This window comes from Nonomuraea sp. B5E05 (assembly GCF_039880665.1).
In the GTDB taxonomy this organism is placed as follows: Bacteria; Actinomycetota; Actinomycetes; order Streptosporangiales; family Streptosporangiaceae; genus Nonomuraea.
The window spans coordinates 454,826-512,496 of the sequence record NZ_JBDPMJ010000003.1 but is presented as its reverse complement, the minus strand read 5'-3'; the positions used below and the strand labels follow the sequence as shown (position 1 = coordinate 512,496).

Annotated in this window: 47 protein-coding genes (2 of these 47 running past the window's edge); 31 read left to right on the top strand and 16 right to left on the bottom strand. The window is 72.0% G+C overall.

Going from position 1 to position 57,671, the window contains the following annotated elements:
- The 3 genes from ABGB01_RS08715 to ABGB01_RS08705 all read right to left on the bottom strand — a co-directional run.
- A protein-coding gene (locus tag ABGB01_RS08715) for an amino acid permease (RefSeq protein ID WP_347772063.1) crosses the window boundary here: on the bottom strand, positions 1–771 show its 5' portion. It extends 645 nt beyond the left edge of the window; only the first 771 of its 1,416 coding nucleotides appear in the window; the start codon lies at positions 769–771; the stop codon falls past the left edge of the window.
- 125 nt (positions 772–896) lie between these two features.
- Positions 897–1,352, bottom strand: coding sequence for a hypothetical protein (locus ABGB01_RS08710; RefSeq protein ID WP_347772061.1), 456 nt, complete (start codon positions 1,350–1,352; stop codon positions 897–899).
- A gap of 145 nt (positions 1,353–1,497) precedes the next feature.
- On the bottom strand, positions 1,498–2,127 hold the full coding sequence (locus tag ABGB01_RS08705) for a hypothetical protein (protein WP_347772059.1): 630 nt from the start codon (positions 2,125–2,127) through the stop codon (positions 1,498–1,500).
- A 190-nt stretch (positions 2,128–2,317) separates the two neighbouring features.
- Between ABGB01_RS08705 and ABGB01_RS08700 the strand changes: the two genes are divergently transcribed.
- Entirely contained in the window at positions 2,318–3,523 is a 1,206-nt protein-coding gene (locus tag ABGB01_RS08700) for a histidine kinase (protein ID WP_347772057.1), read from the top strand.
- Positions 3,523–4,125 carry a response regulator transcription factor gene (locus ABGB01_RS08695; protein WP_347772118.1) on the top strand — a complete coding sequence of 201 codons (603 nt, stop codon included), beginning with the start codon at positions 3,523–3,525 and terminating at the stop codon, positions 4,123–4,125. The genes ABGB01_RS08700 and ABGB01_RS08695 overlap by 1 nt, the downstream gene beginning before the upstream one ends.
- A gap of 6 nt (positions 4,126–4,131) precedes the next feature.
- Here the strand turns inward: ABGB01_RS08695 and ABGB01_RS08690 are convergent, their stop codons facing one another.
- On the bottom strand, positions 4,132–4,572 hold the full coding sequence (locus tag ABGB01_RS08690) for an Lrp/AsnC family transcriptional regulator (protein WP_347772055.1): 441 nt from the start codon (positions 4,570–4,572) through the stop codon (positions 4,132–4,134).
- Between the two features lie 80 nt (positions 4,573–4,652).
- Between ABGB01_RS08690 and ABGB01_RS08685 the strand changes: the two genes are divergently transcribed.
- From ABGB01_RS08685 to ABGB01_RS08675, 3 genes are all read left to right on the top strand, one after another.
- A complete protein-coding gene (locus tag ABGB01_RS08685) occupies positions 4,653–5,420 on the top strand; it encodes an AzlC family ABC transporter permease (RefSeq protein ID WP_347772053.1) in 768 nt (255 codons plus the stop codon).
- On the top strand, positions 5,413–5,739 hold the full coding sequence (locus tag ABGB01_RS08680) for an AzlD domain-containing protein (protein WP_347772052.1): 327 nt from the start codon (positions 5,413–5,415) through the stop codon (positions 5,737–5,739). The genes ABGB01_RS08685 and ABGB01_RS08680 overlap by 8 nt, the downstream gene beginning before the upstream one ends.
- Positions 5,740–6,036: 297 nt before the next feature.
- Complete coding sequence (locus ABGB01_RS08675) at positions 6,037–7,263, top strand: MFS transporter (RefSeq protein ID WP_347772051.1); 1,227 nt, start codon at positions 6,037–6,039, stop codon at positions 7,261–7,263.
- A 49-nt stretch (positions 7,264–7,312) separates the two neighbouring features.
- Here the strand turns inward: ABGB01_RS08675 and ABGB01_RS08670 are convergent, their stop codons facing one another.
- Positions 7,313–8,548 (bottom strand): heparan-alpha-glucosaminide N-acetyltransferase domain-containing protein, encoded by a 1,236-nt coding sequence (locus ABGB01_RS08670; protein WP_347772050.1) that lies wholly within the window; start codon positions 8,546–8,548, stop codon positions 7,313–7,315.
- A 300-nt stretch (positions 8,549–8,848) separates the two neighbouring features.
- Here ABGB01_RS08670 and ABGB01_RS08665 point away from each other — a divergent pair, with 300 nt between their 5' ends.
- The 3 genes from ABGB01_RS08665 to ABGB01_RS08655 are packed head-to-tail and all read left to right on the top strand — an operon-like array spanning position 8,849 to position 11,397.
- On the top strand, positions 8,849–9,433 hold the full coding sequence (locus ABGB01_RS08665; RefSeq protein ID WP_347772049.1) for a hypothetical protein: 585 nt from the start codon (positions 8,849–8,851) through the stop codon (positions 9,431–9,433).
- Between the two features lie 21 nt (positions 9,434–9,454).
- On the top strand, positions 9,455–10,153 hold the full coding sequence (gene cseB / locus ABGB01_RS08660; RefSeq protein WP_132601001.1) for a two-component system response regulator CseB: 699 nt from the start codon (positions 9,455–9,457) through the stop codon (positions 10,151–10,153).
- Positions 10,150–11,397, top strand: a complete 1,248-nt coding sequence (locus tag ABGB01_RS08655; RefSeq protein WP_347772048.1) for a HAMP domain-containing sensor histidine kinase — start codon at positions 10,150–10,152, stop codon at positions 11,395–11,397. Before cseB ends, ABGB01_RS08655 begins: the two co-directional genes overlap by 4 nt.
- Before the next feature lie 14 nt (positions 11,398–11,411).
- On the opposite strand, the gene ABGB01_RS08650 is transcribed toward ABGB01_RS08655, so the two are convergent.
- Positions 11,412–12,950: an AMP-binding protein gene (locus ABGB01_RS08650; protein ID WP_347772047.1), complete on the bottom strand. Its 1,539-nt coding sequence runs from the start codon at positions 12,948–12,950 to the stop codon at positions 11,412–11,414.
- 461 nt (positions 12,951–13,411) lie between these two features.
- On the opposite strand from ABGB01_RS08650, the gene ABGB01_RS08645 reads away from it, so the two are divergent.
- Complete coding sequence (locus ABGB01_RS08645) at positions 13,412–14,296, top strand: alpha/beta hydrolase (RefSeq protein ID WP_347772046.1); 885 nt, start codon at positions 13,412–13,414, stop codon at positions 14,294–14,296.
- Positions 14,297–14,337: 41 nt separating this feature from the next.
- The gene (locus ABGB01_RS08640) at positions 14,338–15,357 is read left to right on the top strand and encodes an aminotransferase class V-fold PLP-dependent enzyme (protein WP_347772045.1); all 1,020 of its coding nucleotides are present in this window, start codon (positions 14,338–14,340) and stop codon (positions 15,355–15,357) included.
- Between the two features lie 36 nt (positions 15,358–15,393).
- Here ABGB01_RS08640 and ABGB01_RS08635 read toward each other — a convergent pair whose 3' ends face one another.
- Both ABGB01_RS08635 and ABGB01_RS08630 read right to left on the bottom strand, forming a co-directional pair.
- The gene (locus ABGB01_RS08635; RefSeq protein WP_347772044.1) at positions 15,394–16,515 is read right to left on the bottom strand and encodes a serine hydrolase domain-containing protein; all 1,122 of its coding nucleotides are present in this window, start codon (positions 16,513–16,515) and stop codon (positions 15,394–15,396) included.
- Between the two features lie 207 nt (positions 16,516–16,722).
- Positions 16,723–18,390 (bottom strand): hypothetical protein, encoded by a 1,668-nt coding sequence (locus ABGB01_RS08630; protein ID WP_347772043.1) that lies wholly within the window; start codon positions 18,388–18,390, stop codon positions 16,723–16,725.
- Positions 18,391–18,677: 287 nt separating this feature from the next.
- On the opposite strand from ABGB01_RS08630, the gene ABGB01_RS08625 reads away from it, so the two are divergent.
- The 3 genes from ABGB01_RS08625 (at position 18,678) to ABGB01_RS08615 (ending at position 22,031) form a co-directional block, all read left to right on the top strand.
- Positions 18,678–19,667: a LacI family DNA-binding transcriptional regulator gene (locus tag ABGB01_RS08625; protein WP_347772041.1), complete on the top strand. Its 990-nt coding sequence runs from the start codon at positions 18,678–18,680 to the stop codon at positions 19,665–19,667.
- Between the two features lie 202 nt (positions 19,668–19,869).
- Positions 19,870–21,090, top strand: coding sequence for a CaiB/BaiF CoA-transferase family protein (locus ABGB01_RS08620; RefSeq protein WP_347772039.1), 1,221 nt, complete (start codon positions 19,870–19,872; stop codon positions 21,088–21,090).
- A gap of 71 nt (positions 21,091–21,161) precedes the next feature.
- Positions 21,162–22,031 (top strand): hydroxymethylglutaryl-CoA lyase, encoded by an 870-nt coding sequence (locus ABGB01_RS08615; protein ID WP_347772037.1) that lies wholly within the window; start codon positions 21,162–21,164, stop codon positions 22,029–22,031.
- A gap of 15 nt (positions 22,032–22,046) precedes the next feature.
- Here ABGB01_RS08615 and ABGB01_RS08610 read toward each other — a convergent pair whose 3' ends face one another.
- On the bottom strand, positions 22,047–22,793 hold the full coding sequence (locus tag ABGB01_RS08610) for a siderophore-interacting protein (RefSeq protein WP_347772035.1): 747 nt from the start codon (positions 22,791–22,793) through the stop codon (positions 22,047–22,049).
- Between the two features lie 372 nt (positions 22,794–23,165).
- Between ABGB01_RS08610 and ABGB01_RS08605 the strand changes: the two genes are divergently transcribed.
- From ABGB01_RS08605 to ABGB01_RS08555, 11 genes are all read left to right on the top strand, one after another.
- Positions 23,166–24,515 carry a sugar ABC transporter substrate-binding protein gene (locus tag ABGB01_RS08605; RefSeq protein ID WP_347772033.1) on the top strand — a complete coding sequence of 450 codons (1,350 nt, stop codon included), beginning with the start codon at positions 23,166–23,168 and terminating at the stop codon, positions 24,513–24,515.
- Between the two features lie 73 nt (positions 24,516–24,588).
- Positions 24,589–25,539 carry a sugar ABC transporter permease gene (locus tag ABGB01_RS08600; RefSeq protein ID WP_347772031.1) on the top strand — a complete coding sequence of 317 codons (951 nt, stop codon included), beginning with the start codon at positions 24,589–24,591 and terminating at the stop codon, positions 25,537–25,539.
- Positions 25,529–26,326, top strand: a complete 798-nt coding sequence (locus tag ABGB01_RS08595) for a carbohydrate ABC transporter permease (protein ID WP_347772029.1) — start codon at positions 25,529–25,531, stop codon at positions 26,324–26,326. Before ABGB01_RS08600 ends, ABGB01_RS08595 begins: the two co-directional genes overlap by 11 nt.
- A gap of 13 nt (positions 26,327–26,339) precedes the next feature.
- Positions 26,340–27,419, top strand: a complete 1,080-nt coding sequence (locus ABGB01_RS08590; RefSeq protein ID WP_347772027.1) for a glycoside hydrolase family 172 protein — start codon at positions 26,340–26,342, stop codon at positions 27,417–27,419.
- Between the two features lie 71 nt (positions 27,420–27,490).
- A complete protein-coding gene (locus tag ABGB01_RS08585; protein ID WP_347772025.1) occupies positions 27,491–28,492 on the top strand; it encodes a LacI family DNA-binding transcriptional regulator in 1,002 nt (333 codons plus the stop codon).
- A gap of 193 nt (positions 28,493–28,685) precedes the next feature.
- Positions 28,686–30,101: an L-fucose/L-arabinose isomerase family protein gene (locus ABGB01_RS08580; protein ID WP_347772023.1), complete on the top strand. Its 1,416-nt coding sequence runs from the start codon at positions 28,686–28,688 to the stop codon at positions 30,099–30,101.
- Positions 30,091–32,499 carry a glycoside hydrolase family 172 protein gene (locus ABGB01_RS08575; protein ID WP_347772021.1) on the top strand — a complete coding sequence of 803 codons (2,409 nt, stop codon included), beginning with the start codon at positions 30,091–30,093 and terminating at the stop codon, positions 32,497–32,499. Before ABGB01_RS08580 ends, ABGB01_RS08575 begins: the two co-directional genes overlap by 11 nt.
- Positions 32,496–34,004 (top strand): sugar ABC transporter ATP-binding protein, encoded by a 1,509-nt coding sequence (locus tag ABGB01_RS08570; RefSeq protein ID WP_347772019.1) that lies wholly within the window; start codon positions 32,496–32,498, stop codon positions 34,002–34,004. Before ABGB01_RS08575 ends, ABGB01_RS08570 begins: the two co-directional genes overlap by 4 nt.
- Positions 34,001–35,059 (top strand): ABC transporter permease, encoded by a 1,059-nt coding sequence (locus tag ABGB01_RS08565; RefSeq protein ID WP_132596622.1) that lies wholly within the window; start codon positions 34,001–34,003, stop codon positions 35,057–35,059. The genes ABGB01_RS08570 and ABGB01_RS08565 overlap by 4 nt, the downstream gene beginning before the upstream one ends.
- Positions 35,056–36,033: a substrate-binding domain-containing protein gene (locus ABGB01_RS08560; RefSeq protein ID WP_347772017.1), complete on the top strand. Its 978-nt coding sequence runs from the start codon at positions 35,056–35,058 to the stop codon at positions 36,031–36,033. The genes ABGB01_RS08565 and ABGB01_RS08560 overlap by 4 nt, the downstream gene beginning before the upstream one ends.
- Positions 36,033–37,472, top strand: a complete 1,440-nt coding sequence (locus tag ABGB01_RS08555) for an FGGY family carbohydrate kinase (protein ID WP_347772015.1) — start codon at positions 36,033–36,035, stop codon at positions 37,470–37,472. The genes ABGB01_RS08560 and ABGB01_RS08555 overlap by 1 nt, the downstream gene beginning before the upstream one ends.
- Positions 37,473–37,545: 73 nt before the next feature.
- Here the strand turns inward: ABGB01_RS08555 and ABGB01_RS08550 are convergent, their stop codons facing one another.
- Entirely contained in the window at positions 37,546–38,211 is a 666-nt protein-coding gene (locus tag ABGB01_RS08550; RefSeq protein ID WP_347650119.1) for a helix-turn-helix domain-containing protein, read from the bottom strand.
- Positions 38,212–38,501: 290 nt separating this feature from the next.
- On the opposite strand from ABGB01_RS08550, the gene ABGB01_RS08545 reads away from it, so the two are divergent.
- Both ABGB01_RS08545 and ABGB01_RS08540 read left to right on the top strand, forming a co-directional pair.
- A complete protein-coding gene (locus ABGB01_RS08545) occupies positions 38,502–39,827 on the top strand; it encodes a PP2C family protein-serine/threonine phosphatase (protein ID WP_347772013.1) in 1,326 nt (441 codons plus the stop codon).
- Complete coding sequence (locus ABGB01_RS08540) at positions 39,824–40,858, top strand: cobalamin-dependent protein (RefSeq protein ID WP_347772011.1); 1,035 nt, start codon at positions 39,824–39,826, stop codon at positions 40,856–40,858. The genes ABGB01_RS08545 and ABGB01_RS08540 overlap by 4 nt, the downstream gene beginning before the upstream one ends.
- A gap of 45 nt (positions 40,859–40,903) precedes the next feature.
- On the opposite strand, the gene ABGB01_RS08535 is transcribed toward ABGB01_RS08540, so the two are convergent.
- A complete protein-coding gene (locus ABGB01_RS08535; RefSeq protein ID WP_347772009.1) occupies positions 40,904–42,172 on the bottom strand; it encodes a pectate lyase in 1,269 nt (422 codons plus the stop codon).
- A gap of 273 nt (positions 42,173–42,445) precedes the next feature.
- On the opposite strand from ABGB01_RS08535, the gene ABGB01_RS08530 reads away from it, so the two are divergent.
- Both ABGB01_RS08530 and ABGB01_RS08525 read left to right on the top strand, forming a co-directional pair.
- A complete protein-coding gene (locus tag ABGB01_RS08530; protein ID WP_347772007.1) occupies positions 42,446–43,018 on the top strand; it encodes a TetR family transcriptional regulator in 573 nt (190 codons plus the stop codon).
- Between the two features lie 60 nt (positions 43,019–43,078).
- Positions 43,079–43,579: a luciferase family protein gene (locus ABGB01_RS08525; protein WP_347772005.1), complete on the top strand. Its 501-nt coding sequence runs from the start codon at positions 43,079–43,081 to the stop codon at positions 43,577–43,579.
- Between the two features lie 18 nt (positions 43,580–43,597).
- Here ABGB01_RS08525 and ABGB01_RS08520 read toward each other — a convergent pair whose 3' ends face one another.
- Together ABGB01_RS08520 and ABGB01_RS08515 are read right to left on the bottom strand one after the other, a co-directional pair.
- Entirely contained in the window at positions 43,598–44,905 is a 1,308-nt protein-coding gene (locus ABGB01_RS08520) for an FAD-binding oxidoreductase (protein ID WP_347772003.1), read from the bottom strand.
- A 134-nt stretch (positions 44,906–45,039) separates the two neighbouring features.
- Entirely contained in the window at positions 45,040–47,790 is a 2,751-nt protein-coding gene (locus ABGB01_RS08515; protein ID WP_347772001.1) for an AAA family ATPase, read from the bottom strand.
- A 67-nt stretch (positions 47,791–47,857) separates the two neighbouring features.
- Here ABGB01_RS08515 and ABGB01_RS08510 point away from each other — a divergent pair, with 67 nt between their 5' ends.
- The gene (locus ABGB01_RS08510; protein WP_347771999.1) at positions 47,858–49,081 is read left to right on the top strand and encodes a GNAT family N-acetyltransferase; all 1,224 of its coding nucleotides are present in this window, start codon (positions 47,858–47,860) and stop codon (positions 49,079–49,081) included.
- A 50-nt stretch (positions 49,082–49,131) separates the two neighbouring features.
- Here the strand turns inward: ABGB01_RS08510 and ABGB01_RS08505 are convergent, their stop codons facing one another.
- Positions 49,132–52,731, bottom strand: a complete 3,600-nt coding sequence (locus ABGB01_RS08505) for a BTAD domain-containing putative transcriptional regulator (protein ID WP_347771997.1) — start codon at positions 52,729–52,731, stop codon at positions 49,132–49,134.
- 113 nt (positions 52,732–52,844) lie between these two features.
- On the opposite strand from ABGB01_RS08505, the gene ABGB01_RS08500 reads away from it, so the two are divergent.
- Both ABGB01_RS08500 and ABGB01_RS08495 read left to right on the top strand, forming a co-directional pair.
- Positions 52,845–53,720, top strand: a complete 876-nt coding sequence (locus tag ABGB01_RS08500; protein WP_347771995.1) for an alpha/beta hydrolase — start codon at positions 52,845–52,847, stop codon at positions 53,718–53,720.
- 130 nt (positions 53,721–53,850) lie between these two features.
- Positions 53,851–55,980 carry an alpha-glucuronidase gene (locus ABGB01_RS08495; RefSeq protein ID WP_347771993.1) on the top strand — a complete coding sequence of 710 codons (2,130 nt, stop codon included), beginning with the start codon at positions 53,851–53,853 and terminating at the stop codon, positions 55,978–55,980.
- A 12-nt stretch (positions 55,981–55,992) separates the two neighbouring features.
- Here ABGB01_RS08495 and ABGB01_RS08490 read toward each other — a convergent pair whose 3' ends face one another.
- Entirely contained in the window at positions 55,993–56,676 is a 684-nt protein-coding gene (locus ABGB01_RS08490; RefSeq protein WP_347771991.1) for a hypothetical protein, read from the bottom strand.
- Positions 56,677–56,690: 14 nt separating this feature from the next.
- Positions 56,691–57,671: the 3' portion of an extracellular solute-binding protein gene (locus ABGB01_RS08485; protein ID WP_347771989.1), read on the bottom strand. 654 nt of this gene lie beyond the right edge of the window; only the last 981 of its 1,635 coding nucleotides appear in the window; its start codon lies off the right edge, out of view — the gene reads right to left on this strand; the stop codon is at positions 56,691–56,693.

The window sequence follows — 57,671 nt, the reverse complement described above, 5'->3', positions numbered from 1 at the left end:
CGCCTTGGGCATGTGCCGCCGCGCGTCGCGTGACTCCTCGGCCGCGGTGCTCATCGCGTCGTAGCCGAACACGGCGAAGAACACGGTGGCGGCCCCGGTGATGGCCCCGCCGATCCCGAAAGGGAAGAAGGGGTGGTAGTTGGCGGTGTTGATGTGGAAGAAGCCGACCACGATGACGAGCAGCACGACGGCGACCTTCACCCCCACCACGAACGTCTCGAACCGGGCGGCGCTGCGGATGCCGAGGTTCAGCAGGAAGGCGATGAGCAGGCAGAGCAGCACCGCGAACAGGTCTACGACCCGCCCCTCGCCGGTGCCGGGCGCGCCGAGCATCCACGGAGGCAGCGCGAACCCCAGCTGCTGGACGAGGAAGCCGAAGTAGCCGGAGATGCCGATGGCGACGACCGCGACGATCGCGGTGTATTCCAGCAGCAGGTCCCAGCCGATGAACCAGCCGACGATCTCCCCCAGGACGGCGTACCCGTAGGTGTAGGCGGACCCGGCCTTCGGGATCATTCCGGCGAACTCGGCGTACGACATCGCGGCGGCGGCGCTGGCGACGCCCGCGATGAGGAACGACACCAGCACGGCGGGCCCCGCGGTCTCGTTGGCCACCGCGCCGGCCAGCGCGAAGATGCCCGCGCCGATGATGCCGCCCACGCCGATGGCCGTCAGCTGCCACAACCCCAGCGTTCTGGCGAGCTCCCCCTCGTGCTCGGTGGCGATCTGCTCCACAGGCTTGCGCCTGAAGACGCCTCGCGACGTGACCATGACGCCCCCCAAGCGATCGTGTCCCCCTTGGATCCGCCTTCCCACCTGCGGCGTCAAGTAAGCTCACGCGCCGGGCAAGAGCCCGGGGGCGGCACCCGGCGAGGGGATGCCGCCCCGTTCACGGCTCAGGGCATCTTGTACTCTGCCGCCTTGCCGCAGTAGCTGGTGCCGAACGGGGAGTTGCTGTAGCGGCACACCTGGACGACCACACGGTCGATGGAGGTGACTCCGGTCGGGTCGGACAACCCGATGGAGACCGCCACGGTCGCGTCGTCCGCCTTCACCTCCTCGGAGTCGACGACGGTGGCGCCGTTGTAGGCGGTGAAGGCGGCGCGGGAGTGCATCTCGTCGGGGCCGCAGATCGACGGGCCGGCGCTGTCGGACAGGGTGCCCCTGACCTGGACCGCGGGCCGGATGACGGGCCCTTCGACCCACTCCAGCGTGCCCTCGGTGACGCCGTGGCGGCACTGGTCGCCGGAGTCGGCGGAGAACTCCACCGTCGCCTGGGCCGCCGCGGGCTGCGCCGTCAGCAGCACCGCGGTGATCGTGGCGGCGAGCCCGGCCCATAAGCGTGAACGCATGACATCGGCCTTCCGTGTGATGGGGTGCTTCCGGCCCTCCATCGTCGATCACGAACCCGCGATGTTCCAGCGCTGCGGGGCATTCCTGCGCGCAGTTGCAGTGGCCACCCGCCCGGAGCGGCGCCGGCCCCCGCCTGGGATCCCGTCACACCAGGACGATCAGCTGCACGGCGACCACGACGTCCACGACGCCGCACCACTCGGCGAACGAACGCGCCACGGTCCTGTTCCGCCACAGGTGCACGAAGTCCCACACGCCGTGCAGCAACCAGCCGGCCGCGACCACGTAGCGGCCCAGGTCGGGGTCGGCGAACAGCCCGGTCAGCGCGAGCGCCGTGAACACCGCCCAGCCCAGCGCCTGCAGCCGGAACTCGCCGGGCCGTCGCAGGTGGCCGTCGAGCGCACCCCACACCAGCACGATCAGGGCGATCGACACGAAGACGGTGGAGATCGCGACCACGTCCAGCATCCGCAGCCCGACGACGGAGACGACCCCCACGCCGAGCAGCGGCCACGTGAGCGCACGCCTTCCCACCTTGGCGACGACCAGGTACAGCAGCGGCAGCAGGGTCAGCACCTGCGCGAAGACGCCCACCGCGCCCTCACCGCCGCCACTCGACGGCAGGGCGGTCATGGCCAGGGCGAGTGCCGTGGGCCAGCGGTTCAGCAGGAAACGAGCCCAGTGCGTGCGACCAGGTGTCCGGCGGTCCATGTGCGGCTCCTCATCCCCGGCGTGCTGTGCCGTCGTCTGGTCGGTGTGGTGCGGGGTCGCCATGACGCGGTTCCTTTCGCTTAGGGGGGCGGGGTATCCGTCCCACGTTCAGCCTGGCCGAGCAGGGTCGCCCGCGGCAGGGCCGGAACCGCACGTGCAGGCCTCGATGTGTCACCCGGTCTGATGACATCTGTCATGCGGCGGTCAGGCCGCCGGCGGTGGCCGGGACCCGTACTGCTGCGAGAATGGCCGCGTGCGCGACCTGCCGGCCGATACGGGGCTGCGGAGCTTCCGCCGCTTCACGTGGTGGACCCTGATCCTCCTCACCGGCTCCCTCCTGATCTTCAGCAGCGGGCCGTGGATCCTGAATCCGGGGGTGCCCGCGGCGGCCAGGCCGCCCGCCGCGGGCGGGCTGGCCGTCACCGCCGTGGCCGCCGCGGTCCTGTTCGGCCGCCGCCTGAGCGGCGATCCCGGCGGGTCCCCGGGCCGCGCGCCGGCGGTGTGGCTGGCCACGGGCTGCGCGGGCGCGACCGTGCTCGGCGGGGTGCTGCTGGCCGCCCGCGGTTACGGGCCTTGGTCCTTCGCACCGGCGACGATGGTCTCGATCGCCGCGACGTACCTGCCGGCCGGGCGCCGCTGGGCGCTGGTCGCCGCCGCGGCGGCCGCGGCCGGCGTCGCGGGCGGCGGCGTCGCGCTGGCCCTGGGCGACGATCCGTTCCTCGCCGCCGCCTTGCCGGCCGGGCTGGTCGCCCTGACCGGCTGGGTCACCCTCGGCATGTTGTGGTCCTGGGACGTCGCCGATCGGCTGAACCAGGCCCGTCGCCTGTCGGCGGAGCTGGCGGTCAAGGACGAGCGGCTGCGCTTCGCCGCCGACCTGCACGACATCCAGGGCCACCATTTGCAGGTGATCGCGCTCAAGAGCGAGCTGGCCGCGCGGCTGGCGGCGGCGGACCCGGCGCGGGCCGCGGCGGAGATGCAGGAGGTACGCCGGCTGGCCGCCGACGCGTTGCGCGACACCCGCGCCGTCGTGCAGGGCTACCGCCGCACCACGCTGGAAGCCGAGATCGCCAACGCCACCAGGGTGCTCGCCGCGGCCGGGATCGACGCCACGACGCACGCCGACCCCGCCGGCCCCTCCGACCCGGCGGGCCTGCCGGAGACCACCCGCCACCTGCTGGGCCTGGTGATGCGGGAGGCCACCACCAACGTGTTGCGCCACAGCCGGGCACGGCACGCCGAGGTCGGCTACCGGGTCGCCGGCGACCTGGCCCGGCTGCGTGTCGGCAACGACGGCGCCTGCGGCCCGCCCGGCTCCGGCACGGGCCTGGCTGCCCTGGCCGAGCGGCTCGCCGCCGCCGGAGGCCAGCTGACCTGGGAACACGCCGGCGACCGGTTCACCGTGACGGCCACGCTGCCGGTGGACGGCCGCCCATCACGTACGCGAGACTCGGAGGCGTGATGATCCGGCTGCTGATCGCCGACGACGAGGACCTCATCAGGGGCGCGCTGGCGGCGCTGCTGAGCCTGGAGGAGGACCTCGACGTCGCCGCCGAGGCGGCCACCTCGACCGACGCGGTGCGCCTGGCGCGCGAGCACCGGCCCGACATCGCCGTGCTCGACCTGGAGATGCCCCCGGCCGACGGGCTGCGCGCGGCCGGGGAGATCCTGGCCGAACTCCCCACCAAGATCATCCTGGTCACGAGGCACGCCCGCCCCGGCGTGCTGCGCCGGGCCCTGTCGGCGGGGGTGAGCGGGTTCGTGCCGAAGACGACGCCGGCGGCCCGGCTGGCCGAGATCATCCGTGATGTGGCGGCCGGGCGCCGCTACGTCGACCCCGACATCGCCGCCTCCGCGCTGACCGAGGACGACTGCCCGCTCACCGGCCGCGAGCTGGAGGTGCTGCGCGCCTCCCGCTCGGGCGCCTCCGTCAAGGAGATCGCCGCCCAGGTCCACCTCGCGCCGGGGACCGTGCGCAACTACCTGTCGGGAGCCATGGCCAAGCTCGGCGTCACCTCCCGCCACGCGGCCGCCCACCACGCCTGGGAGGAGGGCTGGATCTAGCCGCCATTATGGGGCCGACTTGATGTTCTTCATCGTGAAGTTCGAGGTGACGCCCCTGACGCCGGGGATCGTCATGACGTACTGGCTGAGGAAGGTCTCGTAGGCGGCCAGGTCGGCGACGGCCACGCGCATGAAGTAGTCGGGGGTGCCGAAGAGGCGGCGCAGCTCGACGACCTCCTCGGCCTGCGCCAGGGTGCGCTCGAAGCGCTCGACGGTCCCGGCGTCCTGCGAGTCTAGGGTGAGGTCGATCAGCACCTCGAAGGACCTCCCCACAGCCGCGGGGTCGATGACGGCCCGATAGCCGCGGATGACGCCGTCGGCCTCCAGCCGCTGGACGCGTCTCAGGCACGGCCCCGTGGTGAGCCCGACCCGGTGTGCCAGCTCGACGTTCGTCAGCCTCCCCTCGCGCTCCAGCTCGGTGATGATTGCTCTGTCTATCGCATCCACAGTAAGAACATTGCACCAGAGCGGCCTTGACGGGCAACGTCGGCAACCACATGGCGGGCGATATGCGAGACCATGGAGAGGTGCGACACCACGTTCCCTCGCAGGTCACCACGTCCTTCCCAGCCACCCGGCGGCAGCAGATCGCCGCCGGGGTGCGCGACTCGTTCTCCGCCGGGCTGGGCATCCTCCCGCTGGGGATCGCGCTCGGCCTGCTGGTCGTCCAGGCCGGCCTGCCCTGGTGGCTGGCCCCGGCCCTGTCGCTGTCCGCGTTCGCCGGCTCCGTGGAGCTGCTGGTGGTGGGGATGGCGGCGACGGTCACGCCGCTGGGCGCGATCGCCCTGACCGTCCTGGTGGTCAACTTCCGTCACGTGTTCTACGCCTTCTCCTTCCCGCTGCACGTGGTCAGGCACCCGCTCGCCAAGGCGTACGCCGTCTACGCGATGATCGACGAGGCGTACGCGGTCAACGCCGCCCTGCCCGAGGCCGAACGCTCGGCGCCCCGGCTGCTGGCGATGCAGATCGCGTGCGAGGCCTACTGGGTCGGCGGCGGCCTGGCCGGCGTCGCTCTCAGCACGGCGCTGCCCGGCCCGGTCAAGGGCCTGGAGTTCGCCCTGGTCGCCCTGTTCACGGCGCTCGCCCTGGACGCGGTCCGCTCACGCCGCGAGATCCCGTCCGTGTTGCTCGCCGTGGCGAGCGTCGCGGCCGCGCTCGTGCTGACTCCCGGCGTCGCCCTGCTCACCGCGCTGCTGGTGTTCCTCGCCCTGCTGCTGGCGCGCCACCTGCTCGCCACCCGCCGGGCCGCTGGAAGGACCGCCGGGAAGGCCGTCGGGGAGGCCGCCGGTGCCTAGCACGCCGTACCTGCTGGCCGTCCTCGCGATCGTGTTCGGCATCACCTTCGCCCTGCGCGCCATGCCTTTCGCGGCGCTGCGCGCGCTCCGCACGTCGGCGACGGTGCGGCAGCTGTCGGTGTGGATGCCGGTGGGGATCCTCGCGATCCTCGCCGTCACCACCCTGCACGGCACCATCGCCGCCGAACCACGGGCGACGCTCCACGCGCTGCTCGCCGTCGCCGTCACCGCCGGTGTCCACCTCGCCTTCGGCCGCCGCACGATCCTGAGCGTCGGCATCGGCACCACCGTGTACGTCGTCCTCGTCAACGCCTTCTGACATGGCCAGGGTCAGCGTACGACGGTCGTCTCGTACGTCTCGACCGAGTCACTTCCGAGCGTCAGCGCCGCCCCTCCGGCCAGAATCACGCCCGGTGCCGCCGCTCCCGCCAGAACCCGCCGCCTCCAGGCCCGCGTGCGGCCCAGCAGGAATCGAGAAGCGCCGCTCCCTGCCCGTGCCTAACCTGACCACCATGAGCATCACCGTTCACGTGGCCTTCCTCCCGCACGAGGACCCCGACCGCCGCCGCGCCGAGCCGATCCGTCGTGCATGATGCCGCGTTCCGAGGTTCCTTCCGTGCTCCGGCGTCTCATCCCTGCCGCCTACCGGCCGGTGCTCGCCAACCGGGCGTTCCGGCGGCTGATCCTCGGCTTCGCGGTCTCGTACCTGGGGGACGGGATGAGCTTCGTCGCGGTGGCGTGGCTGGCCATCGAGCTCGCGCCGCAGGCGAGCGCCGGGTTGTGGGTCGGCGGCGCGGTGGCCGCGTACACGATGCCGGGCGTCGCCGGCGCGCTGGTGCTCGGCCGCCGCATGCGCCGGGTGCCGGCCAGGCGGGTGCTGGTCGCCGACAACGTGGTGCGCGGCGTGTTCCTCGGCGCGGTGCCGCTCGCCTGGTTCGCGGGGCTGCTCAGCCTGCCGCTGTACGTCGTGCTGCTCGCGGGCTCGTCCCTGCTGCACGCGTGGGGCAGCGCGGCCAAGTACACCCTGCTGGCCGAATTACTGCCGGGCGAGCAGCGGCTCGCCGCCAACACCCTCGTCAGCACGCTCAACTTCGCCGCCACGATCGCCGGCCCCGCGCTCGCGGGTGTGCTGGTGACGTACGTCGGCTCCGCGCTCGTGCTCGGCCTGGACGCTCTCACCTACGTCTTCCTCGCCGTGATCGTCCTGCGCACGCGGCTGCCGGAGTCGGGGCCCGTCTCCCCCGTCGACCGGACGGCCGCCCGCGGCGGGCTCGCGTTGTTGCGGTCCCGTCCCGAGCTGCTCGGGCTGCTGACGCTCACCTGGTTCTTCAACCTGCTGTACGGCCCGGTCGAGGTGGCCCTGCCGCTCCACGTGACCCACGACCTGCGCGCGCCCGGCACGCTGCTCGGCCTCTACTGGATGGTGTTCGGCGTCGGCGCGGTGCTCGGCGGGCTCGTGGCCGGCGCGCTGCGGCGGCTGCCGCTCTGGCCCGTGACGGTCGCCATCGTGCTCGGCTGGGGGCTCCTGCTGCTGCCGTTCGCCTTCGACGTGCCGGTGGCCGTGACCGTCGCGTGTTTCGGGCTCGGCGGCGCTGTCTACGGGCCGTTCGTGGCACTGTCGGTGACGCTCATGCAGGCGAAGTCGCCGCCGGAGCACCTGGCCGCGATGCTCGCCGCCCGCAGCGCGGCGCTGCTCACCGCATCGCCGCTCGGCACGGCGCTGGGCGGACCGGTCACGACGGCGCTGGGCCCGCGGGCGACGCTCGGCGCCTCGGGACTGGCCACCGTGTTGCTCGGCGCCATCGCGTGCGTCCTGCTGCTGGCCAGGCGCCGGGGCCGGTGAGCCGGGAAGGGTCCGCGCAGGTCCTCCCCGGCTCGGCCGCGCGCGCCGCCTAGCCGGCCTTGTGCCTGGCCGCCGCGGCGCGGTCCGGCACGACCATGACGATGACCCGGTGGACCAGCCATTCCAGCGGCCCGCGCCGCATCCACCGCAACCACAGCGGCGAGACGGCGAAGGCGAAGACCGCCATGCCGGCGAACAGGGTGAAGGCGTAGGGCGGGTCGCCGGCCACCCGCTCGATGAAGACCTGGTGGGCGGCGTACCAGGTCAGCGCCAGGCTCCCGGCGGCGGTCAGCGGCCGCAGGGCCACCTGCCAGCCGGGCCGCTCCAGCAGGGTGAGGAGTCCGGCCAGCAGCAGCAGCGCGACCCCGGTCATCATCGGCGCCATCGGGATGCTCAGCGCGTACAGCTGGTGCGGCGGCAGGGTCAGCACCGACGCCCACGGCTGCAACATCGGCCCGCCGGTCGACTTCATCATCGCCGCCAGCGCGGCCTCGGCGCCCAGCGGGACGAGCGCGACCCACGACAGCAGCCAGCTGACGGCCACCAGCAGGGCGCCCCAGCCGGCCATCTTGACGCGCACGGCCGGGCTGCGCAGATCGAGCCGGCCGATGGCCAGCCCGGCCAGCAGCAGCGGGATCGCGTACGGCGTCTGGAAACCGCCGCCCATCAGCAGCTGGTGAAGTTTGGCGAGCCAGTCCTGCGGGCTCAGCAGCACCGTCAGGCCGAAGGCCGGCTCGGCGCCGGCGGCGTTCATCGGGGAGATGGCCCAGGTGCGGCCGTAGTTCAGCACGACGAAGCAGAAGACGGGCAGCGCGGCCCCGAGGACGCCGGCGGCGGCCAGGAGCGTGCGCGGGCGCAGGCGGACCAGCGGTATCAGCACCAGCAGCCACACGGCGTAGAACTCGAGGATCGACAGGTTCATGCCGGACAGCTGGTCCACACACAGGCTGATCAGCAACAGCATGGCCGCGCGGACCGCGAGCCGTCTCCTGGCCGTCGTCAGCCGCTCGCCGTCCAGGGGCGCGGGCCCACCGGTCATCAGCGCCACCGAGATGCCGGCCATCAGCACGAACAGGCTCATCGACCGGCCGGAGACGGCGTGCTCGACCCAGTCGAGCACCGCCGGTTTCTCCGGCATGGGGGCCGGGGCCAGCCATCCGGTCGGGCTGACGTGCATGTAGACCATGCCGACGATGGCCAGCGCCCGCACGGCGTCCAGCCCCAGCAGCCGCCCGCGCGGGGGCCGGGATCGGTTCGCCGGCGGGGCGTCATGGGGAACGTCCACGGGATGGTTCATTTCAGGTCGGCCTCCCAAGGCAGGGACATGGTCCCGGCTTTCTCCGGGCGAACGTTTCGATGTCTTCTCGGAATGCGTCACGGAATTTTTTCGACGGGGCTCTCGCGTTATCGGCCGCACGGTTTCCGGCCGGAACACCGGCCATGACGCACAGGCCGGGACGGAACGCGAAGCTCCATGGCGACCACCGTAAAGGCGGTCGCCGTCGATTCCTTTCAGCTTTCACATCGAAATGCCAGCGGTATTCCATAGGTCTTGTAACAATGCGCGGCAGGTATTATCTGCGGCATGTCGCTGAGAAAACCGTCCGCCGTCGCGGGAGCCGTGCTGTGCGCTCTCGCCCTGGCCGGATCGGCCGCCGTGGCCGGGTGCGGGATCGATCCGCGGGTGCGGGTGGAGGGGCAGGCCAGTCATGACCGGGGCTCGCCCGCGCCGGCGCAGACGGCTGCCGGCGCGCCGTCCGACCTCGACGGCCTGCAGGTGCTGCGGGAGGATCCACGGCTGGGCACCAAGAGCACGTCCGCGATCAGGCGGTGCGAGCACGGCAAGTTCCCCGTCTACTCCGAGGAGATCTCCCTGTCCGGCGACTGGGGGCACGTCCGCCTGGTGGCCGTCACCGTCTACACCTGCCCGGGCCGGAGTTGCGGATATGAGGGCACCCGTGGCACCTATGTCTACCGTCTCGCCGGAGATCAGCCGGGTGAGCGCGTCTACGTCCACGAGGGCGCGGGCAGCCGCGTCGAGGTCCGCGACGCGGCCCTGGTCCTGGTCCGGCCGGAATACCGGCCGGGCGACGCCGCCTCCTGCCCGACCGCGACGCGGACGACGCCGCTGCGCTGGAGCGGCCGCACGCTCGTCCTCGACGGCGCGTGAGACGACCCGAGAGGTTGAACAATGGACGCCACCGAGACCCCGCACGTGTTGTTCGTCGAGGACGACGAGGTGATCAGGGAGGTGACCCAGCTGACCCTCGAACGCGACGGCCTGACGGTCACGACCGCCGCCGACGGGATGGCCGGCCTGGAGTCCTTCCGCGCCCGCACCCCCGACGTGGTGCTGCTGGACGTGATGCTGCCGGGCATGAACGGAGTGAGCCTGTGCCGGCGTATCCGCGAGGAGAGCCTCGTCCCGGTGATCATGCTGTCGGCCCGGGACGACGCCGTCGACGTGGTCGTCGGGCTGGAGGCGGGCGCCGACGACTACGTGACCAAGCCCTTCGACGGCTCGGTGCTGCTGGCCCGCATCCGCGCGGTGCTGCGCCGCAGCGCTCAGGGCGGCGCTCCGGCCGGGCGGCGCGCCCGCCCGCTGCGCTTCGGCGATGTGGAGATCGACGTCGACGGCATGCGGGTGCTGCGCGGCGGCAGGCCGGTGGCGCTCACCCCGACCGAGATGCGGCTGCTGCTGCGCTTCGCCGAGTCGCCCGGCACCGTGCTCAGCAGGGACGTGCTGCTGGAAAGCGTCTGGGACTACGCCTACGGCGGCGACTCCCGGCTGGCCGACATCCACGTGCAGCGGCTGCGCAACAAGATCGGCGGCGAACGCATCGAGACGGTGCGCGGCTTCGGCTACAAGCTGCGCGCGGAGGGCGAGTGAGGCTGCGGCGGGCGACGGGGCCATGGCGGATGAGCCTGCGCTGGAAGATCAGTGCCACGGTCGCCGCGGTCAGCGTCGTCGTGGCGGTGGCGCTCAGCCTCATCGTCCATCTCGCCTACGCCCGCAAGCAGGCCGACGACGCCCACCGTCTGCAGGCCGAACGCATCCAGCTGCTGGTGCGCGAATATCACCGCGGCAGCCAGCCGGCCTTCGGCAGCCAGCTGGACGACCCGGCCGTGCCGGCGGACCTGCGCGCGGCGGTGCGGGGCGGGAAGGTCGCCACCGCGCTGCGCCAGACCTCCGAGGGCACCTTCATCTGGGCGGCGGCCGGCACCGGCGACCACATGCTGTCGTTGCGCTCCGACTACCGGCGCAGCCTCGATGACCTGGCCGCGCTCGACCGGGTCCTGCTGCTGGGCTCGGCCGCGGTCGTCGCCGGCGGCACCCTGGCCGGGATCGCCATCGGCGCGCGACTGTCGGACCGGCTGCGCCGGGCGGCGACCGCCGCCCGCCACGTCAGCGCCGGCGACCCCACCGTCCGGGTGGGTGCGGCGATCGGCGGCCGCTCCCACGACGAGGCCACCGAGCTCGCCCACGCCGTCGACGCGATGGCCGGCGCCCTGCGGGCCCGCCTCGAAGCCGAACGCCGGGTCACCGCCGACATCGCCCACGAGCTGCGCACCCCGCTCACCGGCCTCACCACCGCCGCCGAGCTCCTGCCGCCCGGCAGGATGACCGACATCGTGCGGGAGCGCACCCAGGCTTTACGCGCCCTCGTCGAGGACGTGCTGGAGGTGGCCCGGCTGGACACCGCCACAGAACGCCCCGCCCTGTCCGACGTCGCTCTCGGGGAGTTCACCACGCACCGCGCGGCGGCGCTCGCCCCGGACGCGCAGGTCGTGGTCCGCGCCGGCGCCGTCGTGGCCACCGACCCGCGACGCCTGGAGCGCATCCTGGCCAACCTGCTCACCAACGCCACCCGGCACGGCCGGCCGCCGATCACCGTCGTGGTCGACGGAGCTCGCGTCACCGTCCACGACCACGGCCCCGGATTCCCCGGCCATCTGCTGCGCGACGGGCCGGCGCGTTTCCGCAAGGGCGGCGACCAGACGGCCGCGGGTCACGGCCTGGGCCTGACCATCGCCGCCGGTCAGGCCGGCGTGCTGGGCGCCCGGCTCACCTTCGCCAACCCGCCGGAAGGCGGCGCGCTGGCCACGCTCGACCTCGCCCCCGCCTGCCGGTGAGACCTGCGGCGGGCTCAGCGGCCGGTGAGCTGGGAGCGGTCGACCTTGCCGGTCGGGTTGCGCGGGACCGACGGCACGAACACGACGTCGCGGGGCACCTTGAAACCCGCCAGTTCCGCCTTCACCGCGCTCTTGAGCTCGTCGGCCGACAGCGTGACGCCCTCCTCGGCGACCACGTACGCCGCCAGGCGCCGGCCGAACTCCTCGTCGGGCACGCCCAGCACGGCCACGTCGGCGACGCCCGGCAGGCGGGCCAGGAGGTTCTCGACCTCCTGCGGGAAGACGTTCTCCCCGCCGGAGACGATCATGTCGTCGTCGCGGCCGTCGACGAACAGCAACCCTCGCCCGTCCCGGTGGCCCAGGTCGCCGGTGCTCATCAGCTCGCCCGCCCGCGCGCCGAACGCCAGCCCGCCGCCGACCAGGACCCGTCCCATCTCGCCTGCCGGCAGCTCCTCCCCGTCCGGTCCCGCGATCCGCACGGTGGCACCACGCGGCGGGCGGCCGATCGTGTCAGGGGCCTCCCGCAGGTCCTCGGGCGTGGCGAGGGCGGCCCAGCCGGCCTCGGTGGAGCCGTACAGGTTGTAGAGCACGTCGCCGTAGGCGTCCATGAACGCGGTGGCCAGGTCGGGCCGCAGCGCGGCTCCGCCGGAGACCACCACCCGCAGGCCGGGCAGGTCGCGGGGCTCGCGGGCCAGCAGCCGGGACAGCATGGCCGGCACGGCCACCAGCGCGCCGGCCCGGTGCCGCTCCAGGGCGTCGAGCACGGCGTCGGGGTCGAAGCGGCGCATGAGGACGACGGGGCATCCGAGCACGAGCGCGACCGCGTACCAGAGGACGCCGAGCCCGTGGAACAGCGGCGGCGCGATGAGCATCGGCTCGCCGCCGCGCACCGGCACGGTGGCCAGCATCGAGACGAACGGCTCGGCCAGCTCCGCCACCGACAGCCGCCGGGGCGCGCCCTTGGGCAGGCCGGTCGTGCCCGAGGTGAGCAGCACCAGCCGTCCCGGCCGCCGCGGCACCGGAGCGGGCGGGGCGCCGGAGCGCATGAGCTCGTCCAGGTCGCCGGCCCGCTGCCCGGCGAAGTCCACCGGCGGCAGGCCGGGCGCGGCGACGAGCACGTCGGCCTGTTCGCGGCGCAGCACGTCGCGCAGGGCCGGCCCGGCCAGCCCGGTGTTGAGCAGCAGCAGGTCCGCGCCCAGCCGGGACACGGCCGCGACCGCCTCCGCGAACCCGCGGTGGTTGGGCCACATGACCGCCACCGTCGTTCCCGGCTCCACGCCGAGCCGGTGGTGCAGGCCGGCGGCCAGCGCGGCGGCGCGCCCGTCCAGCTCGGCGAACGTGAGCGCGCCGTCCTCGTCCACCACGGCCTGCCGGTCCGGCCAGCGCGCCGCCGCCATCGCCAGCCCGGCGGCCGGGGTCACGTGGAAATGCCGGTACGCCTCCACCACGCGGGCGAGCGCGGCCGGATGGGCCGGTCGCAGCAACCCGTTGCGGGTGAGGGCGACGGCGGCCCGCGCGCCGAATTCGCCCAGCTCGGCCAGTTTCTCGATCATCACCGTACCCCAGGCCTTTCTCACGGGAAGAGGTACGCGTACCCGCTCAACCAGGCCGGGAACCCCGCGGCGCCGCGATCAGTCGCCGCCCGGGGCCCGCTCCGCCCACCGCCGGCACGGCCGGTCCAGAAGCGTCCCGCGTTTGACATCGCGCGGGCGCACGGCTGTAATGCTCGACGTGTCGTGTGACGTCGCCAGGTGGACGGCGGCGGGTGGGCGGCACCGGACACCCGGGGGTTGATCTCTATGTTCACGGGCCTCACCTGACCTTTTCGCGCCTCGCGTGACGTCTCCGTGCCCCTGAAGGCGCCCAGCGCCCCGGCACAGACCCGCATGAGCCTCCCCCGGCTCATCCCCGCGTGCCCTGGCCGCCGTGGTTTCCCGCGGCACCGACGCCGGCCACGCCGTGCTCACCCGTGCTCACCCGTGCTCGTCCACACCTTGATCGAAGGGACCCCTTCGTGCAGCTCGCACACGTCTCCGTCACGCCCGAAGCCAGGGCCGCCGTACGCTCCCAGCTCGGCACGTTGTTCACCGACCCGCCCACCCTCGACGCCGACCCCGACGTGACCCCCGTCCTGCCGCGGACCGGCGGCGTCCCCGGCATGTGGGTCACCGCACCCGGCGCGAAGCTCGAGGCGGGCGTCACGATCTACGTGCACGGCGGGGGCTTCTCCCAGAAGGACCCGGCGATGGAGCAGATCATGGCCTACCGTCTCTCCCAGGCGACGGGCCGCCCCGCCCTGGCCGTCGATTACCGGCTCGCGCCGGCCCACCCCTACCCCGCGGCCGTCGAGGACGTGGTGGCCGTCCACCGGAGCCTGCTCGCCCAGGAGGTGCCCGCCGAGCGGATCCTGCTCGCCGGCGAGTCGGCCGGCGGGACGCTGCTGCTGTCGGCGCTCCTGGCGCTCGCCGAGGCCGGCGACCCTCTGCCCGGGGGCGCTGTGGCGGTCTCCCCCATCACCGACTTCACGGTTTCGAGCCCGTCCATCCGCGCCAACAAGGGCCGCGACCTCATCGACCCGGACATCATAGGCCTCATCGGCGAGCAGTATCTCGCTGGCGCCCGCCCTGACCAGGGGCCGCAATCGCCTCTCTACGGCGACCTGCGCGGCCTGCCGCCCCTCCTCATCGTCGCGGGCGGCGACGAGGTGCTCCTCGACGACTCCCGGCGCTTCGCCGAGGCCGCCTCCGCCGCCGGCGTCGACACGGCGCTCGACGTCTACGACGGCATGCCGCACGCGTTCCACGCGGTGGTGCTGTTCCCGGGCGACGCTCACCTGCCGACCGCGACGACGTTCCTGCGGCGGCTGGCGGACTGGACGGCCCGGCTCCCGGTCACGTGACCAGTCGGCGCTGGGCGGATCGGGCGGCCTACGCTGAGCTCATGGACGCTGATCTCATCGCCACGGCCGGCGAGCTCTGGGACGCCGATCCGGGCTGGCTCAACACCGCCTCCTACGGCCTGCCGCCCCGGCGCGCCGCCGACGAGCTCCAGGCCGTGCTGACCGACTGGCGGCACGGCAGCAGCGACTGGGCGCCCTGGGACGCCTCCGTCGCCCGTTCGCGTGCCGCGTTCGCCCGCCTCATCGGCGCGCCCGTCGCCGACGTGTCGATCAGCTCCACCGTCTCCCAGATCATGTCCACGGTCGCCACGGCGCTCCCGCCGGGCGCGCGCGTGGTCGTGCCCGAGATCGAGTTCACCAGCAACCTGTTCCCCTGGGCGGTGGCAGCCCGGGTGGAGACCGTTCCCGCCGACCGGCTGGCCGACGCGATCGACGGCTCCACCAGCGCCGTCGCCTTCAGCATCGTCCAGTCCGCCACCGGCCAGGTCGCGCCGCTCGCCGACATCGTGGCCGCCGCCAGGGCCTGCGACGCGCTCGTCATCGCCGACGCGTCGCAGGCCTGCGGCTGGCTGCCGGTGGACGTCGCCGGCATCGACGCGCTGGCCTGCGCCGCGTACAAGTGGCTGATGGCTCCGCGCGGCGCCGCCTTCGGCTACCTGTCGCCCCGCCTGCGCGAGCGCATGCGCCCCCTGGCCGCCGGCTGGTACGCAGGCGAGGGCGGCTCCTACTACGGCCCGCCGCTGCGCCTGGCCCCCGACGCCCGCGCGTTCGACCTGTCACCCGCCTGGTTCTCGTACGTCGGCGCCGCCCCCGCCATCGAGCTGCTGAACGAGCTCGGCGTCCAGCGCGTCCACGACCACGACGTGGCGCTCGCCAACCGCTTCAGGGCCGGGATGGGCCTGGAGCCCTCCGACACGGCCATCGTCTCCGTGGACGCCCCGGGCGAGCGGCTGGAGGCGGCCGGCATCCGTGCGGCCGTACGGGCCGGGAAGGTACGCGCCAGCTTCCACGTCTACACCACCGCCGACGACGTCGACCGCGCCCTCGACGCGCTGGCCTGATCCGAGCGGGCCGAGCCCGGCCGGCGATGGTCCGGGTCACCTCCCGGGGCAGAGCACCGCTTCCGCCGCCTTGTTGACCATGGGCCGGACCGTCTCGCTCTGCAGGGTCAGCGTGACGGACACGGCGTACTGCAGACGGCCGTCGGCCGACACGTAGGTGGGCGTGTAGAAACCGGGTGCGCCGCCCACGACCTCACGCAGGTTGACCGTCCCGCCGCAGAGGCGTTCACCGTCCGGCGGGCCACCGCTCTTCGGCCCTTCGATCGCCTCCTGGAGGCCGGGCGGCAGCAGCTTGCCCCGTGCGTAGGCGCGATGGAAGTCGCTGACCTCCTCCGCCGTGGAGACGACTCCGCCGGCCGCCCACAGATGGCTGGCGTTGATCCGATCCACATCGTGGAGTTCACCCTGCTCGTCGGGGTGGTAGCCGTGGTTGTGCGGGCCCTTGATGCCCTCGGGGGGCTTGGTCGGCAGGTAGGTGCGGCGCATCCCGAGCGGGGTGAACAACCGCCGGTCGAGCTCGTCGGCCAGGGTGTGGCCGGTCAGCCTCTCCACGATCATGCCGAGCAGGATGTAGTTGGTGTTGGAGTAGGAGGCCTTCTCGCCCGGCTCCTGCTCCCTGGCCACGCCGCGCGCGAGCTTCACCAGATCGGCGGGCTTGACATAGGTCGTGAAGTCGAAGGGGTCGATCTTCCCGGAGGCGAAATAGTTGGGGACGCCGGAGGTGTGGTCGATCAGCTGCCGGACGGTGATCTCGTCGGCCAGCTCGACCAGATCCTGCTCCGCCGTCTCCGGCAGCACGTCGGCGAGCTTGTCGTCCACGCCCAGCCTGCCCTCTTCGACCAGCTGCATCACGACCGTGGCGACCATCAGCTTGGTCTGCGATCCGATGCGGTAGCGGGCGCTGCTGGGAACCGTCCCGCCCTTGCCGTCCAGCAGGCGGGAGCCCGCCGACCCCCTGCCCACCCGCCTGCCGTCGACGTACAGCTCCCCGAGAGCGCCCACCACCTCGTCGGTCCCGGCCAGAGCGCTCAGGGCCCGCTGCACGTCCCCGAACCGGGGCCGGTCTGCCGCCGACGCGGCGGCGAGGGACACGGCGGGGCCGAGTGTCAGCACGGCGCACGCCAGGCCGGCGACCCTCGCCACAATCGCACGTTTCATGACCGAAGTCCTTTCTGCCGGGGCGGGAGGCGCCCGCACGCCGATGATGTGATCGTTGTTCTAGCCCGGCCGCTGTTTCCCCGCCGTTTCCCCGGTTCCCCCCGCTCACGGCTCACCGGCTCTCCGGCTGCTCCGGAACGGCGAGGAGCCCGCCCCCGGCTCGCAGGGCGGGCTCCTCGGAACAGATCAGCTGACGCGGCCGCGCGTTCACGTGCCGCCTGTGTGGTAGACCTCGAGCTCGGCGATCGAGGTGAACGTCCGGGTGCCGCCAGGGGCGCCGATGATCCGCACCCCGTCACCGCCGGTCGCGTCGAAAGCCAGCTCGTACGCCCGGAAGGGCCCCGCCGTGTCGTCGTACGGATATCCGGGGGCGATCCGCAGCCCGCTCACGTCCGTCCATTCGTGGTCCTTGCGCACCTGCACCCTGAGGCCGGCGCCGAACCAGCCGCCGTCACCGAACATCTTCCCGCTGGTGAAGACGACCTTGTCCATCGTGTACGCGCGCGGCCAGGTGTATCCCCACCAGCTGGCGCCCTTGCGCTCGTCGTTCCAGTCGTCCTCGCTGCGGGATCTGTCGCCGTCGTTGTAGTACGCGGTGTTGCCGAAGTGCGCGACCCTTTCGACGCCCGCGGTGCCCGGCTCCCTGGCGAGGTTGCGGCCGGCGTCGGGCGCGTTGCCCGGGGTGGTGTCCACGTGCGGTTCGAGGCGCATCCTGCGCAGCGAGAAGGTGTACGCCCAGTGCTCGCCCTCCGGGTAGCCGCCGCCGCACGGGCAGACGTTCGACTGCAGCCACATCGACCGGCCGTCGGCGCTGATGTACTTCGACGGGATGGTCGTGGCGTAGCCCCCGTGCTTGGTGCGCGTCCACGGGTAGCCGCCGAAGTCCTTGCCGGTGAAGCGCCGCCACGGGCCCCACGGCGTGGGCGACTCGTAGAGCTCGAACGTGTACTCCGTCCACGACGTGTACAGGTAGCGGTCGAGCGGCTTGTTGTAGACCCCGCCGCCCTGGCTGATCACGGTGAGGTTCCTGGCCCGTCCCGCGGTGTAGACGTCCTGGTACAGGTGCCGGTCGTCGTGCAGCACGGCGACGCGGTCATCGATCTCCTTCGACCAGGTGGGCGTGCCGGAAGCGGTGAAGCCGCTGACGAACTCCCAGGCGTCGCGGTCCTGCACCGCGTCCTTCGGCACCCGGGCCAGCCACACGTCCACGGGATCGGGCACCCGGTCGTTGAACGAGTCGCGCCAGTTGTGGTCGAGCCCGTAGGCGTAGACGTGGTCGTCGGGCGCGTCGGCGTACGCCTTGCCGTAGTCGAGGAACATGATGGTGGTGAACAGGCCGTCGCGGAACATCGCGCCCGTCGTGTCCCACGTCCACGTCCTGCCGTGGTCGGTCGACTTGGCGATGGTGGCGGCGGGCGCGTCGTTGAAGTCGAAGGCCAGGTCCTGGACGGCCAGGTAGAGGGTGCCGTCCACGCAGGCCATGCCGGTCGGCTTGCGCGTGTGTCCCGGGGTCCACACCTGGCCGACGTCGTCGCCGACCGCCAGCTGGGCGCCGGTGAGGTTCCCCGGCATGCCGGAGATCCTGGCCACGCCGATGTCACTCATAACGCCGCCGAAGCCGATGCCGTCGCCGTACGCGGTGTAGACGTTGTCGTCGTCGGACCAGCATGACGGCCACAGGTCTCCGTGGTTGCGGTTGTCGCCGACGGCGGGCGCCCCGACCGTGGCGCCGGAGTCGATCCGCACCGTCGAGAAGAACGAGCTGGGCGGCGGCGCCGCGGCCGCCGCGGGGGTGCTGTCCTGGGCCACGGCGGTCGTTGCCAGGAGCAGGGTGGCCAGTCCTGCGCCCAGGCCTCGTCGGACGATCGAATACATGGCTTCTCCTGGCGGTGCGGTATCCCCTGGGGCGCGCGGCGGCGGGGGCCGATGAGGGTGGGAGGTGTCGGAGAACAGCTGCTAGCAATCGATTTCTGGCCGAACGTACAAGCGTGGCGCGACAGGCGTCAAGCCCTCGCGTGTCAAAGGTCCTGGTGGGAGCCCGTCCGGCAGGCGGGCATATTTCGAGAAAGTTTGAAATGTGACAGGATGATCTTGGAGTTTTCCCTATTGGACGCCGAAAGGCCCGGGAGCGCGAAGCCCGGCGATGGTAGAAACTTGGTGCGATGCCCACTATCTACGATGTCGCCCGTGAGGCCGGCGTGTCCGCCGCCACCGTCTCGCGCGTGCTCAACGGCGCGAGGACGGTCGATCCCGCCATGGTCGCGCGGGTGCTCACCGCGGTCCGCGAGCTCGGCTACCGCCCCAACGCGGTGGCCCGCAACCTGCGGCGCAGCCGCACAACGCTCTGGGCCGTGATCATCTCCGACATCGGCAACCCGTTCTTCACCGCCACGGTCCGCGGCGTCGAGGACGTCGCCCAGCAGGCGGGCTACTCGGTCGTGCTGTGCAACAGCGACGAAGACCCGGCCAAGGAGGAGACGTACGTCGCGGCGGCGCTGAGCGAGCAGATGGCCGGTGTGATCATCGCGTCGTCGGGCAGCGCCAAGGCGGCCAAGAGCCTGCTCGAATCCCCCATCCCGGTCGTCGCCATCGACCGCCAGTTGCCGCGCGGCGAGGTCGACACCGTCGTGGTCGACAACGAGGCAGGGGCACGCACGGCCACCCGGCACCTGCTCGACGCCGGCTACCGGCGCATCGCCTGCATCACGGGGCCCGAGGGCGTGAGCACCGCCGACCTGCGCCTGCGCGGCTACACCACCGCCCTGTCCGCGCAGCAGCCGCCGGCGGAGCCGCTGGTCGCCAGGACCGACTTCCGCGAGCAGGGAGGCTACGACGCCATGGAGTCGCTGCTGTCCTCCCCCGAGCGCCCCGACGCGGTGTTCGTGGCCAACAACCTCATGACGGTGGGCGCGCTGCGCTGCCTGGCCGACCGCGAGGTGCGGGTGCCCGGGGAGATGGGCGTGGTCGGGTTCGACGAGATCCCGTGGGCCGACCTGGTCCGCCCGTCGCTCACCACGGTGGCCCAGCCGACGTACGAGCTCGGTCGCATGGCCGCCCGCCTGCTCGTCGACCGCATCGCCACCCCGGCGGGCCGGCCCGCCACGGTCGTCCTGCCCGCCGAGTTGCGCCCCCGCCAGAGCAGCGCCCGCTGACCTGGCGCCCGGCTGCGCCCGCATGATGCGCCGCCGGCGCGTCCCGCCGTGCACCCCCCTAGGCCCACCTACGCGCCCTGTCACGGCGTCCTTGTGGGGCGCGCTCCCCTTGTTTGTCCAAATATGGGCCTCTATCGTCACAAATAGGCTCTCATTCTCGTTAAATGAGCGTTAATACTCATTATTTGAGAAAGGCAGTGTTGTGGACGAAGGAGACCAACCGCCGCTCGCCGGGATCCGGGTCCTCGAACTGGGCAACTTCATCGCCGCGCCGTTCGCCACCCGGATCTTCGCGGACTTCGGCGCCGAGGTCGTGAAGATCGAGCGGCCTGGCACCGGGGACGAACTGCGCGGCTGGCGGCGCAGCAGGGGCCGGACGTCGATGATGTTCCGGACCATCGCCCGCAACAAACGCTCCGTCACCGTGGACCTGAGCACCGGCGAGGGCAGGGACATCGCGCTCGGCCTCGTGCGCCACTGCGACGTGGTCGTGGAGAACTTCCGCCCCGGCACGCTGGAGCGTCTCAAGCTCGGCTCCGACGAGCTGACGGCCGCCAACGCCGACGTCGTGCTGGTCCGCATCTCCGGTTACGGGCAGACGGGGCCATACCGGGACCGGGCGGGTTTCGGTGGTGTGGCCGAGGCGTTCGGCGGCCTGCGGCACGTCACCGGGCATCCCGACCGCGAGCCCGTCCGGCCCGCCGCGCCGGTCGGCGACGCCCTGGCCGGCCTGTACGGCGCGATCGGCGCGCTGATGTTGTTGCTGGCCAAGGCGCGGGGGCGCCCGCACGAGGGGCCGCGGGTCGCGGACGTGGCGCTCTACGAGTCGGTGTTCATGGCCATGGAGTCGCTGGTCCCCGACTACGACGCGTACGACGTGATCCGCCGCCGCACCGCCGGCAACCTGCCCGGCGTGGTGCCCAGCGGCATCTACCCCACCAGCGGCGGCGGATCCGTGATCATCGCGGGGAACTCCAGCGGCGTGTTCGGCCGGCTCATGACCGCGGTGGGCCGCCCCGACCTGGGCACGGACCCCACGCTGGCCGACGGCTCCGCCCGCGACGCGCGCGAGCCCGAGCTCAACGGGGCCATCTCCGCGTGGACCGCCCGCCACACCGCCGCCGAGGCGGTCGACCTGCTCAGCCGGGCCGGCGTTCCTGCCGGGCCCATCTACGACGCCGCCGACATCGCCGCCGACGAGCACTACCGGGCTCGTGACATGCTCCGCCCGCTCAAGGTCACCGTCGACGGCGAGCCCGAGGAGATCCGCTTCCCCGGCGTGGTGCCGCGCGTGCCCGGCGCGCCCGGCGACGTGCGCTGGGCCGGCCCCGAGCTGGGCGCGCACACCGACCAGGTCCTCGGCGACCTGCTCGGCTACTCGGCCGGCCGGCTCGGAGAGCTGCGCGCCAGGAAGGTGATCTGACATGCCCTGCCGGCGGCGCGAGGGCGAACGGACCCGCCCGTCACCGGTGACGCCGGAAATGAGGGCCTGACATGCCCGTCGCCGCCGACGTGACGGTCAACGACGTCGTGCTCAGGGACGGGCTGCAGGACGAGCCCGTCGTGGTCTCCGTGCCGGACCGCGTCGCCATCGCCGCCGCCCTGGCCGCCGCCGGGGTGCGCGCGATCGAGGCCGCCTCCTTCGTCAACCCGGCCAGGGTGCCGCAGATGGCGGGCGCGGAGGAGCTGTTCGCCGCGCTTCCCCGCGACGGCGCCGTACGCTACAGCGCGCTCGCGCTCAACGCCCGGGGCGTCACCCGTGCGGTGGCGGCGGGAGCCGACGAGATCGTGCTGGTCGTGTCGGCCGGGCAGGGGCACAGCCTGGCCAACGCGGGACGCGGCGTCGAGGACGTGCTCGCCGGTTTCCGCGACGTGGTGGCCGGCCACCCGCAGGCCACCTTCACCGGCGGCATCTCCACCGCGTTCACCTGCCCGTTCGACGGCGAGATCGCTCCGCCCAGACTGATCGCGGTGGCCCGCGGCCTGGCCGGGATGGGCGTGGCCCGCATCGTCCTGGCCGACACGCTGGGCACCACCGAGCCGGAGCGGATCGCCCGTACGCTGGCCGTGATCCGGCCCGCCCTGCCGGACGTGGAGTTCGGGCTGCACCTCCACGACGCCCGCGGCCAGGCGCTCGACACGGTCGACGCCGCGCTGGAGCTGGGCGTGACCCGCTTCGACGCCGCCGCCGGCGGCTACGGCGGTTGCCCGTTCGCGCCGGGAGCGCACGGCAACCTCGCGACCGAGCGCCTGGTGGCGCACCTGCACTCCCGCGGCGTCCGCACCGGCGTCGGCGAGGGCGCCCTCGCCGACGCGGTGGCCCTGGTCAGGGAGTGCCTGGCCCGGGGCACGCCGCTTGCGTGACGAGCGAAACCCCGGTCAGTGCAGACCCCGCTTGCCCGGCGTCCAGAAGGGCTTGACCTTGATCGAGGGTCGCGGCCAGTTGCGCTCGCGCACCAGATAGTCGCGCACCATCTGGCAGCTCCTGGCCTCACCGGCCACGTAGGCGGCCCCGGCGTTGCCCGGCAGGTCGAGGTCGGCGACCGCCGCGAGCAGGACCCGGGAGGAGGCGGCCGGCGCGCCATGGCGGTGAACACGGCGCAGCGCGCGGGCGCCCGGCATGGGCAGGTCGTGCTCGGGGGCCTCGCTCTCCAGGACGCCGTACACCTCGGCCGACGCGTCCAGCGCCCTGAGCATCGGCCCGAAGGCCGCGCCGGCGGTCTCCTCCCCGATGAACACGTGGTACGGCGCCTCACGGGTGAAGAAATCACCCTGCGGCCACCAGAAGGTCACGGCCTGGCCTGGCCGCGCCTCGTGCGCCCACCGCAGCCCGATGCCGTCGCCGTCGTACAGATGGACGCGCAGTTCCAGCGCCTGCCGGTCAGGCGAGAGATCCCAGATCGTGTAGGTGCGCAGCGTCTCGGACGGGCGCAGGATGCCCTGCACCGACAGCGGATCCATCAGCTGGATCCTGATGTGCTGGCCGGGCGTGTACGGGAAGGCGATGGGCCGGCCGGCCTCGAGCCGGATCCGCCGCATCGTGGGCGTCACGTGCTCGGCGTGCGTGATGGTCGCCTGAGCGGCGTACTTGGCGAACACCCCGGCGAGCGGGTTGCGGCGCGGCATGTCAGAGCCCCTTCCGCACGCCGCCAGGCCCACGCCCCCACAGTGCCGCCGGGCTCGGGACACGAATGCGCCGCGGAGAGTCCACTATGCCTCCTACTTCCTCTCGGTATATCTAGAGCCATTAAATAAACATAGAGATTCTAGGTTGTCAAAGGCGACGGCTCTCCCGGGAAACGTGCGGAAACCGCTCGGGGCCGCCGCGATGGCGCGAGCAGCCGGCCGGACGGCATCCGCGCAGGTCACGCGGAGATATCGATTCCTGTATCTGGCAAGCGGAGCCGCAGGGTTCTTGACGCTCGGCATGCCGACTTCTACATTCTCTGGGAAATCGATTGCTCGCCCCCCGAGCACTCAACTTCAGGAGGATGCGATATGTCGGCCTTCGAGAGGGTGACCCGCCGATCGCTGCTGCGTGGCGGAGCCGTCGCATTAGGTTCGGCCATGGCGGCGCCGCTGCTGTCCGCATGCGGGGGCGGTGACCAGGGCGGCAACCCGAAGGAGCTGACGTTCTGGAACTTCTACGGCCCCAACCAGAAGTCCGACGCGCAGAGCAAGTGGTTCACCGACCTCGTCGCGGCGTGGAACGCCAACAACGACGTCAAGGTCAAGCTCCACTACCTGCCCGGGCCGGAATATCTGGCCGGCCGGGCGCTGCAGACCGCGTTCTCCGCCGGGCAGGGGCCGGACATCTTCCTGCTCAGCCCGGGTGACTTCCTGCGCTACCACAACGGCGGCGTGCTGACCGATCTCACGCCGTACCTCAAGCCCGACCAGATCGCCGACTTCGCGGACGGCACGCTCGACACCCGCAAGGTCGACGGGAAGATCTACGGCCTGCCGATGGAGCGCGAGCCGCTGGCCGTCTTCTACAGCGTCGACACCTTCGAGCAGGCGAAGTTGTCGGAGGGCGACCTGCCGACGACCTGGGACCAGCTGCTCGACGTGGCCGGCAAGCTGACCTCCAAGGACCGCTTCGGCCTGCTGTTCGAGACCATCCCCGGCTACTACCAGAACTTCACCTGGTATCCGTTCATGTGGATGGCGGGCGGCTCGGCGGTGCCGGAGAACGGCGGGCCCGGCTTCGACTCGCCCGCCGTGCACAAGGCGCTGAAGCTCTGGCAGGACAGCATCACCGGCAAGATGGCCCCGCGCAAGCCGCAGGGCGACGGCGGCAATGACACCCCGGCCAACCTCGGCAGCGGGTTCGTCGCCATGCAGCAGACCGGCATCTGGGGCGTGTCGCAGCTGGCGCAGAACAAGAAGGACTTCCGGTACGGCGTCTTCCCCCTGCCCGTGCCGGAAGGCGGCACGTACACGACGTCGGTCGGCGGCTGGGCGTTCGTGGCCAACGCCAAGGGGGCCAACCCCGAGGCCGCGGCCAGGTTCATCGCCTGGGCCCTGGGCGCGAACGACGCCGAGGGCATCGAGCGGAGCCGCCAGTGGAACACGGTGGTCAAGACGAACCTGCCGGCCCGCACGTCCGTGCAGGAGGCCGCCAGGTCGGCCGGCGCCTTCGACGATCCCGCGCTCAAGGTCTTCCTGGAGAAGGTCGTCCCCGGTTCCAGAGGCGAGCCCCGTTACACCCCCGAGGTCTACAAGGCCGTGTCGGACGCCATCCAGGCCGCCCAGCTCGGCGGCGCGGATCCGGCGAAGGCGGCGGCCGACGCCGCGGCGAAGATCGACGCCTTCCTGAAGGGCTACAAGGGTGCGGCGATGTTGTGACCGGCGTGCCCCGTCCGCGGCGTGCGCGCCCCGGACGCCCGACCACCTGATCAGCGGAAAGAGGCGATAAAGCATGGCGACCGTTGCCGACCCCGGCACGACGGTGCGGCGGCCGCCCGGCGCCGCGCCCCCGGTGTGGAACCGGCGCAGGCGCGAGGCGCTCGCCGGGTACGCCTTCGTGGCGCCCGACCTGCTCGGCCTGATGATGTTCGTCGGGCTGCCCATGGCCCTTTCCCTCGGCGTCTCGCTGTTCAGCGCGGACGGGTTCGGCGGTTACACGTACGTCGGCCTGGACAACTTCCGGCAGATGGCCGAGGACACCCAGCTCTGGCAGAGCGTCAAGGTCACGCTGACGTACACGGTGGCGTTCGTGCCGATCGGGTTCGTGGTCAGCCTCGGCCTCGCGCTGCTGGTGCGCGACCACTTCCCCGGCGTCGGGCTGGTGCGGACGATGTTCTTCCTGCCGCACGTCATCAGCCTCGTCGTCGTCGGCATCGCCTGGCAGTTCCTGCTGGTCGACAAGAAGGGCGCGGTGCCCACGCTGCTGCGGCCCGTGGGGCTGGGCGACACGTCGTTCCTCGGCGATCCGTCGCTGGCGCTCGGGTCGCTGGTGGCGATCAGCATCTGGTTCCTGATGGGCTACAACATGCTGATCCTGCTCGGCGGGCTGAAGGACATCCCGAAGGAGTACGAGGAGGCGGCCGCCATCGACGGGGCCACCGCGTGGCAGAAGTTCCGCCACGTGATCTGGCCGCTGCTCCGGCCCACCAGCTTCTTCGTGCTGGTCAACTCGGTCGTCGGGTCGGTGACCGGGCTGCAGGCCTTCGACCTGGTCTATGTGCTGACCAAGGGCGGCCCCGCGGGCAGCACGTCGAGCGTCGTCTTCTACATCTACCAGCAGGCTTTCACCTTCAACAACTACGGCTACGCGTCCGCGCTGACCACGGTCGTCGTCGGGTTCCTCATCGCGGCGACGGGCACCATGTTCGGGCTCACGAAGGGAGGCCGGTTCGATGCCGGTTAGGCTGCGCGCGATCGTCGGATACGTGCTGGCCATGGTCACCGTGGCCCCGCTGGTCTGGCTGCTGGTGGCGGTGCTGAGGCCGGCCGACGAGCTGTTCGACGTGACGCTGCCGAGCAGGCTGACCCTGGACAACCTGCTCTACGTGCTGACCGAGATGCCGATCGGCCGATACATGGTCAACAGCGCCATCGTCTCCGTCGCGGTGACGGTGATCGCGCTCGTGTTGCACTCGATGGCGGCGTACGCGCTGGCCCGGCTGCGATTTCCCGGGCGGCAGGTGATCTTCTCGATGATCGTGTCCACGCTGCTGGTGTCGCTGCCGGTGATCCTCGTGCCGCTGTTCCTGGTGGCCAGGGAGCTGGGGCTGCTGGACACGTACGCGGGGCTGATCCTGCCGGCGATCTTCCACGCGTTCGGGATCTTCCTGCTCCGCCAGTACTACCTGACGATTCCGCGCGAGCTGGAAGAGGCCGCTGACCTCGACGGGTGCGGATATTTCCGGCGCTGGTGGCAGGTGGTGGTGCCGCTCAGCCGCCCGGTGCTCGCCTCGCTCGCCGTCCTGTTCTTCCTGGCCAACTGGAACGCGTTCCTCTGGCCGCTGACCGCCATCCAGGACCCGAAGCTGCGCGTGGTGCAGGTCGGGATCTCCACCCTCCAAGGCCAGTACGGCTCGGCCTGGAACTATGTCCTGGCCGCGACGGTGATCGCGGCAGTGCCCACCTTGATCGCTTTCGTGCTCGGCCAGCGCCGGCTCGTCGAGGCGATCAAGACCTCCGGACTGAAGTAAGGATCACATCAGCATGACCTATGGCGACTTCGGCAGCAGCCTGCGCGACCTGCCCCGGCTGCGGACGTCCAGGCGCAGGCGCGTCTCCAGCTACGACCGCACGGGCGGCAACGACGACCGGCTGAAGGTCGAGGCGGGCACCACCGTGACCCTGGCCGACATCGAGGGCCCCGGCTCGATCAACCACATCTGGTGCACCGTGGCGCTGCCCCAGCAGGACGTGCCCGACGCGGCGGACCTCGACTACCTGCGCCGCCTGGTGTTGAAGATCACCTGGGAGGACCAGGAGCACCCCAGCGTGCTGGTGCCGCTCGGCGACTTCTTCGGCATGGGCCACGCCAGGACGGCGAACTTCGTCTCGGCGCCGCTGCAGATGAGCCCGCAGAACGGCAAGGGCTTCAACTCGTGGTTCCACATGCCGTTCGCGAGCCGGGCGAAGGTGGAGCTGGTCAGCGAGCTGTCGTCCGAGCCGGTCTTCTTCTACTACTACATCGACTACGAGGTGTTCGACGCCGCCGCCGACGACCTCGGTTACTTCCACGCCCAGTGGCGCTGCGAGCGGCCGACGGACGGGATCGAGCAGGGCACGCAGAGCAACCGCGAGTTCCAGGTGGAGGGCGTCAACGACACCGGTGACGGCAACTACGTCCTCCTGGACGCCGAAGGGCGCGGCCACTACGTGGGCTGCGTGCTCAACATCCGCAATCTGCGCGAGACCAGCGACTGGAACTGGTACGGCGAGGGCGACGACATGATCTTCATCGACGGGGAGCCGTTCCCGCCGTCGTTGCACGGCACCGGCACCGAGGACTACTTCAACACCGCCTGGTGCCCCACGCAGACGTACCACGCCCCGTACCACGGCATCACCATGCCCGGCGGCGACAACTGGAGCGGCGAGATCTCGCTCTACCGCTTCCACGTCGAGGACCCGATCACGTTCACCGAGTCGATCAAGGTGACGATCGAGCACGGCCACGCCAACAAGCGCTCGGACGACTACTCGTCGGTCGCGTTCTGGTACCAGACGCTGCCGCACAAGCCGTTCGGGATCGCGCCCGTCGAGCAGCGGCTGCCGTTCCCGCCCCGCTAGTAATCGATTTCCAGGCGCCGCGATAGACTGCCGTAGCTCAGCTGCCGGGCCTGCCACGAGATGGGACGAGGTTGCTCAAGATCCAAGATGTCGCGCGACACGCCGGGGTCTCCGCCGCGACGGTCTCCCGTGTGCTCAACGGCCGTTCCACGGTCAACCCTGAGCTCGCGGCCCGCGTCCACGCGGCCGTCAGGGAGCTGGGCTACCGGCCCAACGGCGTCGCGCGCAACCTCAGGCGCCGGCAGACCACGCTGTGGGCGGTGCTCATCTCCGACGTCGGCAACCCGTTCTTCACCTCGCTGGTGCGCGGGGTGGAGGACGGCGGGCGGCAGTTCGGCTACTCGGTCGTGTTGTGCAACACCGACGAGAACCGCGCCAGGGAGGCCGAGTACATCGCGGTGGCGCTGGCCGACAACATGGCGGGCGTGATCATCTCGCCCGCCGACGACTCCACCGACATCAGCGCCCTGGTCGCCGCCGGCACAGCCGTGGTGACCATCGACCGCGAGCTGGCCGAGACCGAGGTCGACGCCGTGCTGGTGGACAACGAGAAGGGCGCGGAGATGGCCACCGCGCACCTGCTGGAGTCGGGCTACCGCCGCATCGCGTGCATCACGGGCCCGCGCCGGATGTCCACGGCGATGCGGCGGCTGCGCGGCTACCAGCGGGCGCTGCGGGCCTTCGGGCTGCCGCCGGACCGTTCCCTGATCCGCCACGCCGACTTCCGCGAGGAGGGCGGCTACTCGGCCATGGCGACGCTCCTGGACGAGGGGGTCGAGATCGACGCGGTGTTCGGGGCGAACAACCTGATGACCGTGGGGGCCGTGGAGTGCCTCATGGATCGCGGCGTGGCCATCCCTGGCCGGGTCGGGGTGATCGGCTTCGACGACATCCCCTGGGCGCGGCTGTTCCGCCCGGGGCTGAGCACGGTGCGGCAGCCGACGTACGAACTGGGGCGGGCGGCCGCGCAGCTGCTCGCCGACCGTATCGACAACCCGGCCAGGCCGGCCGCCCGCATGGTGCTGCAGACGGAGCTGCACCCCCGCGAGAGCTCCAGCCCCCGCGCCGGCTGACCCCTCCGCCACACCCGGGCCGGCGCCGTTCCCGCGCCGGCCTTTCCGCTGCTCGTACGTGGTAGCGCTACCAGGCGTTCACTGTTGCCATTCTGTGATGTGAAGCGGCATTGACGGTCCATCGGGCGAGATCTAGCTTGGGTGGAAATCGATTTCCGAGCAATCGATTTCCGAACATGGAGGTCAACCACCCGTGGCACGTATCGGAGTGCTGAGCATCTCGGACGGGCGCGACTTCGTCGCCCGCGATCTCGTGGATCACATCGACGCCGCCACCACCGCACTGGCGAAGGCGTTGCGCAAGGAGGGGCACGAGGTGATCGTGGCTCCGGAGATCGTGTCGACCAGCGAGTTGGCCACCTCGCAGGCCCGCCGGCTCGCGGACCAGCGGCCCGACCTGACGATCTTCAACTACGCGGTCTGGGCCTTCCCGCATTTCACCATGCTCGCCGCCGAGGCCACTCCGGGGCCGCTGCTGCTGATGGCCAACATCGACCCCGCCCAGCCGGGCATGGTCGGCATGCTGGCCGGCGGCGGTGGTCTCGACCAGATCGGCAGGGTGCACGCACGGGCCTGGGGCGACATCGAGGACCCCGCCGTTAAGAGCCGCGTGCTGACCGAGGTGCGCGCCGCGCGGGCCGTCCGAGGGCTGCGCGGATCGACGTTCGGCCGGATCGGCGGCCGGCCCATGGGCATGTACACCGCCGTCGCCAACACCGACCAGTGGATGCGCACCTTCGGCGTGGACGTCGAGGAGATCGACCAGTGGGAGATCGTGCGCCGCAGCGAGAACGCGTCCCAGACCCGTGTGAAGGAGGCTCGCGAATGGCTCGAGACCAAGGGCAACGTCCACTACGACGGCAAGCAGCTCACACCTGACCTGCTCGAACGGCAGATCCGTACGTACTACGCGATGCGCGAGCTCATCGACGAGTGGAAGCTGGACTTCTCCGGCATCAAGGGCCAGCCCGAGCTGACCACCCACTTCTGCACGATGGACATCGCCGAGTCCTTCCTCAACGACCCCTACGACTGGGAGGGCCCGAAGGAGACGCACGTCTGCGCGACCGAGGCCGACATGGACGGCGCGCTGAGCATGCAGATCCTCAAGCTGCTGAGCGGCGACCCGGTGCTGTTCGCCGACGTGCGGCACTACCACGCCGACAAGGACGTGTGGGACCTGTGCAACTCCGGCCAGCACGCCACCTGGTACGCCGCCCGCTCCGACGACCCCGCCGAGAACCTGGCGAAGACGCACTTCTACCCCGAGGTGTTCTTCTTCCCCGCCGGCGGCGCCAGCGTGCACCATCTGGCCGCGCCCGGCGCCGCCACGTTCGCCCGGCTCACCCGCAGGGACGGCGCCTACCGCATGCACGTGATGCGCGGCGACTTCGAGCTGTACGACGACGCCACGAACGAGGCCATGGCCAGGCAGTCGACGTTCGAGTGGCCGCACGCGTTCACCAGGCTGCACGTGCCGGCCACCGAGTTCCTCGGGCGGTTCGGCTCCAACCACATCCACGCCGTGCCCGGCGACCACGTCGCCGAACTGCAGGCGGTCTGCACACAACTGGGTGTCGAGTTCGAGGGGTTCGGCGATGCGGCTTAACAAGGTTCTGCTGGCGGCCGTCCTGGCGGCCGGAACATTAGCGGCACCCGCGCAGGCGCAGGCGCAGCCGGCGTCGGGCAAGGGAGCGGTCGGATGGGACGTCTACCGGCGGCTCGACCGGCTGCCGGAGCTGACGACCGGCGTGCAGACCAAACAGTTCTCCAGCTTCGACCGCACGGCCGACAACAACGACGGGTTCGAGGGCACGTACTCCTGCCTGCACACCTCCGGTCAGGGTTGCGTGATCGCCGAGCACACCGGCGCCGGCGAGGTGCAGGCCATCTGGTTCACCAGGGACGGCGGCGACGTCACGAAGACGGGCACGATCACCATCGAGCTGGACGGCCGCAAGGTCGTCGAGGCGAGCCTGCAGGACCTGGTGAACGGCAAGCTCGGCGCGCCTTTCGTCTATCCGCTCGTGGGCAACGCCGACCAGAGCTCGGGCGGCGTCTACGTCGAGGTGCCGATGCCGTACCGGGAGTCGATGCGCATCACGACCGAGCACAACCCGCTCTTCCACCACGTCTCCTACCGCACGTTCGCCGACGCCGAGGGCGTGCGCACGTTCGACCCGTCCGACAAGGCGCAGGACGTGATCGACCGGCTCAAGGCCGGCGGCGACCCCAAGCCCGCGCTCCCGGGCGCGCGCACCCACGACACCGCGATCGACCTCGCCCCCGGCAGGTCGGTCCGGCTCGCCCGCACGCACGGCTCCGGCCTGCTGTCGCAGATCAGGCTCCGGCTGCCCCAGGCCGAGCAGGTCCTGCCGGAGACCGAGGCCGACGAGGGCCGGGCGTTCGGCAAGGACGGCTCCAGCGAGTTCACCGTCAAGATCGACCCCGAGAACGACGGGGTACGGCTGACCCGGCGCATCGACCCGGCCATCGGCAAGCAGGTCGCCAAGGTGCTGGTGGACGGCCAGGAGGTGGCCCAGTGGCCGCCGAGCAAGGTCGGCGCCTCGGGCATGTGGGCCGAGGAGTCCGTCGACCTGCCGGCGAGCGCGACCAGGGGCAAGGCGCAGATCACGATCAAGAACGTGTTCCAGTCGTCCGACCTCGACTACAACGAGTTCACGTACTGGGTGGACAGCGGCGGCGAGCGCACCGACACCGTGGACGTGGGCGACGCTGCGGATGAGGCGGCGCACGACTACACGATCGCCGCGCAGACCTGGCAGGGCGAGCGGACCTTCGCCTTCCCGATGGAGGAGGACGAGCTCGCCAGGGTCAGGGCGGCCCAGGAGGTGCTGCAGGGGCTGCGGCTGCGGATCGCCTTCGACGGCAGGCGCACCGTGGACGCGCCGGTCGGCGAGTTCTTCGGCAGCGGGCACGCGATGATGCCGGTCAAGTCGCTGATGTACGCCGTCGACGCCGGGACGAGCACGATGTCGGCCTGGTGGCCGATGCCGTACCGGAAGGGCGCGACGGTCGAGCTGCTCAACGGCACCGGCCGGGCGATCGAGGGAGAGGCGTCGGTCACGTCGGCCGACCGTCCCATGGCACAAAATGTCGGTTATTTCGGGGCGCAGTCGCACGCCGGCGCCACCACGCCCGGCACGAGCTGGCCCTTCCTCAAGGCCACCGGCCAGGGCAAGTTCGTCGGGGTCAGCCACACCATGCGCGGCCCGACCAACCGCAACTACCTGGAGGGCGACGAGCGCGTCCACGTGGACGGCTCGCGCACCCCGCAGATCCACGGCACCGGCACAGAGGACTTCTACCAGGCGGGCTGGTACTTCAACAGGGAGACCTTCAACACGCCCTTCCACGGCAACCCCGTGCACCTGGCCCCGGCCACCGGCTGCCCGGAGGAGAGCGACTGCACCAGCGCCTACCGGCTGATGATCGGCGACGCGGTGCCGTTCGGCAGCGCGATCACGTTCGACATCGAGCACGGCTGGACCAACAACGTCGAGGGCGTCTACTCCTCCACCGCCTACTGGTACGGCTCCGGCAGGGCGGCCACCAAGAGGACCGACGCCCTGACGGTCGGCGACCCGGCCAGCGAGCGGACCCACCGCTACACCGGCCAGGGCGAGGTCACCACGCTGGAGTCCGCGTTCGAGGGCGATCTGGAGAACGCCGACACGCTGAAGGCCACCCAGCGCGTCACCGAGGGCCCGGTCTCCTTCAGGCTGCGGATCGACCGCGGCAACAAGGGCGTCGAGCTGCGGCGTACGAGTGACCAGAGCCGCGCCGGACAACGCGCCGAGGTCACCGTCAACGGGCACCGGCTGCCCGACTGGACGCAGCCGCTCGGCAACGAGAGCCGCCGGTGGCTGGAGGACACCTACCAGATCCCGGCGAGCGCGACCCGGGGCCGCGGCGAGATCACGGTCCGGCTCACGCCGAAGACGCCCTGGTCGGCTGCCTCCTACACCGCGTGGAGTCTGCGGTGACCGTTCTGACGATGCGGGCCATCGGCAAATCCTTCCCCGGTGTGCGGGCCCTCGACGGGGTCTCGCTCACCGTGGCGGAGGGCGAGGTGGTGGCCCTCCTCGGAGAGAACGGCGCCGGAAAGTCGACGCTGATGAACATCCTGGCCGGCGTGTTCAAGGAGTACGAGGGCGAGATCGAGATCGGCGGGCAGGCGGCGCGCATCCACTCGCCCAAGGACGCGCGCCGGCACGGGATCGCGATGATCCACCAGGAGCTCAACCTCGTGCCCGAGCTGTCCATCGCGGACAACATCTTCCTCGGCAGGGAACGCGCGATCCTCGACAGGAAGACCATGGAGGCGCGGACCGCGGAGCTGCTGCGCGGTCTCGGCCTCGACCTGTCGCCGCGCCGGCTCATCAAGCAGTGCAAGATCGCCGAACGCCAGCTCATCGAGGTGGCCAAGGCGCTGTCGCAGAACGTCCGCGTCCTGGTCATGGACGAGCCGACCTCGGCCCTGGCCGACGCGGAGGTGCAGCGGCTGTACACGGTCATCCGCGACCTGACCGGGCGCGGCGTGGCCGTCATCTACATCTCGCACCGCCTGGAGGAGCTGGAGGAGATCGCCGACCGGGTGGTCGTGCTGCGTGACGGCACGTACGTCGGCGAGCGCTCGGAGGTGGACCGGGACGAGCTGATCCAGCTGATGGTCGGCCGGCCGCTGGGCGAGATGTTCCCGCGGGCGGACGGCGGCGGGACCGGCGAGGAGCTGCTGAGGGTCGACGGGTTGTCGGTGCCGGGCGAGCCCGGCACCGGCCGTACCCCGTTGCGCGAGGTCTCCCTGTCCGTACGGGCGGGCGAGATCGTCGGCGTGGCCGGCCTGATGGGCGCGGGCCGCAGCGAGCTGCTGGAAACGATCTTCGGTGTGCACCGGCCGGCCGCGGGCTCGATGAGCCTGGGCGGGCGGCCGTACCGCCCGCGAAGCCCGAAGGGCGCGATCCGGCGGGGCGTCGCGCTCGTCGCCGAGGACCGCAAGGCGCAGAGCCTGGTGCTGGGCAACAGCATCGCCTTCAACGCCGGCCTGCCCTCGCTCGGCCGGTTCCTGCGCTTCGGCATGGTGGACGCCCGCCGCGAGCAGGCGGCCGTCGGGCAGCAGGTGAGCGAGCTGCGCGTCAAGGCGCCCGGCACCCGGTTCACCGTCGGGAACCTGTCCGGCGGCAACCAGCAGAAGGTCGTACTGGCCAAATGGCTGCTGACCTCGCCGTCGCTGATCCTCATGGACGAACCCACCCGCGGCATCGACGTGGGGGCCAAGGCGGAGATCCACGCGCTGATGTCCGCGCTGGCCGCCGGCGGCAAGGGCGTGCTGGTGGCCTCGTCGGAGCTGCCCGAGCTGCTCGCCATGTGCGACCGGATCCTCGTGTTGTGCGAGGGCCGGATCACCGCGGAGTTCTCCCGGGCGGAGAACCCCACGCAGGAGGCGATTCTCGAAGCCGCCATGGCACGACAAAAGGTGACGGCCCTATGACGACCAAGACCGCGCCGCCCACGCCCGCGAAGGCGCCCGGTGAGAACCGGCTGCGGCGCACGTTCTCCGCCCTCGGCGCGGCGCAGGCCTACATCGGCCTGGTCCTGATCCTCGCGGTCGGCATCGCGACGAAGGGCGACATCTTTCTCAACGAGACGAACCTCACCAACGCCGTCGGCGCCTTCGCCTCGCGCGGCATCCTGGCCGTCGGCGTCACGCTGGTGATCCTGACCGGCGGCATCGACCTGTCCGTCGGCTCGCTGCTCGGCATCGCCTCCATGACGGCGGCGATGATGTTGTCGAAGCATTCGCTGGAGCCGTGGCAGATCGTGCCGATCTGCATGGTGGTGGGCGCGTTCTTCGGCTTCCTCAACGGCGCGGGCACGGCCTGGCTGCGCATCCAGTCGTTCGTCATGACGCTGGCCATGTTGTCCGTCGTACGCGGCCTGGACCGGCAGGTCAGTGACAACGTCAGCGTCGGCACCCAGATCGCCGGGCCCGACGGGAAGCTGACGCCGCAGGCGGAGGCGTTCCAGTTGTTCGGCACGCCGGGGCACAACCTGTTCGACCGGATCTACTACCCGGTACTGGCCTTCATCGTGGTCTGCGTGGTCTTCCACCTGATCCTGACGAAGACCCGGTTCGGCCGGCACGTGTACGCGGTCGGCGGCAACCCGACCGCGGCCCGCCTGTCCGGGGTCAACGTCACGGCGATCACGATCGCGGTGTTCACGCTGTCGGGCATGCTCGCCGGGTTCGCGGGGCCCATCGACGCCGCCTACAGCGCTTCGGCCGATCCGCAGGCCGGGCAGTCGTACGAGCTGGACGCCATCGCGGCCGCGGTCATCGGCGGCGCGTCGCTGGCGGGAGGCAAGGGCACCATCGCGGGCACGTTCGTCGGCGCCCTCATCCTGACGCTGCTGGACAACGTGCTCGGGCTCAACGCGGTCAGCGACAACTGGCAGCTCGTCATCAAGGGACTGATCGTCGTCGTGGCGGTGGTCCTGCAGCGTCCCGATCTCTTCAAGTTCTTCCGAGGAGGGTCTCGATCGTGAAGAAGGCCATCACCATCGCTCTGTGCGCGGTTCTCGCCGCGGCGTGCGCGTCGAAGGTGCCCGGCCCGTCGACGTCGGCGGACGGCGGTGAGAAGAAGAAGTTCGTCGTCGGCTACTCGCAGTCGAACAACGCCGAGCCGTACCGGGCGCAACTCAACCTGCAGCTGCAGCACTTCATGAAGAAATATCCGGACATCGAGTTGCTGCCGATCGCCGACGCCAAGCAGTCGAGCGCCACGCAGGTCTCCCAGGTCCAGAACTTCGTCACGCAGAAGGTCGACGCGCTCATCGTCTCCCCCACGGAGCCCGCGCCGCTGACTGCGGCCGTGGAGCAGGCGTGCCAGGCCAAGATCCCGGTCATCATCCTCGACCGCACGGTGAACACCGACTGCTACACCGCCTTCATCGGCGGCGACAACGTGCTCATCGGCAAGAAGGCCGGCGAGGAGGCGGTCAAGCTGCTGCCCGACGGCGGCACCGTCGTCGAGCTGCGCGGCATCATGTCCAACCAGCCGCAGATCGACCGCGACAAGGGCTTCCGCGAGGCCATCGCGGCCAACCCCAAAATCAAGATCATCGCCGACCGCGAGGGCAAGTGGCTGAAGGAGCAGGCCACCCCGATCATGCAGCAGTGGCTGGCCCAGCACGAGAAGATCGACCTCGTGTACGGGCACAACGACCCCATGGCGCTCGGCGCCTACCTGGCCGCCCAGGCCGCGGGCAAGGCCGAGCAGATCAAGTTCATCGGCATCGACGGCCTGGCCATCCCCGACGGCGGCATCCGCGCCGTGCAGCTCGGCCAGCTGTCGGCCACGTTCATCTACCCGACGGGCGCGGAGGAGGCGGCCGAGACCGTCAACAAGATCCTGCACGGCCAGGAGGTGGACAAGAAACAGGTTCTCGGCACGACGCAGGTCACCAAGGACAACGCGGCCGAGCTCTACAAGAAGTACGACCTGTCGGGGCAGGGCTGATGTTCCTCGGCATCGACATCGGCACCGCGAGCTCCAAGGGCGTGCTGGTGGCGCCCGACGGGACGGTGGTGGCCACGGCGGTGCGCGAGCACCGCACCGCCACGCCCCGGCCCGGCTGGTTCGAGCACGACGCGGACGAGGTCTGGTGGGCCGGCTTCCTGGCCATCGCCGGGGAGCTGGCCCGCCCCGACGTCGCCGCGCTCGGGCTCAGCGGCATCGGACCGTGCGTCCTGCCCTGCGCCGCCGACGGCACGCCGCTGCGCCCGGCCATCCTGTACGGCGTGGACACCCGCGCCACCGCCGAGATCGCCGCCCAGACCGAGCGGTACGGCGAAGCCGCGATCATGGACAGGTGCGGGTCGCCGCTCACCTCGCAGGCGGCCGGGCCGAAACTGGAATGGCTGCGGGGCCACGAACCCGGCGTGTGGGAGCGCACCCGGCGCGTGTTCATGGCGCACTCCTGGCTGGCGTACCGGCTGACCGGCGCGTACGTGCTCGACCACCACTCGGCCAGCCAGTGCACGCCCCTCTACGACACCCGCACCCACACGTGGATCAGCGAATGGGCCGCCGGCATCGCGCCCGGGCTGGAGCTGCCCGCGCTCGCGTGGAGCGGCGAGACCGTCGGCACGGTCACGGACGCCGCCGCGGCCGGCACCGGGCTGCCTGCGGGGATCCCGGTCGTCGCCGGGACCATCGACGCCTGGGCGGAGGCCCACAGCGCGGGTGTCACCGCGCCGGGCGACGTCATGCTGATGTACGGGAGCACCATGTTCGTCGTCGAGGTGCTCGCCGCGCGGGCCGTCTCGCCGCACTTGTGGGGGACCGCCGGGGTCGCGCCGGGGACGTACAGCCTGGCGGCGGGGATGGCCACCTCGGGGGCGATCACCGGATGGTTGCGCGACCTGACCGGCGCGTCGTTCGAGGAGCTCACCGCCGAGGCCGCGGCCGCCGGGCGCGGCGCGGAGGGGTTGCTCATGTTGCCGTACTTCGCCGGGGAGCGCACGCCGCTCTTCGACCCGGACGCGCGCGGCGCGCTCATCGGGATGACCCTGCGGCACGGGCGCGGCCACCTCTACCGGGCGGCGCTGGAGGCCACGGCCTTCGGCGTGCGGCACAACCTGGAGGCCATGCGCGCCGCGGGCGGCGCGGGCAAGAGGCTCATGGCGGTCGGCGGCGGCACGCGGGGCGGCTTGTGGACCCAGATCGTGTCGGACGTGCTGCAGCAACCGCAGGTGTTGCCCGCGCACACGGTCGGCGCGGCGTACGGCGACGCCATGCTGGCCGCCCAGGCGTGCGGCGTGGCGAGCGAGGGCTGGAACCCGGCCGTCGCCGCGGTCGAGCCCGATGCGGGCGCGGCCGCCGACTACGACCGGCTCTACCACCTCTACCGCGACCTCTACCGGTCGACGCGCCACATCGCCCACGCGCTCGCGTGAGCGTGCGCCCGGCCGGACACGATGAGCTTCGTGAGGGGCCCTCAGCGGGACACGATCGGCTCGTGAAGGGCCGTCAGCCGGACACGATCAGTTTCTCGATGCGCTCGGCGGCGGCCACGACGAGGTCGCCGTACTGGTGGCCGGGCCCTTCCCTGCTGACCCTCGACAGCGGGGCGGACAGGCAGAGAGCCGCCACCACCTCGTCGTTGACCCGGACGGGCGCGCTGACCGAGCTCAGCCCCAGCATGCGCTCGGAGACGCTCTCGAGCCAGCGCCGCTCGGGACGCGCGGGATCCGGCGGGTCACCGGCCTCCAGGATGCGCGCCGCCGAGCCGCGCCCGGCCAGCGGCAGGCGCGAGCCGACGGGCAGGGAGGCACGCAGCTCCGCCTCGGACTCCGCGCTGGCCACGCAGAGCCGGTGATCGCCGCGCCGCACCCAGATCGCCGCCGTCTCCCCCGTGCGCGCCCGCAGGTCGTCGAGCACGGGGCCGGAGACCGTGATCAGGCCTGAGGAGGTGAAGCGCCGCCCGACGTGGTAGCGCCCCTGGGGGTCACGGCGCAACAACCCGTGCTTGACCATGGACGCGGCCAGCCGCTGCGCGGTCGGGACGGACAGGCCGAGGTGACGGGCCAGCTCGGTGGCGCTCATCGGGGCGCGCTCGACGGTGTCGAGGATGGCGACCGCCCGGTCGATCACCCCGACCCCTGTGACCAGGTTTGCCTGCTCCTCATCCCTCACGGCACGACCTTAGCTCCGCCGGGCGAGCCGCGCCACGACACCGGTCAGATCTTGATCGCGGTGAGCGTCACGCCGTCGATGGTCGTCTTGTGGACGAGCTCGCCTCTGGCGGGCCGTCCTGCACCGGTGCAGGTGAAAGATACGGAAAGAAAGGATATGGCGTGAAGGATGCCATGTCCTGCTGCCCGTAGAGTGACGATTCGGACAGCGGTCGGGGGACGGGGCACGATCTGGATGGTGGGGGACGACGGTCGCGGGCTCATGACGTGTTTCCCGCCGGGCTCGTCGACATGACCGAGTGCCGGCGGACCGTCGAGGCGCTGCATGCCGAGCGCCAGTGGACGACGTACATGGTCGAGGCGTCCGGGGAGCTGCTGTCGTCCCTGAACCTCGACCGCTGCCTGGAGACGACTGCGCGCCTGGCCGCCCGGCGGCTCGCCGACGCCGCGCTGGTCGTGTTGCCGATGCCCGGCCGCAAATTCGTGATCGCCCGCTGCGATGCGAGAGGCGAGGTGGTCCGCGAGAGCGCGGCCATCGATCCACGTGCGGTCCCGGGCCTCGACGAGGCGCTGCGGGGTTTCCCGCCGGTGCCCGCCCGCTGGATCGATCCGGCCGACGCCCCCGGCTGGGTGCTCCGTGACGGCTTCGGGGAGATCGGCTTCGGGGAGATCGGCTCGGTCGCGCTGGCCTCCCTGCCCGGCCGCGGCCTGCCCGCGGGCGCGCTGGTGCTGCTGCGGCACGAGCGCCGGGCCGGCTTCTCGGACAACGAGGCGGTGTTCGCGCAGTTGTTCACCGCATGGGCGGGCGCGGCGATCTCGGTCGCCCGCCTGTACGCCGAGCAGGCGGCCATCACCGAGACCCTGATGGCCGAGCTGCTGCCACCTCCCACGCCACGGCTGGAGGGTGTGGAGGTGGCGGCCCGATACCGGTCAGCGGGCGCCGGGGAGCGGATCGGCGGCGACTTCTACGACGTGCATCCCGTCGCGGGCGTGGGAGGCGAGTCGCTCGTGGTGCTCGGCGACGTGTCCGGCAAAGGGCTGGAGGCCGCCGTGCTCACCGGCAGGATCCGCAACACCCTGCGGGCGCTGTCGGCCCTGGCGGACGACCACCAGCGCGTGCTCGAACTGCTGAACGACGTCCTGATCGGCGACGGCGTCCCGACCCGCTTCGTCACCCTCGTCCTCGCCTCGTTCAAGCGCCGCGACACCCGCGTCGAGTTGCGGCTGACCAGCGCCGGACATCCGCCACCGCTGATCCTGCGCAACGACGGCCGCGTCGAGACGGTCAGGACCGTCGGCACGCTGATCGGCCTGCTGGAGCACATCACCAGCGTCACCGCCGGGGTGGAGCTGGAGCCCGGCGAGACGTGCCTGCTCTACAGCGACGGCATCATCGAGGCCAGGGGCGGCCCGCTCGGCGACGAGTTCTTCGGCGAGGAACGGCTGTGCGAGCAGCTCGCGCAGTGCGCCGGCATGCCGCCGAAAGCGCTGGCCGAACGTGTCGAGATGCTGGCATCAGAGTGGGTCGGCGACGGCGAGCACGACGACATGGCGGTGGTCGCCATCACGGCGTGCCGCGACGTCCCACCCGGCGCGGCAGGAGAACGGCTCCCGTGAACGCCGGCGTCGGGAAGCACGTCGAGACGTTGTGGGCGGCGGCGATGGCGGGCGACCAGTACGCCGCGATCAACGCGGCGACGGCCGCCATCGACGCCGGCGTCCCCATGGAGACCCTGCTGATGGACGTCGTCGCCGCCGTGCAGGCCCGTGTCGGCCACGAGTGGGCGGCCAACCGCATCACCGTCGCCCAGGAGCACACCGCGACCGCGATCAACGAACGTGTGCTCGACGCCCTGGCCCACCACCCTGCCATGAGGCAGAACCGGGCGCCGAGCAGGGGACGGGTCGCGGTGGCGTGCATCGACGGCGAGTGGCACGCGTTCCCCGCACGGCTGCTGAGCGACGTGCTGCGGGTGAACGGCTGGCACGTCGACTACCTGGGCGCGCAGATCGCCACGCCGCACCTGGTCGCGCACCTGCACCGGACGAACCCGGACGCGGCGGCGCTGTCCAGCTCGCTCGCGATCCGGCTGCCCGCCGCGCACGCGGCCATCACCGCCTGCCAGGCGGCGGGCACCCCGGTGCTGGCGGGCGGAGCCGCCTTCGGCCACGACGGCCGTTACGCCCGGCTGCTGGGCGCCGACGCCTGGGCGCCCGACGCCCGTGCCGCCGTGGATCTCCTGGCCGCCGGGCCGCTGCCGCGCAGGACCGCGCCCGGCGCCGGCGGGCCGTCGCACCTCGCCGGACACGAGTACACGCGGCTGGACCGGTCCGCTCCCGAACTCGTGAGAGGCGTCATGGACGAGCTGGGCCGGCGCGTACCCGAGATGGCGGCCTACACCGAGCGGCAACTCGGGCAGACCGCCGAGGACGTGGCCTACATCGTCGACTACCTGCGGGCCTCCCTCTATGTCGAGGATCCCGAGCTCTTCTCCTCGTTCCTGGAGTGGATGACGGGCATCCACACGGCGCGCGGCATCCCGGCACATGTGGTGGTCGCCGCCGTCGACGTGCTGGCCGGCCTCCTCACGGGTTTGCCGCATGCCCTCGCCACGCTCGCGCGGGCACGTGACGCGCTGCGCGCGTGACTGCCGGCGGGAGGGGCCCCGAGCCTGCCCGGGGCCCCGCGGTGACTAGCGCCAGGTGATGTCGGAGGAGGAGTAGAGGCAGTTCACGCCATCCGCCCCCTCGCCGATCTTCTCCGGCTCGTCGCCCTTCGGGACGCCCCGGTACTTCTCGCAGATCGTGGTGTCGTCGCCGTACACCGTGATCCTGCTGAAGCGGGCCGTGTCGCCCCAGTTCGTGTTGATGCCGGCCAGCACGTCGGTAGAGCGGGCGGTGACGCCGTCCATGACCACGTGGCGCTGGTAGGAGCTGGAGCAGTTGCCGCATGCGCGGTAGAGCTTGCCCGCGTTGTGCACCTGGAAGTTCCTGATGGTCAGCGTCCCGGCGCCGTTGTGCTGGAACACCTTGTCGGAGGCGGACTTGGCGCCGCCGCCGTCCACCAGGTAGGTGGCCGACGAGCTGGACGACCTGAACGTCGCGGCGTCCTCACCGACGTCGTTCCACCACACGTTGCGGATCGTGCACGAGCCCTCGCAGTGGATGCCGTCGCCGGCCGGGGCGTCGATGATGACGTTCTGGATGGTGCCGCCGTTGTCCACGACGAACATCGGGTCCTGGCTCTCCCCCTGGCCGCCGTCGCCGATGCCGTAGTAGCGCTTCATGCCGCCGTCGAAGAACGTGCCGACGTCACGGGTCTCGGTGATGTGCACGCTGCCGGTGTCGGACGGCCACTCACCGCTGCCGTCGTCGCCTCCGCCGCCGCTGCCCATCTTGACGAACTGCCACTGCTGGTTGGCGCCGCCGAGGTCGTCCCACTGGGAGATCCTGGCGCCGTCGCCGGTGCCCCACTCCCACACCTCCAGGGCCTTGCCGCTGTTGCGGTTGATCAGCCGGACGTGGCCGCCGTCGGAGTCGGCCAGGCGGAACTGCTGGTTGGCGGCGTTCAGGTCGGCCCACTGGACGATTTCCGCGCCGCCGGCCGTCGACCACTCGTAGACGTCCAGCACCTTGCCGCTGAGGCGGGACTTGAGCCGGTAGTAGCCGTCGCCGGAGCTGACGAACTGCCACTGCTGCTGGTTGCCGTCGTTGCGGGCCCACTGCACGATCGGCGCGCCGTCGTTGGTCGCGAAGTCGTACAGGTCGAGGGCCTTGCCGCTGTGCCGGTTGACCAGCACGTACCACGCGCTGGTGTCGACGCTGGCCGCCTGCGCCGGGAGCGGCGTCACGGCGATGGCGCCCACCATGGCCGTCAGCATGGCCGTCAGCATGGCCGTCAGCATGGCGGCGAGGGTCGTCGGCAGCCGGCGCCGTCGCCGGGAACGGGGGTCACGTGTCAAGGTCGTCCTCCTCTGTTGGTAAGCGCTTTCCCGATGGGTGCGACGCTGCCGGGATAGCCGAGTTCGTTGGGAGATCCGCCTTACTCGAAGGCCGGTTGTCGCTGTTCGAGCTTTGATCGCACGCGCCGGGGCCACCGTCAACCGGCCCTCAGGGGCACGCCCGCCGACCTGCGGGTTCCCGCGGTGAAACTTTCACCGCCGGGTCCGGCGGGATTGCCGGACGCGCCGCGCAGGGTGCCGGGCGCGCACGAGTGTTGGCCTACAATCGTTGACATGGCTTTCACCGAGAGATCGGCCGCCACACGGACCTCCATCCTCTCGGCCGCCAGGAAACTGCTCATCGAGCGGGGCTTCGAGGGCATGACGATCAGGGCCGTCGCCGCGCAGGTGGGCGTCGACCCGTCGATGGTCATGCGCTACTACGGGAGCAAGGCCGGGCTGTTCAGCGCCGCGGTGGACGTCGACCTGCGGCTCGACCAGGTCGAGGAGCCGCCGCTCGACCGGCTGGGCGAGCTGCTCGTAGGCCACTTCCTGGCGCGCTGGGAGGGTGACCTGTCCGACGACGTGCTGATCCTGCTGCTCCGTTCCGCGAGCACCAACCCCATGGCCGCCGAGCGCATGCGGGAGGTGTTCGCCGGCCAGATCGCCTCGCTGGTGGCCCGGCTGAGCGGGGCCGAGGGTGCGGCGCACCGGGCGGGGCTGATCAGCACGCAACTGCTGGGGCTGGCGCTCACCCGCTATGTCCTGCGGCTCCCGCCGATGGCCGAGGCCGACACCGAGACTCTGGTGCGGGAGATCGGCCCGGTGGTGCAGCACTACCTGACGGGATCAGGCATCACGGCGTGACGGTCAACCGGGGCGCACACCCTTATGTAGCTACATATCGCACATGTATGATTACCCAGTGTGAGCATTCAAGAGACAGCGATATCTCTTCCGTACGCGTTGCGGGAGCGGCGCGGTGACCGTCCCGTCACCTTTCCCGAGATCCCGCACCAGCAGCTCGACCAGATCGCGCCCGTGGAGCTGCAGGAAGAGTTGTGGCGGCGGATGGCCGGGCTCGGCCACGTACGCACCGGCGCCAGCGTCGTCTCCCTGCCGGAGACCCGCGCGCTGCACCTGGACCCGGAGCACGCGCTCGGGCCCGGCACGGCGTTCGTCCGCGACAGCACCGAGTTCGCCCACCTGCACGGCGCGTCCGACGGGAGCCTGCACCTGCTGCTGCCCGAGCGGGACGCCGCCGAGGCCGTGGCGCGAGGGTGGGGCGAGTTCCACCCGCTGGTGCTCGAGGGCCGCTGCCCCCCCACTCTGATCATGGTGTACGGCCCGCGCGACGACGACGAGCTGGAGACGGTGTGGGAGCTGGTGCGCCGCAGCCACGCCTTCGCCTCCGGCCAGATCCTCTGACCGGAGGCGAAGGGGACGTCAGGCGAGCACGGGGAAATTGGCGCGCAGCACGTTGTGCGGATCGCGGGCCCGCTTGATCTGCCGCAACCGGCCGGCGGCCTCCTCGGTGAAGGCGTCCGCGGCCCGCTCCCCCGGCGCCAGGAACGTGTACGGCTTGCGCCCGCTGACGTCCAGCTCCCCGGCGTACCACCCCTGCTTGGCGCCCACGGCCGCCACCAGCTCGGAGGTCGGCGCGATCCCGAACAGGTAGAGCAGGTACGGCTCCGCGAGCGGCCCGCTGGGCCCGGCGCCGGGCCGCTGCCGGGCGAGCGCGCCGCCGAGGTGCCTGATCTGGACGCCGACCAGCGGCTCGATCGGGCTGTCCAGCAACGTCGCCGCCGCCGCGTCGTCCAGGCCGGTCAGCAGCTCGGCCCGGGAGCGCCCCGGCGCGGGGTCGACAGGATCGGCGGTGATGTCGCCGAGGTCCGCCAGGGCGAGCGTGCCGCGCTTGTCGGCGATCACGTCGTCGATCCTGCCGAGCCGGCCGAGCAGCGCCCGGCCCTCGTCCTCCGTGCCGAGGAAGGCAAGGTCGAGCACCACCATGGGCGGCGCCTGCGGGAACTGCACCCGGTTGAACCAGAGGCTCAGCTCGTCAGGGGCCTCGGCGGTGAGCTCGCGGAAGGCCTCGAACACCTCATGGGAGCGGTGTCCCGGCCAGATGATCCGCCCGCCGTACAGGGCGGGCGCCGGATGCAGCTCGAACTCCATCGCCGTCACGACCGCGAAGTCGCCGCCGCCGCCGCGCAGCGCCCAGAACAGGTCGGGGTCGGAGTCCGCGGTCACCCTGGCCGGCTCGCCGTCCGCGCCCACGACGTCGAAGGCCCGCACGCTGTCGGCGGCGAAACCGTGCTTACGGCTGAACCAGCTCAGCCCTCCGCCCAGGGTGTAGCCCGTCACGCTCACCACCGGGCTGCTGCCGGCCAGGCCGGTCAGGCCGTGCTTGCCGGCCGCCGCCAGCACCTCACCCCACCTGGCCCCGGCGCCCACCCGGGCCAGCCGCTCCTCCGGGCGCACCTCGACCTCGCCCAGCCGGCCGGTGCGCAGCAGGATGACGCCCTCGGTGTCACCCGAGGCGCCGTGCCCGCTCGGCTGCGCGCTCACCGACAGCCCGGCCCCGGCCGCGTACCGCACCACGGCCGCCACGTCGCCGGCGTCGCCCGCCTCGACGACGGCGGCCACGGGTTGATCCACGGACAGGTTCCAGGCTTTGGAGGCCTGCTCGAATCCGTCGTCGCCGGGCAGCAGCACCGGGCCGTCCACCACGCTGCGCATATCGGCGTTCGTCATGCTGTCTCCTTCAACGATCATCTCCCGATCCTGCCGGGGTCAACGCTATGACGTACGGCGTAGGGGAAACGTGACAGGTTCGGGGTGCTGGGCGGGCCTATGCGCCGGAGACTCCGATCGGCGCGCCACGCCCACTATGGCGTGGACGGCTCCCCCTGCCCCTCTCGGAAGGCGATGGCCGCCGCCTCGGTACGGGTCGCCGCGCCCAGCTTCGCCAGGATGTGGGAGACGTGCACGCCGGCCGTACTCGGCGAGATGTGCAGCCGGGCGGCGATCTGCCGGTTGCTCAGGCCCTCGGCGATCAACCTGAGCACGTCACGCTCACGCTCCGTGAGACCCTCCAGGGCCGGCCGAGGCCGCCTGAGCAGGGCGATCTCCCGAGCGAGCGGCACCGCGCCCAGGTCCTCGGCCAGTTGCGCGGCTTCCCTGAGGCGAGCCGCTCCGCCCGGCCGGTCGCCCGCGGCCAGCTCGGCTCGCGCGCCGTGGAAGAGGCTCAGCGCCAGCTCGTACGGCTGTCGCAGTTCCCGCCAGGCCGCCGCCACGTGGTCCCAGCCGTCGTCCTCGATCAGCGCGTGCAGCATGATCTGCCAGGCCCGGTCGAGCCGCCCGTCCACGCCGAGTGTCGCATCGGCCGCGGCGAGTTCGGCCTGTCGTGCCGCGACCCGCTGCCGCAGTTCCTCGCCGGCGCCGTGGGCGAGCCGTGCGCGCTGCGCCAGCGCGCCGGCGACCAGGACCGGCCGGGCGTCGCTGCTGTAGATCCGGGTGAGCGCCGGATCGGCCAGCGCCCGGTCCAGGAGCAGGTCGGCCCTCTCGAGGTTGCCCTGCGCGACGGCGAGCAGGCAGAGCAGGCGATAACGGGGGAACAGCGCATCGCTGTCGGCGTGCTCCACGGCCGCCGCCGCGTCGGTCGCCGCGGCCAGCTCCCCACGCAGCAGCGCCAAGCAGCCGGCGAGCACGCGCAGGGCCTGCCGCGCCAGCGGCGGCGGATCCTCCTGGAGACTCTCCTCCAGCACGGCGGCCGCCTCTTCCCAGCGCCCGGCCAGGATCAAGCTGTGCCCGGCGTAGCGCGCGAGCTCCGCGCCGCGGCTGCGGCCCAGCCCGTACCGGCGGGCGTGGCGGATGCCGTCGCGGGCCGCGTCGATGGCGCGGCGCTGGTCGCCGGCCTTGGTGTGCAGCGTGGCCTCGTACATGGGGACGGTCATGAGCAGATCATGGCTGTCGAGCCGCTCGGCGAGCGTGCGGGCCTGCGCCAGCATCCCGAGGTCGCGCCTCATGGACCCGACGCCCAGCAGACCGCGTACGGTGACCGTGGGATCGCCGGTGCGCCGGCCGACGTCGAGCGCCTCTTCGAACAGCGCGCGAGCCCTGCCCGCCTCCGGCAGGAGGCCCATGGCCAGCACCCCGAGCAGCCGCCCCCGTTGGACGCTGTCGGGTGCGGTGGGCAGCAGTTCCAGGGCTCGTTCCCAGTCGGAGACGCCGGTCGCGTTCAGCCGGTGCCGCAGCCTGCCCCGGTGCTCCAGCAGTTGAGCGGCCCGCTCGGGTTCGCGCCGCTCGTCCACGGCGGCCAGCCCGGCGGTGGCGTAGTCGATGCCGCGAGCGTAGTCGCCGCTGAGCATGCAGGCCTCCGCCGCGTTGGTCAGGACGTCGATCCTGTCGCCGCCCAGCCGTGCGTCCGGGTCCCAGAGTGCGAGGATGTGGTCCAGCATGCGGATCTGCTCCTCGTAGGCGTAGGAGCTGCGCGCCTGGCCCACGGCCCGATAAGCGGCGGACAGAGCCAGCCCGCGATCCCCGGCGGCGTAGGCGTGCGCGGCCAGCTCGGCGTGGGCTCCGGAGTCACGCAGGGCCTCGGCATAGCGCGCGTGCAGGCGCGCCCGCTCGCCGGGCAACAGGTCCTCGTACACCACCTGCCGGATCAGGGCATGGCGAAAGTCGTAGCCGTCTCCTGCCGTGACGAGCAGGCTGCGGTCGACGAGCTCGCGCAGCAGGGTATCCAGCTCGGCCCCGTCCTGCCCCGCCACCTCCGCCAGCAGCCGGTGGCCGACCCGGCCGCCCGCCACCGAAGCGATGCGCAGCAGCTCGCGAGATGGGCCCGGCAGCGACCGCGGGCCGCGCAGCAGCAGGTCGCGCAGGTTGTCCGGGGTTCGCTCGCCGGCGCGGGCGAGCGCCTCGACGAACAGCGGATTGCCGTCGCTGCCTTCGTGGACGCGGCGTACGGTGGCCGCGTCCGGCTCGGCACCGAGAATCGCGGCCAGCTGGCGGCCCACGCCCTGCCGATCCAAGCGGTCCAGCCACAGGGTGGTGGTGCGCGGGCGGCGGGCGAGCTCGGACAGCAGCGGCCCATCGTTCGTCTCCTGTGGCCGGTAGGTGATCACCAGGAGCACGCCGGCCTGGGTCAGGTTCCTGGCCAGGAAGCCGAGCAGCTCGCGGGTCGCGGCGTCGGCCCAGTGCAGGTCCTCGATCGAGACGATGACTGGCTGGTCCACGGCCACCCGCTCGACCAGCGTCAGGACCTCCTCGTACAGCCGGTGCTTGCCGCCTTCGGCGTCGCCTGCCTCGCCGAGCTCGGGAAACCAGCGGGCCAGCTGGCGGTAGGGCCCCGGCAGCACCCCTTCAACCCGGATCAGCCTGCGCAGCACCGTCACCAGCGGCGCGTACGGCAGGCCGTCACTGCCCAGCTCGGCGCAGGCGCCCTCGACCACCCGCGCCTCCGGGCCCAGCGACCGCGCGAACTCGGCGAGCAGCCGCGACTTGCCGATCCCGGGCTCCCCGGCCACCAGAACCACCGCGGGCCCCTGCTCGACAGCCGTGTCCAGGGCCGCCGCCAGCGCCGACAACTCCTCGCCCCGGCCGACGATCACTGGGCTGACCACGCGCTCCGCCACCACGGAGCCAGCATATAAATACACAGATCACCCGATGCGCGGCGCTTGTTTACCCGGCCACGATCGAAGCATGACAACCACCTACCCGTTGCGGACCATCGCCGCCCACGAGCTCGACGCGTGGGCACGCATGATCACCACGACCTACGGCCAGGACTGGCACGAGGGCGGCCTCAGGAACGCCGCCTCCTCCATCGAACCCGAACGCACACTCGCCGCCTACGACGACGAGGAGATCGTCGGCGGCGCGTCGATCTACGGCCGCGTCATGACGATCCCCGGCTCGGCCGCCCCCGTCGCCGGCATCACGCTCGTCGCGGTCCTGCCCACGCACCGGCGCCGCGGTATCCTCACCGCGATGATGCGCAGGCAGCTGACCGACCTGCACGAATCCGGCGGCGAACCGATCGCCGCACTCAACGCCGCCGAGGCCACGATCTACGGCCGCTTCGGGTACGGCATCGCCAGCCACGTGGCCGAAATCCGGGGCGACAAGAAGGTCATGGCCCTGCGGCCCGGCACCGACCTCGGAGACGGGACGATCCGCCTGCTCGGCCGCCGACAGGCCCGGCCGCTGCTGGAGAAGGTCTACGACACCGCACGCCGCGCCGCGGTCGGATGGGTCGACCGTACCGAGAAGTTCTGGCAGGCCCGCCTGGCCGACGGCGAGCGCGCCCGCGACGGCGGCACGGAACTGCGCTTCGCCTTCCACACGGAGTCCGGGGGCGAGGTCACCGGCTACGCCCTCTACCGCTCCAAGCCGCGGCTGGTGCAGGTCGTCGAGGTCGCGGCCACCACCAGGCAGGCGTACGCCGCCCTGTGGCGCTACCTCATCGACCTCGACGCGCACGCCGAACTCACCTATGACGGCGCCGTCGACGAGCCGCTGAAACACCTGCTGGCCGACCCGCGCGCGGCCCGCACCACCGTGATCGACAACCTCTGGGTCCGTCTGGTGGACATCGATCGGGCGCTGGTGGCACGACGCTACGCGACCTCGCTGGACCTGGTCCTGGAGGTGCAGGACACGTTCTGCCCGTGGAACGCGGGACGCTACCACCTGCGTGCCGACGGCCAGTCCGTCACCTGCGAACGCACCCAGGCCAGGCCCGACCTGCGGCTGACCTCCGCCGAACTGGGCGCGGCCTATCTGGGCGGCACCACCCTGACGTCCCTGGCGGCCTCGGGCCGGGTCGAGGAACTGCGCTCCGGCGCGGTCACCGCCGCCTCGCTCGCCTTCCGTGGCGAACGCGAGCCCTTCCACCCCTCGGGCTGGGCCTTCCCCGCCTTCTGACGGTGGTGGATGTCGGCGGCGTCGGGGCCGGTCGGATCGCGGCGACTGGGTCAGCCCGGCCGTTCGCCGAGCCCGCGCAGCGCGTCGCGAGCGGCGGCGACCCAGTGCGGCGCCCCTGCTCTGGCGGACAGCGCACCTGCCCGCCGGTGGTGCTCCACGGCCGCGCCGGGCCGCCCGAGCGCACCGGCCAGACGGCCGAGGAAGTGCGCCACGGGTCCGAGCGTGAGCAGGCCGCTGCCGGCTCCGGCGAGCTCTCCCTCAGCGGGAAGCAGCAGGGCGTAGAGACGTTCCATCGCGGGCCTGTCACCGGCCTCGATCGCGGCTAGGGCGTGCAGGCAGGTCCTCACCTCGAAGAGCAGGTCGCGCGGCGAGCCGGGGACGGCGCGCGCGGCGGCGATCGCCTGGTCACGCTCGCCACGGGCGAGCAGGGCCAGCGGCCGGGCCCAGCTCTCGTACGGTCCGTGATCGGCCGCGCTCACACCGACCGGCGTGGTGGTGGAGGCGTCCAGGCAGAGCAGGGCGAGCGGGAGGAGACCCGCATCCATGCCGGGCATGCCCGCACCCGCGAGCCGGGTCGCCGCCGTGCGGTAGGCGGTGCGCGCCTCGTCCTGGCGACCGGTCACCGCGAGCCGGAGCGCGGCGTACCAGGCGGTGAACACGCCTACGAGCGGCAGATTGTGGCGGTCGGCGAGCCGGGCGGCCGCGGCGGCGTGCCGATCCGCGGCCTCCAGGTCGGCGAGCGCGGCTCCGGACTGGACGAGGATCAAGTGTCCCAGCACCTCGAACGTGACCAGGCCGTCGTGGCGCGCGGCCAGGTCGACGAGTTCCTCGCCGAACTCGGCACGCTGCGGGGCGAGGCCCGCCCGCTGGAAGCTCTGCAGATAGCGGCCGTTGAGCGCGCACGCCATCAGCACGGGGTCGCCGAGCCCGCGAGCGATCCCCTCGGCCTCCCGCGCGGCCTGCTCTCCCCGCGGTCCCTGGTCGGCCCGGCGTTCCATCGCCACAGTGATCAGCAGGCGGGCGCGCTCGGCGTCATGAGAAGCCGGGGAGGCCGCCGACGTACGCTCGGCGGCGCGTCCGGGTGGACGGGCGGCCGACGCGGGATCGGCGCTGTCGCCAGGCGAAGGGGCGGAGCCGGCGGCGGCGCCGGGTGGAAGGGCGGCCAGCATGTGTTCGGCGGCCGCGACGAGGCGGGCGGACAGGGCCTCGTCGTCGTTGGCCGTCCAGATCGCGGGCACGTCGAACGCCCCGATCACGCGCGCGCCCAGGACAGGATCCCCCAGCTCCGCCGCCGCTCGGGCCGCCTCCGCGCGGTGCCGCCTGGCCTCCTGCAGGTCACCGGTCACCGCCAGCGCCCGCACCATCCCCATGACCGCCTCCAACCGCCCCCTGGCGCCCCCGTCGTGTTGAGGAGCCCCGCCGCCCGCGCGGTCCAGAGCTGTGATCGTTTCCTGCCACAGCCGGGCCGCCTCGCGCGGTGCGAACCGGTGCTCCGCACGCAGGGCGGCGGCGCGTGTGTAGTGCGCGGTACGGTCCGGGGCGGCGCGGCTTCCGGCGCGCAGCAGGTGGTGGGCGATGGCCTCCACGTCGCCGGGGCTCGTACGCTCGACGATCGCGGCGACGGCGGCGTGCCATCGGGCCCGGCGCGGGCTCGCGAGATCGCCGTACAGGGTCTCCTGCACCAGGGAGTGGGCGAAACGCAGGCGGTCGGCGCCGCCATCGACCAGGAAACCGGCGCGCAGGCCCTCCTCGACGGATTCGAGGACGAGGTCCTCGTCGCCGGCCAGCCCGATCACCACCTCGACGCCGGGATCGCCGCCGATGACGGCCGCCTGGCGCAGGTGGGTGCGCGCGGTCTCGGACAGCGCGGCCAGACGGTGGCGGACGACGTCGCGAACGCCTGCGGGCACGGATCGCAGGGCCGCGTCGCCGTCGCTCTCCCAGACCCGGGTGAGCTCCCGTACGAAGAACGGGTTGCCCCCGCTACGCGTGTGGATCGTACGCGTGCTCTCCGGCGTGGGCTCGCGGTGGGTGACGGCGCGCACCAGCTCGCGCACCTGGGACTCGGCGAGGCCGCCCAGATAGAACCTGGCGGGCTCGGCTCGGGCGGCGCGGCCCAGCGTCTCCGCCAGGCCGGCGGAGATCTCGGTCGAGCGGTAGGTGCCGACGATCAGTACGGGACCGACGTCGAGGTCGGTGGCCAGCGCGGTCAGGAGGGCGAGGGTCTCCTCGTCCGCCCAGTGCAGGTCGTCGAAGACCAGCAGGACCGGGCGGTTCGCGGAGACGGCGGCCAGGTGGGCGCCGATCGCCCGCTGCCGCCGGAACCGCGCCGCGACGGGATCCTCCTCGGCGGCTCTTGAGGCGGCGTCGGTGACGGCGGCCTGCCCTTCCGGGGCGTCTTCGGCGTGATGGGGCAGGTGGGCGCGCATCTGTGTCCACGGCCAGGCCGCCGGCGCGCCCGGCGGTTCCGGGCTCGCGCCCCACGCGATGGACCACCCTGCCTGCTCAAGGCGCCGGCTGAGCGTCCTGGCCAGGGCCGTCTTGCCCGCGCCCGCCTCCCCCGACAGCAGCGCCAGCACCGGCCGGCCCGCCGCCGCGGCGGTCACCGCCGCCCGCTCCAGCCCGGCCAGCTCACGGGCCCGCCCCACGAACGGGTGCCCGGCCGGAGTATGGTCACGCGCCGCCGGAATGCCACCGGGACGCCCCACCGCGCATTCTGTGGTCACCTCACGAGCACATCCCGCCTGCCCCTCCCCGGTCGACTCGCCGCGCGCAACGACAGGGCCCTCGCGGTGCGATGTGGTGGCCGGCCCCGTCGGAAGGCAGCCGGTCGCGCGGCCCGCCCAGCCCTCGCCCGTGTGGTCCTGGATCGAGCCGCCGGGCGGGGGTGTCAAGTGGGGAGCTTGGGCGAGGATGTCGGATTCCAGGGTGCGCAGTCCGGGGCCGGGGTCCACGCCGAGCTCGTCGCGCAGGACACGGCGGGCACGGCGGAGGGTGGCGAGGGCGTCGCCTTGACGGCCCGTGCGATACAGGGCCAGGGCCAGCAGCCGCCAGCCGTCCTCACGCAGCGGGTGGGACGCCACGTGCGCCTCTAGATCGGGCACCGGCTCTGCCGCGGGCCCCGAGGCCAGGGCCGCCTCGGCCCGGCGTTCGACGGCCAGCAGCCGCAGCTCTTCCAGCCGGGCCGCCTCCCCGCGAGCCCACGGCAGCTCGGCGAACTCCGCGTAGGCGGGCCCCCGCCAGAGCACGAGTGCGTCGCCGAGGAGACGGCGGGCCTGGCCGGGTACGCCGGCGGACAGCAGGCGGGCGGAGGTGGTGACGGCCTCCTCGAAGCGCCAGGCGTCCACGGTCTCCGGAGCGACGCGCAGCGCGTAACCGGGTGCGGCCGTGACAAGCAGCCGGGCGGGCGTGCGCGGCGGGCGGCCCGGTTCGAGGGCCTTGCGCAGCGCACCGACGAAGGTCTGCACGGCTCCCAGCGCGCCCTCCCCCGGAGACTCCCAGAGGTCGTCGATGAGCTGGGCGACCGGCACGACCCGGCCTCTGGCGATCAGCAGCCGGGCCAGCACGGCCCGGTGCCGCGGGCCTTTGAGGTCGGCCGGGCCGCGCTCGTCGCTGGCCTCCAACGGGCCGAGCACCCCTATCCGCAGCATCGCACTCCAATGTATCCGCCCTGGTGGGCCCGGCTGAGCCGGCGCTGATCGGGTGCTGATCGGCGGGCGGCAGGTTGGAGGCGTACGCCAGGAGCCAGGAGAAGAAGGCCGAGATGACACCGAAGATCACCGCGTTCGCCCGGCAGCGCGTCACCGTCGCCGACGGCGTGGCGCTCAACGTCGCGTCGGGCGGCTCGGGCCGCCCCATCGTGCTGCTGCACGGCTTTCCGCAGACCCACCTGATGTGGCGGCACGTCGCCGCCGATCTGGCTGCCGATCACACGGTCATCTGCCCCGACCTGCGCGGTTACGGCGCCAGCGACAAGCCGGCGGGCATCGGCGACCGGTATTCCAAGCGCACCATGGCCGCCGACATCGTCGCCCTGGCCGGGGCGCTCGGGCATGAGCGGTTCGCGCTGGCCGGCCACGACCGGGGCGCTCTGGTCGCCGTCCGGGCCGGGCTCGACCATCCCGGGACGATCACGCACCTGGCCGCGCTGGACGTGCTGCCGACGCTCGACACGTGGGACGTGATGCACGGCGTCTCCGCCGCCGTCGGCTTCCACCTCTATCTGATGGCCCAGCCGCCGGGCCTGCCGGAGGCCATGATCGGGGCCTCGGCGGACGCGTTCTTCGGCCATTTCCTGGACGTCTGGGCGAACGACCCGGAGGCGATCCCGGCGGACGTGCGCGCCGCGTACCTGAAGGCGTCGCGCGAGGCGGTCCCCTCGATCGTGGCGGACTACCGGGCCTCGGCCACCATCGACGTCGAGCACGACCTGGCCGACCGGCGGGCGGGCAACCGGTTGCGCATGCCGGTGACGGTGCTGCAGCAGGACTGGGGTGCCGCGCTCGGTTTCGACGCCGCCGAGCGGTGGCGGGCGTGGGCGCCGGACCTGGCGCACGAGACGGTGTCGTGCGGGCACTTCATGGCGGAGGAGGCCCCGGCGGAGGTGACCAGGGCGCTGCGGGATCTGCTGGCAAGATAGGGCCTCAGCCGGCGGCGTTGCGGCACGGTTCACGCGCTTCGCCGGCGGGGGTCTGATGGGTCCTCTGTGATCTGCTTTCGGTAGATTCACGGACGGATCAGCCCATCGTCCGAGCAGACCAGAGGAACACGTGAGCATTCCGGACCTGACCGACGTCCATCCCGCGTGGCTTCCCCCCGGCGCGTTCCGCGCGGTCGGTGCGCGCCGCGTCCTCGTGCTCGGCGACGGGCTCCTCACCGGCACCGTACGCGCGGAGGTCGAGCAGGCCTGCGCCCGGCACGGCGGCGCCCTGGAACAGGACGCGGCGGGATCTCCCGACCTCGTGCTCGCGCTCTCCGGCGCGGCTCCCCCGACGGCTCCCACGACGGCTCCCACGACGGCTCCAACGATGGCGGCCGCGCGGGCGGTCCTGGCGGGCCAGGGCGGGTCCGCCATCGGCGAGGAGGGCTACCTGCTCGCCCGCCGCGACGGTGTCACCGTCGTGCTGGCCGACGATCCGGCCGGCCTGCTCTACGGGCTGTTCCACGTGGTCAGGCTGGGCGAGGAGGCGTTCGCGGGCGAGCGCGCCGCCGAGCAGCACCGGCCCGCGGCGCGCCGGCGCATGCTCGACCACTGGGACAACGTCGACGTGCATCCGGTGATGGGGCAGGTCGAGCGCGGCTATTCCGGCGGGTCGATCTTCTGGCGGGACGGCGGCCCCCGCGGCGACCTGGCCAGGGTACGGGCCTACGCGCGGCTGCTGGCCGCGACCGGCGTGAACGCCATCACGGTGAACAACGTCAACGTGCACGCCACGGAGGCCCACCTCCTGACCGACCGGCTCGGCGACGTGGCCGCCATCGCCGGCGAGGTGCGCCCGTACGGGATCCGGGTGCACCTGTCGGTCAACTTCGCCTCGCCGATGAGGCTCGGCGGGCTGCCCACCGCCGACCCGCTCGACGAGCGGGTGCGGGCGTGGTGGGCGCGCACCACCGAGCACGTGTACGCCGCCATCCCCGACTTCGGCGGGTACGTGGTCAAGGCCGATTCCGAAGGCCAGCCGGGCCCGTTCGCGTACGGGCGCAGCCACGCCGACGGCGCGAACACGCTCGCCGACGCCCTGGCCCCGTTCGGCGGGGTCGTGCACTGGCGGGCCTTCGTCTACGACCACCGGCAGGACTGGCGCGACCGGTCGACCGATCGCGCCCGCGCCGCCCACGACCATTTCGCGCCGCTCGACGGGCGGTTCAGGGACAACGCGATCCTGCAGGTGAAACACGGCCCGATGGACTTCCAGACGCGCGAGCCGGTGTCGCCGGTGATCGCGGCCATGCCGTCCACCCGGCTGGCCGTGGAGTTGCAGGTGACGCAGGAGTACACCGGGCAGCAGCGGCACGTGTGCTACCTGGCGCCGATGTGGAAGGAGGTGCTCGGGTTCAGGCCGTGGGGCCCCGGCGAGGCCGTGGCCGGGGACGGGGACGCGGCCGGGGACAGGGCCGGGCGCAGCGTGGCGGACGTGGCGGTCGGAGAATCGGGTGAGGGCGGCGGCCTGGTCGCGGTCTCCAACGTCGGAGACGACGTCTACTGGACGGGCCATCCGCTCGCCCAGGCCAACCTGTACGCCTTCGGCCGCCTGGCCTGGGACCCGCGGCTGGAGCCCGGCGCCGTCCTCGACGAGTGGATCGGCCTCACGTTCGCGCCGGCGCAGGGCGGTGACCCCGGGCCGCTGCGGCGCACGCTGCACGCGATGATGGACGGCTCGTGGCGCACCTACGAGCGTTACACTGCGCCGCTGGGCGTCGGGTTCATGGTCCGTCCCGGGCACCACTACGGTCCCGACGTGGACGGCTACGAGTACACGCCGTGGGGCACCTACCATTTCGCCGACCGCGACGGCGTCGGGGTCGACCGCACCCGCGCGTCCGGCACCGGGTTCACCGGCCAGTACCCGCGGCCGTGGTCCGACGTCTACGAGTCGCTCGGCACCTGCCCCGACGAGCTGCTGCTGTTCTTCCACCACGTCCCGTACGGGCACGTGCTGCACGACGGCACCACGGTCATCCAGCACATCTACGACACCCACTTCGCCGGGGTCGAGGAGGTGGCCGAGAGCCGGCGGCTCTGGGAGCGGGCGGAGCCGGGGGACGCGGCGCTGCACGCGCGGGTGACGGAGCTGCTCGACGAGCAGTTGCGCTGCGCGGAGGAGTGGCGCGACCAGGTCAGCGCCTACTTCTTCCGCAAGTCGGGGGTGCCCGACGCCCGGGGCAGGCGCATCCCGTGACGCGCCGGCGGCTCAGGCGGTGAACCTCTCCCTGATCTCGTCGATCATCGGGCGGCTGTTGCGCAGCAGCGCCGCGGCGAAGACGACGGCCAGGAGGGTCACCGCCGCCTCGGTGGCGACCAGCGTGAGACCGGCCGCCACCACGAGGAGGCAGAGGTTGCTCACGGTGACGCCGGGGAACCGCACCAGCGAGTACGACGCCAGCCGGACGACGTCGGCCGCCCGGAACGCGAACAGCGAGGTGATCACCAGCGCGGCGGCGGCCCAGAGCGCCGCCGCCACGGCGACGGCGACGAGCAGCACCGCCCACCAGCCGGGGACGCCCGCTGCGGCGAAGTTCGCCAGGTTCGTCCCCACGACGGCCAGCCCCGCCAGCCACGGTGCCCAGATTTTCATGACCCCGGCGACGTTGCCCCGGTAACCGCGCCAGAACGCCGCCGCGGGACGCAGGTCCGTCAGGTCGGACCTGCGGTGGCGCAGCGCGTAGAGGGCGGCCGACAGCGCCGGACCGGCGGGCAGCGCGCACAGCGCGGCCAGCGGGATGTTGCTCGCGTCGCGGTCGAGCAGGACGAGCGCCGCCAGCCCGGGCGCGGCGGTGACCAGGAACAGCAGCTCGACGACCAGCAGGGTGTAGACCAGCGCGGCGACGCGCGAGAGCGGCCCCGTGCCGAACCGCCCCGCGGTCGCGTCGCTCATCGGGAGCCCTCCACTCAGCCGTGTTCCTTCTTGAACCGTTCGTAGGCGGTGTTGACCAGGTTGATGTAGGACGCCATGTTGTTGCCCTCCAGTTCCTTGACGTAGGCGTCCCACTCGCTGAGGTCGCGCTCGCCGAGGATGAACTTGAGCGTCTGCTGGGTGACGAAGTCCTTCAGCGGCGTCTCCCACAGCGTGGCCTGCTCGCGCTCCTCCTCCTTCAGCGGGTGGGGCGGATCGACCGGCCAGGCCTTCCTGGCGTTCATCACCTTCTGGAACTCCAGCTCCTCCTCGGAGAAGGTGGACTCCAGCAGCTTGGTGGGACCGCCGTAGGCGAACACGCCGTTGTGGAAGCCGAAGTCCTTCTGCAGGTGCTTCGGCGCGTCGGGGTTGAGCCCGACGAAGTCGACGTCGTCGGCCAGCTTGTAGCCGCCGGAGGCGTCCTTGGTGTACGTCGTGCCTTCGACGCCCCACTTGGCGAACTCCAGGCCCTGGTCGGAGTACCAGAGCCAGTCGACGAACTGCATGATGGCGACGAAGTTCTTGTGCTCCAGCGCCTTCTTGGAGATCATGACGCCGTTCTCGAGCCGAGTGCCGATCTTGTAGTCGCCGACGGGGCCCATGGGCACCGGGATCTTGGCGATCCTGGCGTCGGGGTTGGCCTTCGTGAGCGCGCCACGGAACTCGTTGACCAGGGTCTGCGCGTTACAACTGATCACGAACGACTTGCCGGAGATGAGCTTCTGGTCGGCCTGCTCGTCCTGCTGGGTGAAGGCTTCGGGGTCGAGCAGCTTCTCCTTCACCAGCTTGTGCAGGTATTCGATCATCTGCTTGTACTGCGGCATGGCGCCGGTGTAGACGAACTTGCCGGCGGTGGCGTCCCAGAAGGCGTGCTGGTACTCCCAGCCGCCCTTGGTGCCGTAGGCCTGGGCGACGAGCTTGAGCAGGTTGCCGCCGGGCGTGGGGATGCCGAACCGGTCGGTCATCGGGTAGAGGTC

Bases quoted from the DNA above. Each gene is read 5' to 3' on its own strand.
- ABGB01_RS08710 (WP_347772061.1), bottom strand. From the start codon at position 1,352: ATGCGTTCACGCTTATGGGCCGGGCTCGCCGCCACGATCACCGCGGTG.
- ABGB01_RS08705 (WP_347772059.1), bottom strand. From the start codon at position 2,127: ATGGCGACCCCGCACCACACCGACCAGACGACGGCACAGCACGCCGGG.
- ABGB01_RS08695 (WP_347772118.1), top strand. From the start codon at position 3,523: ATGATCCGGCTGCTGATCGCCGACGACGAGGACCTCATCAGGGGCGCG.
- ABGB01_RS08665 (WP_347772049.1), top strand. From the start codon at position 8,849: ATGTCGCTGAGAAAACCGTCCGCCGTCGCGGGAGCCGTGCTGTGCGCT.
- cseB (WP_132601001.1), top strand. From the start codon at position 9,455: ATGGACGCCACCGAGACCCCGCACGTGTTGTTCGTCGAGGACGACGAG.
- ABGB01_RS08650 (WP_347772047.1), bottom strand. From the start codon at position 12,950: ATGATCGAGAAACTGGCCGAGCTGGGCGAATTCGGCGCGCGGGCCGCC.
- ABGB01_RS08640 (WP_347772045.1), top strand. From the start codon at position 14,338: ATGGACGCTGATCTCATCGCCACGGCCGGCGAGCTCTGGGACGCCGAT.
- ABGB01_RS08635 (WP_347772044.1), bottom strand. From the start codon at position 16,515: ATGAAACGTGCGATTGTGGCGAGGGTCGCCGGCCTGGCGTGCGCCGTG.
- ABGB01_RS08630 (WP_347772043.1), bottom strand. From the start codon at position 18,390: ATGTATTCGATCGTCCGACGAGGCCTGGGCGCAGGACTGGCCACCCTG.
- ABGB01_RS08625 (WP_347772041.1), top strand. From the start codon at position 18,678: ATGCCCACTATCTACGATGTCGCCCGTGAGGCCGGCGTGTCCGCCGCC.
- ABGB01_RS08615 (WP_347772037.1), top strand. From the start codon at position 21,162: ATGCCCGTCGCCGCCGACGTGACGGTCAACGACGTCGTGCTCAGGGAC.
- ABGB01_RS08610 (WP_347772035.1), bottom strand. From the start codon at position 22,793: ATGCCGCGCCGCAACCCGCTCGCCGGGGTGTTCGCCAAGTACGCCGCT.
- ABGB01_RS08605 (WP_347772033.1), top strand. From the start codon at position 23,166: ATGTCGGCCTTCGAGAGGGTGACCCGCCGATCGCTGCTGCGTGGCGGA.
- ABGB01_RS08600 (WP_347772031.1), top strand. From the start codon at position 24,589: ATGGCGACCGTTGCCGACCCCGGCACGACGGTGCGGCGGCCGCCCGGC.
- ABGB01_RS08595 (WP_347772029.1), top strand. From the start codon at position 25,529: ATGCCGGTTAGGCTGCGCGCGATCGTCGGATACGTGCTGGCCATGGTC.
- ABGB01_RS08590 (WP_347772027.1), top strand. From the start codon at position 26,340: ATGACCTATGGCGACTTCGGCAGCAGCCTGCGCGACCTGCCCCGGCTG.
- ABGB01_RS08575 (WP_347772021.1), top strand. From the start codon at position 30,091: ATGCGGCTTAACAAGGTTCTGCTGGCGGCCGTCCTGGCGGCCGGAACA.
- ABGB01_RS08565 (WP_132596622.1), top strand. From the start codon at position 34,001: ATGACGACCAAGACCGCGCCGCCCACGCCCGCGAAGGCGCCCGGTGAG.
- ABGB01_RS08555 (WP_347772015.1), top strand. From the start codon at position 36,033: ATGTTCCTCGGCATCGACATCGGCACCGCGAGCTCCAAGGGCGTGCTG.
- ABGB01_RS08545 (WP_347772013.1), top strand. From the start codon at position 38,502: ATGACCGAGTGCCGGCGGACCGTCGAGGCGCTGCATGCCGAGCGCCAG.
- ABGB01_RS08530 (WP_347772007.1), top strand. From the start codon at position 42,446: ATGGCTTTCACCGAGAGATCGGCCGCCACACGGACCTCCATCCTCTCG.
- ABGB01_RS08520 (WP_347772003.1), bottom strand. From the start codon at position 44,905: ATGACGAACGCCGATATGCGCAGCGTGGTGGACGGCCCGGTGCTGCTG.
- ABGB01_RS08510 (WP_347771999.1), top strand. From the start codon at position 47,858: ATGACAACCACCTACCCGTTGCGGACCATCGCCGCCCACGAGCTCGAC.
- ABGB01_RS08505 (WP_347771997.1), bottom strand. From the start codon at position 52,731: ATGCTGCGGATAGGGGTGCTCGGCCCGTTGGAGGCCAGCGACGAGCGC.
- ABGB01_RS08500 (WP_347771995.1), top strand. From the start codon at position 52,845: ATGACACCGAAGATCACCGCGTTCGCCCGGCAGCGCGTCACCGTCGCC.
- ABGB01_RS08490 (WP_347771991.1), bottom strand. From the start codon at position 56,676: ATGAGCGACGCGACCGCGGGGCGGTTCGGCACGGGGCCGCTCTCGCGC.